This is a genomic window from Paenibacillus sp. J22FR83, from assembly GCF_059691955.1.
The window spans coordinates 173,014-226,288 of the sequence record NZ_JCAUAM010000015.1 but is presented as its reverse complement, the minus strand read 5'-3'; the positions used below and the strand labels follow the sequence as shown (position 1 = coordinate 226,288).

Genomic DNA, 53,275 nt, shown 5'->3' with positions numbered 1-53,275 from the left:
TACAAAGAACTTCATCCCCAGCGGGGATAATACTGGAAGAGCCGGATGCGATGACCCGCATGTCCGGATCTGTGAGAGGCCCATGCAAATGCGCATGGGCCTACTCGATTTTATCCATTGTTTGGATTTTAATTATAATAATTATAAATAAGTATATACAAATTGGAAATGTCAGGTATAATTACGTTAAATAATTTAGTTGTGGAAGGAAGAATTTATAATGAAGATTACGATTGTTGCAGGAAGCAACCAAAAGGCGGCTACGAGTACAAGACTTGCCACATATATTCAGTATCTGGCCACACAGGATCAACACGAAGTCACGTTGATTGATTTATATAAGACACCATTACCTTTCTATACACCAGATGATGCTGATAATCATCAAGTACTTGATACATTTAAACAGGCCATGTTGTCTGCCGATGCAATTGTCTTGGCAACGCCTGAGTATCACAGTGGTATGTCCGGTGTGCTCAAGAATGCACTTGATCATGTTGGACAGGATCATTTCCATAACAAAGCTGTGCTGTCCGTCAGCTCCTCAGGTGGAGCAGTTGCTGTCAGCTCGCTGACACAGATGCAGACGACCGTCCGTAACCTACATGGGATTAACAGTCCAGAATGGATTTCAATCGGTGGAGACCAACGTAAGAGCTTCCGCGAAGACGTCCACTTCGACGACATTCATCCAGATGTCGATAAGCGAGTTCGTCGTGTTGTGGGTTCTTTCCTCCAACTTGCCGAACAGCTCGCGGGACCAACAAAAGCGTAATATAATGAACCTCATACGCAAGCGGATTCAGCCAACCAAGTCATTGGACTTGGTTGTTTGTATTTTTACACACTTTGGATACATTTATAAGGTACAGTATGATAAAGAAAAGGAAGTTAGGCAAAATGGGGAGGTGCATGGATGGAACTAGCGGCAATTTCAGATCATTTGGCTGAGGGGTTGCAAATTCTCTTCGTAGGCTATAATCCGAGCATTCGATCAGGGGAAACCGGGCATCATTATGCGAATCCGAACAATCGATTTTATCGTATCCTGTTCCAAGCGGGGATAACACCAAGACTCTACAAGCCGCAAGAGGATGGCGATCTGCTTGAAATCGGTTATGGCTTTACGAATATTGTGGCACGCCCCTCATTGACTGCTGCGGAAATTACGGCAGATGAATATCGCGAGGGCAGGCGGATTCTGAAAGCGAAAATTGAGGCGTACCGACCCAAGATTGTTTGTTTCGTGGGTAAGGGTGTCTATGAGCAGTATAGTGGCCGAAGAGGCATCTCTTGGGGAAGTCAGGCACAGCCGATGGTTGAAGGCGTTGTTGATTATGTCTGCCCGTCATCTAGCGGGCTTGTGCGTATGAAGCTGGAAGAAATGGTAGCGATTTATCGAGGAATTCTGACAAGTTCTGTAGAGCCTGTTTGAGGTTTTACTTGATGCTTGCACAGAATATTGCTATCATAGCCATAATACAAAAGCAAAGGTGTGGTCACTCATGGGAAACAGGGCCTATAACTTTAACGCAGGGCCTGCGGCTTTACCTCTCGAAGTACTTCAGAGAGCACAAGAAGAGTTTGTTGATTTTAAAGGCATTGGCATGTCCATCATGGAAATTTCTCACCGTAGTTCGGAATATGAGCAAGTGCACAATGAAACACAAGCGTTGTTGAAGCGTATCTTCGGTATTCCAGATGGTTACCAAATTCTTTTCTTAACGGGCGGAGCGAGCTCTCAGTTCTCCATGATCCCTATGAACTTCTTGAAGCCAGGCAAGATTGGCAGCTACGTTCTGACAGGCGCTTGGGCTGAGAAGGCTGTACAAGAAGCGGCACTCTTCGGAGAAGTTTCTCTTGCGGCAAGTTCGAAAGAACAGAAATTTATGAAAATTCCAGCACTAGATGAAATTAAGCTAGATCCCAATTCAGCTTATTTACATATCACATCCAACGAGACGATTGAGGGTGCACAATTCCAAAGCTTCCCGGAAACAGGCAACATTCCTTTGATCGGTGATATGTCCAGTGATATCTTGAGCCGGCCAGTTGACGTTTCGAAATTCAGCATGATCTATGCAGGAGCACAGAAGAACCTTGGACCGTCTGGTGTGACTGTTGCGATTATCAAAGACGATTTGCTGGTTGATTTGCCCAAAACAATCCCAACCATGATGCGTTATGAAACGCATAGCAAAAATAATTCCTTGTACAATACGCCACCAGCCTATTCCATTTATATGGTGAATCTCGTATTGAAATGGATTGAAGAGCAAGGCGGATTGACGGTTATTCAGAAGAATAATGTGGAAAAATCTGGCCTTATTTATAGCGCAATTGATAGCAGCAATGGCTTCTACCGTGGACCCGTAGATCTAGGAAGCCGTTCTGCAATGAATATTACGTTCCGCTTGCAAGATGAAGAGCTGGAGAAGAAGTTCATTAAAGAAACCGAGCAGCAAGGGTTCGTTGGATTGAAAGGTCATCGCAGTGTCGGTGGTTTACGTGCTTCCACGTATAACGCTGTTCCGTATGCATCATGTAAAGCACTCGCTGATTTCATGACGGATTTCCAAAAGCGCAACAGCTAATCCAATCCAAAAGCTATTCATGGCACCCTCGTGTGCGCGTGAATAGCTTTTTTTGGTTTTGAGGCATATTGTTTCGAACGAAAGCTTAAGAAGCCTCTAGGGGGTCGCTGAGACGGTTTGAAGACGGTGAATGGCGGGTAAGATAGAACTAGATCTAGTAGAGGAGAACGGCTCTAGTCATTTCGACATATTCGAAAAAATCAAGTAAAAATCGAAAATATTTTTTCTAAACCCATCGAGCCACGCCCCGCCTAGGATCTGGTGTTTTGGAATTGTAAATAGGTCGTTTTGCTCGTTGACAAACACAATATATTGATATAAATTTGAATCTATCAACTAGATGTCGTGATAAAAAGCGCATTGCGAGATTGCTAGCCGAAGGCTCAAATCGAGCCGAAAATGGAGTGAAACCGCAGGTTTCAAGCCTTTTTAGACCACTTACGGAGTCGTAAATGAAATGCAGATTCTGTCGATTCATGAGTAGATGAACTCGCGAATGACAGACGATAGAATTGGTATCTTTACTACATATAGGTTGCTCGCTAGTGATGGCACAAGATAGAGAGAATTGACAATGATAGGAGACGGAAGCTATGTTGATTGCTTACGATTCGAAGACTGGAAATGTTCGCCGTTTTATTGCGAAGCTCCAGATGCCCGCGGTACAAATAGAGGAAGCGATGACGATGGACGAGCCATTCGTACTCGTGACGTATACAACTGGTTTTGGACAGATTCCTCCCAAGGTAGCTTCTTTCCTAGAAAGTAATTCCTCTCGTCTTCAAGGCGTAGCAGCAAGCGGCAATCGCAACTGGGGAGACGGCTTCGCCAAAAGCGCAGATACGATCTCAGCACTTTATGATGTTCCCGTTTTAACGAAATTTGAATTATCCGGCACTAAAAATGATGTAGAACGATTTGTTCAGGGGGTACAAGCAATTGCGGCACATTGAACTTAATAATGAATTAATGCAACGCGGTACGGATGGTTTTTTTCAATTAGAGAAGGATAAAGAAGCTGTTAAGGTGTTCATTCAGGAAGTCCACAGCCGAAGCCTAACATTCCCCGATACCTCTTCGAAGGTTCGTTATATGATCGACAACAACTTCTATGAGAACGTTTATGACAACTACACAGAAGATGAAGTAAACAGCGTATATCAAGTAGCACATGACAATCAATTCGAGTTCGCATCGTATATGGCAGCTTCGAAATTTTATACAGACTATGCTTTGCGCAGTGATGATAAGACGTTATACCTGGAGCATTTCCCTGATCGCGTAGCGATCGTAGCCCTGTACTTAGGCCGCGGAAACGCAGAAACCGCACGCGTGCTTGCCCTATCCATGATGGAGCAACGCTTGCAGCCAGCGACACCTACGTTCTTGAACGCAGGCAAGAGCCGTCGCGGTGAATTAGTATCGTGCTTCTTATTAGAAATGGACGATTCCTTGAATTCCATCAACTATGTATTAGCAACGTGCATGCAGCTTTCCAAAATTGGCGGCGGTGTAGCCGTGAACTTGTCGAAGCTTCGTGGGCGCGGTGAAACGATCAAAGGCGTTGAGGGCGCAGCGAAAGGCATTATTCCTGTTCTTAAGTTAATGGAAGATGCGTTCTCCTATGCGGATCAAATGGGTCAACGCAAGGGCTCAGGCGCGGCGTATTACAACATTTTTGGCTGGGACGTTATGGAGTTCCTAGATAGCAAGAAGATTAACGCGGATGAGAAATCCCGTTTGAAAACTCTTTCCATTGGACTTATTATTCCTAATAAATTTTATAAGCTGGCGGAGGAGAATAAACCTCTACATATTTTCGCGCCTTACACTGTTTTGCAGGCCTATGGCAAGCATATGGATGATCTAGATATGGATGAAATGTACGATGAACTTCTAGCGAACCCGAAGGTAAAGAAAAAAGTAATCATGAATGCTCGTGATATGCTGACCAAAATTGCGACAACTCAACTGGAATCCGGTTATCCATATATGATGAATCGTACGAATGCGAATAAGGATCATGCTCTGAAGGGGATTGGGACGATCAAGATGTCCAATCTATGTACAGAGATTTTCCAATTGCAGGAAACGTCCGAAATCAATGATTATGGTCAAGAAGACACCATTCTTCGCGATATCTCCTGTAATCTAGCTTCCATGAATATTGCCAATGTCATGGATCGTAAAAAGCTGCGCGAGACCGTGCACGAAGGCATGATCGCCTTAACTTCCGTGAGTGATATGACGACGATCCATAATGCGCCAGGTGTTGCCAAAGCGAACCGTGAGCTGCACTCTGTCGGTCTTGGCGTGATGAACTTGCATGGTTATTTGTCCAAGAACAAAATTGCTTACGAGAGTGCCGAGGCTAGAGATTTCGCTCGCACCTTCTTCGCAGCGATGAATTTCTATTCCATCGAGAAAAGTATGGAGATTGCCAAAGAATCCGGGCAAACGTTCGAAGGCTTTGAGCTATCGGAGTATGCGAATGGGAACTATTTTACCCGTTATATCGAAACAGATTACCGTCCACTGTCAGACAAAGTGAAAGCATTATTCGAAGGCATGCCGATTCCATCGCCTAGCGATTGGAAAGCTTTGCAAGCGGACGTTCAGAAACACGGTCTGTATCATGCGTATCGTTTGGCTGTAGCGCCGACGCAAAGTATCTCGTATATTCAAAATTCAACGTCCAGCGTGATGCCGATCGTTGAACCGATTGAGACGCGTACGTATGCGAATTCGACTACGTATTATCCGATGCCATTCATGGCACGTGACAATTTCTTCTACTATAAATCTGCCTATCAAATGGATCAATTTAAGATTCTTGACCTCATCTCGGAAATTCAGACGCATGTGGATCAAGGGATCTCGACCATTTTACACGTAAATAGTGATGTCTCGACAAGACAACTTGCTAGATTATACCTGTATGCGGCACACAAAGGACTTAAATCGCTCTATTACACACGAACCAATCAGCTATCCGTTGAGGAATGTGTAAGCTGCTCCGTATAATGAGGAAGGGGACTACCATTCATGACAAGTGCACCAACCATCAATAAACCCATCGTCAAAAAAGCGGTGAACTGGAACCGTCCGGATGATGATTTTACAATAACGTTCTGGAATCAAAATATTATGCAATTCTGGACAGATGAAGAAATTCCGTTGTCGGATGATAAGATGTCCTGGATTACCTTAAGTGGACAAGAGCGCGAGCTGTACATGAAGGTGCTAGGCGGTCTGACTTTACTGGATACGATGCAAGGCGGCGTCGGAATGCCGAAGATTCTGGAGCATGTGGATGGGCTGCAGCGCAAAGCTGTGCTTAGCTTCATGGGAATGATGGAGCAGATTCATGCGAAGTCTTACAGTTCGATTTTCACTACGCTGTCAACGACAGAAGAGATTAACGAGCTGTTCCAATGGGTGGAGCGCAATCCACACCTGCAGTTTAAGGCGAATAAGATTTCACATTATTATGAAAATATTAATACGACCAAAGAGCTGTATCTCGCGATGGCATCGTCTGTTCTGCTAGAAAGCTATTTGTTCTATAGCGGTTTCTATTATCCGTTGTATTTGGCTGGACAGGGTAAAATGACGAGCAGCGGCGAGATCATTGACTTGATCTTGCGTGATGAGAGCATCCACGGGTTGTACATCGGCGTGTTGGCACAAGAGGTCTACGCGGAGCTTAGTCCAGTGGAGCAAGACGAGGCTTACGCGACGCTTTGTGCGCTGCTGAAAGAGCTTCATGCGAATGAAGAAGGCTACACGGATAGCCTCTACGGACCGCTGGGTCTAGCCGAAGAAGTGAAAGCATTCCTTCGCTATAACGCGAATAAAGCTTTCATGAACCTTGGCGTGGAACCGATGTTCCCGGAAGAGGATATCAACCCGATCGTGTTGAACGGTCTGAGCACGAAGACGAAGCAGCATGACTTTTTCTCCAAAAAAGGCAATGGTTATGTGCGCACGATTCACGTTGAAGCGCTAACGGACGATGACTTTGTATTTTAACATGCTAGTAAATAGATGAAAGACAAACCACCTGGGAGACTGAGTGGTTTTTGTTTGTTCAAATGTATGGAAATGATGGGGGAGGTGCTGCTGGTTGGTGAGATGGAGTAGAAGTAGATAAATGTTTGCAGAGTAGATAGGTTGGTTGGTAGAAGTTAGGGTAAATATCGTGTACTCCAGGCGAGTAAATGGATTTTCTCCAGTTATTTTTTGAATATTTCTGCCTAAACACTGAATAGATGGAAAACCTCCAGTTAAATTAAACCAAATTACCTGATCTGAACGAGAGAGGCAGTTTTAACTACATATTTTACAGTTAAATAGAAATTTTGGGGAAATTTCACTCAAATAACTGTATTTTTCCAGTTAATACAAGTGGGCAACCAACCAGCCCCTCCGAATCTCCGCAATTCACCGAACCCACTGACCCCACTGACCCCACTGACCCCACTGACCCCACTGTAATCCACCGCAATCTGCGTAACCCGTAACATTTCTCCCCAATGACACTGTTTACGAGCAGAGAGAAGATGTTTGCAGAGTAAAGTATGTTGGTTAGTCGAAGTTTGGTTAATATCGTGTGCTCCAGATGAATAAATGGATTTTCTCCAGTTAATTTTTGAGAATTTCTGCCTAAACACAGAATAGATGGAAAACCTCCAGTTAATTTTAACCAAATTGCCTAATCTGAACGAAAGAGGCAGTTTTAACTACATATTTTACAGTTAAATAGAAATTTCGGGGGAATTCCACTCAAATAACTGTATATTTTCCAGTTAATACAAGTGTGAAACCAACCAGCCCTTCCGAAACTCTGAAACCCACCAAACCCAGTTTATTTGTTTATTGTATCTAGTTCCGTTTGTAGTATCGAGCTCCTCCTTTAGCTCACCCTCCAGTTCAGTCTCAAGGCTGATTTACGACGTAACAATGTTATGTTAGATTGAAGTAGCGAGGGAGGGATGTACGTTGGACGAAGATTTGATATCGAAAAAAGAGCTGCTCGAGCTAACTGGGATATCTTATGGTCAATTATACCGTTGGAAACGCAAGAATTTGCTTCCAGAGGAATGGTTTATACGGAAATCAGCGTTTACGGGGCAGGAAACGTTCTTCCCGAAGGGGCAGATGCTTGCGCGTATCGATAAAATCGTAAATATGAAAGATGATTTATCACTGGATGAATTAGCAGATGTGTTCTCTATCGTTCCTAGTGATATGAAAATAGACAAATTAGAGCTTATTAAACGAAACATTGTTTCTCTGCAAACGGTTGAGCATGCATCTCCTTTTTTGGAAGCGACGGCGGTATTCAGCTTTGAGGAAACATTGTTTCTATTCCTGCTAGAGGATTGCTTGCAATCCGGTGAAGTGACGCTCGAAGAAGGGAAACACTTGCTGCTGACGATGAAAGAGCAATATGCCAAGTTTGAAGGCAAGCCGTGCGATTTGATTTTTATACGTAAGATGGGCTTGAGTCTGGTTCTGCTCGTTACGACAGGGTGTGAGTTGTTCTTCGAGCAAGGCGTGAAGGTTGTGCTCCGCGTGAAGGTGGCGAAGAAAATTGAAGAATTAAAGCTGAAAATATCAACACTGTAAGGAGGTGATCCCTATGCAAACAGCAGAATTTAAGCGTAAATTGTTGATCTCCGGAATAGGATCTTCCAATGGCGGGAACTTTCGAACGGTTAAAATTGACGGTATGGGACGATTGGAAGGCGACGTTACATGCTCCGATTTTACGCTAAATGGGCGAGCAGAAGTGAATGGTAGCATCACAACTGAAACGGCGGAAATGCATGGTACATTAACGATTCTGGGGAATCTCAGAGCAATGCGCACCCGAATTCATGGCAAGGTGAAGATTGATGGCAATTATGCGGGCGAGAGCCTTGAAATAAACGGTGCTTCGACGATAACGGGCAATTGTGAGGCCGAGAAGTTTAATGCTAATGGTAAGCTGCAGGTAGGCACACTGAATGCAGACACAATCGTAGTCACCCTGCATGGGCACTGCAGAATTGCTGAGATTGGCGGAGAACGCATACAGATACGCAAACAGCGAGGTATTGGCTTGGCAAGTTGGTTGAAGATGCTGCCGCTGGCTATCGGTAATCATTTGTCAGCCCAAACGATCGAAGGCGACCATATATACTTGGAATATACAACGGCTGATGTAGTCAGGGGAGCAGATATTACAATTGGACCTGGATGTGAAATCGGGCTCATTGAATATACGGCCAAATTCGAGCAAGATAAGCGATCTAAGGTGAAACGCAGTGAAAAAGTGTAGCAATGAGAGGAGGGATTGATGTATAATGCGAATAGATGCAAACAAACGTTCGTCAATTGGTAATTTGAGGATTACGGGTAGCTCCACCGCGGCAGGCGGCCTCTATGATCGAGTGAAAATTGTAGGTGAAGGCATCGTTGAAGGCGATATGACATGCCAGCATATGAAATGTGTCGGAACGTTAGAGATGGAAGGCAATTTACAGGCGGGTCAAGCGGGAATTGTGGGCACCTTTGCATTGACGGGAAATGTGCGAAGCGATAAAATGAAAAATTCGGGGACAGTGAGTATCAGTGGTGATGCCGTAATTGGCACACTTACTGGATCAGGGACGGTTGAAGTGAAAGGCCATATGCAAGGCACTCAGATTGCGCTTAATGGGCATATTGCTACAGGAGGGGATTGTGAAGTCGATGTGTTTCATCTAAAGGGGATGTTTGATGTTGGAGGGCTGCTTAACGCAGGCGCAATCAACATTAGGATTTTCCAAGATTCAACGGCGAAAGAGATTGGCGGAGAGAAAATTAGAATTCGCAAAGCAAGGCTACTTCATCCATTTAGCCTCTTCTTCAGACCCTCACCCCATGCCAAGCTAGTGGTTTCGGTTATTGAAGGGGACGATATCTACGTGGAACATACGAGAGTGAATGTTATTCGCGGCAACCAAGTCGTCATCGGTCCTGGTTGTGAAGTTGGACTGGTTGAATACAAGGTACACCTAGAGAAGAAGAAGGATGCCATTGTGAAGGAATCACGCAAGATGTAAGTGTAAGAGGCAGCCTGTAAGTTATGCTGTATGAAGTCAAACAAATCGTAAAGGAATGTGTAAGAATGACGAGTTCAAAAAACAAAGTAGGCTTCGTTCTAGCAGGTCTACTCTTGGCCATGTTAATGGCGTCCATGGATAATACAATAGTTGCGACAGCGATGGGAACCATTGTAGGAGATCTTGGTGGATTGGATAAGTTCGTATGGGTAACATCGGCCTATATGGTCGCCGAAATGGCGGGTATGCCGATTTTTGGTAAGCTGTCCGATATGTTCGGGCGCAAACGATTTTTCATTTTTGGATTAATTGTCTTTTTGATAGCCTCCATATTGTGTGGAACGGCAGAAAGCATTGTACAGCTTAGTATCTATCGAGCACTACAAGGGATCGGTGGTGGTGCATTGATTCCGATTGCGTTCACCATCATGTTTGATACGGTACCGGTTGAACAACGTGGGAAGTTAGGTGGTTTGTTCGGTGCGGTGTTCGGTTTATCCAGTATTTTTGGACCGTTGCTTGGCGCCTATATTACGGATTACATTAACTGGCATTGGGTCTTCTATGTCAATATTCCTCTTGGTATTTTGGCTCTTATTTTCATTGCGATCAACTACAAAGAATCACCGATTCATACGAAGCAGAAGATTGACTGGTGGGGGGCTGTTACACTTGTTGGTGCCGTTGTCAGCATGATGTTTGCTCTTGAGCTTGGTGGGAATAAATATGCATGGGATTCCAGCTTAATTATTGGACTGTTTGCTGCTTTCACTGTACTAACGATTTGCTTTATCTTTATTGAAAGAAAAGTCATTGAACCGATTATTTCATTTCCAATGTTTAAGATACGGTTGTTTACGACGAGTAATGCACTTGGCTTATTGAGCGGGATGGGCTTCATTACGGCATCTGTGTATATCCCGATTTATATTCAAGGGGTACTTGGTGGAACAGCTACGAACTCTGGACTCGTTTTATTGCCAATGATGGTTGGTTCAGTATTCTCAGCGGTAGGCGGCGGTTTCTTAATGAACAAGATGCCGTACCGGAACATTATGATGATCTTTGTTGTGGTTCTAGCCGCAGGTATGTTCATGCTAACTCAGCTTGGCCCGGATACTAGCCGCTTGTATGTGACCATGTGCATGATCGTCGTTGGTGTTGGGATCGGTGCGAGCTTCTCCGTCCTTTCCAATGCAGCGATCCATCACTTTGATCCATCACAACGGGGATCGGTGAATGCAACTGTGTCCTTCGTTCGATCCCTAGGTATGACTTTAGGGATTACGTTATTCGGCATCATTCAACGGAATGATTTTACAGCGAAGCTCAAAGACATTTTCGCTGGAAGTGGGCAAGGGAACATGGCAGACAATCCAGCGTTTAGTGACCCTAGGGTACTTCTGGCACCTGACATGCGTACCCAAATCCCGACACCTGTCCTAGATAAAATCACAGCAGGATTATCATCTTCGATTTCCTATACATTCATGTGGGCGCTGATCCCTACGGCTCTCGCTGTCGTAGCAGCGGTTCTCATGAGTAAAGAGCGCTTGACCGAATCACTCGAGCACAAGCAAGCTGAGCAAGCCGCAGCAGAACTGAAAGGTCAATAGTAATCGGATCAAGCATGACATGTAAATGTTCCTACCAGAGCACTTTCCTTTTAAGGAGTGCTCTTTTTCTTCTGGATGAGAATTCTGTATGGTAAAATGGAGAAAGAAGAATGATTCTCATAAAGGAGTGGATGATATGCCACACACAAGACCTCCCTGTTAAGCCTTCGTAGTTAGATGTTCACGAGCACCTCCTTTCTTCTTAGGTTGGAATCAAGTCAATCTACGAGAAGAAAGGGGTTCTGAACATGAGTTTATTGCTAAATATACGGAAGTTATATGTGATTCAATTCGTTTCCCATCTCATTCCTGCTTATGTTATTGAGAGGCTATACTGGGAAGAACGGGGCATGACCATTCAGATGGTTGTGTACACGGAAATTATTTTCGCAATTACGATCGTTTTATTAGAGGTACCCACAGGCATAATCGCTGACAAATGGGGCAGAAAGCAGATGCTCATCGTTGCAGCGCTCATGGGGTGCTGTGAGTTTTTAATCCTAGTGTTCGCGACGGAATTCTGGCATTTTGCCCTTGTCGTATTTCTTGCAGCAGTAGGACATTCAGCGAGTAGTGGGGCGGATCAAGCCCTGCTGTACGACTCTCTCTTATCAGAGGGGAAAGAGGAATTGTTCGAGAAGATTCAGGGCCGGCTCAATGCGCTAGACATAGGCGCTGTCATGATAGCGGCGCTATGCGGAAGCTTTCTGGGAAGCCGCATTGACTTTGAACTGAATTACTGGATATCGCTGGGGAGCGCGGTGATTGCCCTGTGTTTTACGCTCACATTAGTTGAACCTCGTGTAGCCAAAGGTAATGAAGATGCTGAACAGCCGATTCCTATTCGAACCTTTGTGAGCGCTTCGTTGCGCTTTTTCCGCGATCATCCAGGTGTGAGACTTGTATTGTTATCTGGCATGGTGACAGGTGCTGCGATTAGCTTTATTGACGAATTCTGGCAGACCTACTTGGATCGCTTGGGCATACCAGTCTTCTATTTCGGGATGTTCTCTGCCGCTATTTTCTTGCTTCGTCTACCTGGTAATCTTCTGGCTTACTGGGTCAAAGGGTGGCTCAGCTACAGGTTCCTGCTTACCAGCGCAATGCTAGCGTTAGCGGTTAGTTTTCTGTATATTTCCCTAGTACGAGACTATAGCGGGTTGGCCGTGATCGGTTTTATATGTTTGTTCGCAGGCGTGCTGGAACCGCTAACCGCTGGATATTTGCATCATGGGATTGATTCATCCATGCGAGCGACGCTGGGTTCTTTTCAGTCACTGGGGGAGAATGCCGCACTTAGTGTGATCGGGATGGGTTTCGGTTATTTTTCTGCAAACATGGACATTTTCGGTGGGTTTGGATTTATTGCTGTGGTGTGCTTTGTATTCTTGGTTTATTTCGTACTGGCTACCAAAGGGAAGAACAAGAATTTGTTATAGTTAACAACAAAAACACCTTTCTTTGTTTGGCATTTGGCGTCATGGAAATATCCAATGGCCATGCAAACAAAGAAAGGTGTAACAAGTGATTGTTAAGCGTAGGACTCTTTAATGACGGGTTCAGTCAATTTATAACCGACGTTGCGGATCGTCATGATATATTCGGGGTGACGTGCATTTTGCTCAATCTTGTCACGAAGATGAGAGATATGGACGTCAACGATGCGCGTGTCCCCAAGGAAATGGTAGTCCCACACACCGTGAAGCAGTTGTTGTCGACTAAGCACTTTCCCACGATGTTTACAGAGAAAGAGAAGCAGTTCGAATTCTTTCGGTGTCAACTCGATTGGTGCGCCATTCATTGTCACTTCCCGTTGCTCGGCTTTGACAGAGATTTGGCCGATGGCAATCGGGGCTTCTTCTGTCGTAGAAGGCAGGGTCTGTATACGGCGATGAATCGCTTGAATGCGAGAGACAAGCTCGAGCGGTGAGAAAGGCTTCGTCATGTAATCATCCGCACCATTATCCAGTCCGGCTATTTTGTCAGTAAGATCTTGCATAGCCGTTAACATAATAATCGGTACGAGGTTATTCTGGCTTCTCAACTTGCGGCATACTTGTAAGCCGTCCATTTTGGGCAGCATGAGATCGAGAACGATGAGGTCAGGACGGAAAGATTGAATGGCACTGAAGACAGCTTCTCCGTCGAATACGCAATGTACTTCAAAGCCGGCAAGCTTTAGGTTGAATTCAATGAGCATGGAGATGGAAGGTTCGTCATCAACAATTAATATCTTCTTTTTCATTGTTAGCAAGGCTCCTTTTAATGGAGGATACTTCTAGTATGACGTACCTCTATCATCGTGATATTAAGATAAAGTTAACCCAGTGTTAAATTGCAATCGAAAACAGGGTATAATAGGATAGAGAATGAGGTGAATGTATAAAGATGGCTTTTCATATTGTATTAGTAGAACCCGAAATTCCTGCCAACACAGGCAATATTTCACGCACATGTGCGGCAACAGGTGCTCATCTTCATTTGGTGAGACCCCTTGGCTTTGACACCGATGATAAGACGCTGAAACGTGCGGGCTTAGATTATTGGCATTCGGTCAACATTCATTATTATGATTCTTTTGATGAAGTGATGGCAGCATACGAAGGTCATAGATTCTTCTTTGCGTCAACGAAAGCAAGTCTACGTTACTCTGATTTTGCCTTCCAAGATGGGGATTTCTTCGTGTTTGGTAAAGAGACCAAAGGGCTGCCAGAAGAGCTGCTTCGTCAGCATCCAGATACGTTAATTCGGTTACCGATGTCAGATAACGTAAGATCATTGAATCTTTCCAACTCTGCGGCCATTATTCTATATGAAGGATTACGCCAAACGGGATTTGTAGGTCTGGAGTAGGGAGACTGTCGACCTACAAATATTGGTAATTAACCGACAGGCATGACAAGAAAAGAAAGATTTTGCAGGTTTCACAGAAGGAGTTTCATTGTTCACGGCGAATAATATCCGTAAGCTCGATACGAAAAAGTGAGTCGAAGTGAAATTGCCGGAATTGTAGAAAACGTCTGGGAAGAGAGAGGTGAAGTCCTATGATGAAGCCAGCTGGAGTCGTACGTAAAGTCGATCAATTGGGACGAATCGTATTACCCAAATCGTTACGTAAGCGATACCAAATGAATGAGGGAGATCCTGTCGAAATTCTAGTACAGGGAGACCATATCATTCTCGAGAGATATCGTCCGAAATGTGTATTTTGCGGTAGCATGGAAAGTGTCAGTGAATTCAAAGAACGTTATATTTGCGGCGTTTGTGTAACTGAAATGAACCTGCTTAAGGCGAGAGCCTAGTAGTTAAAAAGAAAAAGCATCGCTTTCTCCAACTGGAGAAGACGATGCTTTTTTCTTGGTTTTTAAAGACCCTTTGTTTTGTCCTCGTTATAGGAAGCTGTCAACATAGCGACGATAAATAATAGAAAAACGGAATTAACGAGCCAAAATGTGGTGGATAAACCGAACATTGCTGCACCTCCTAAAAGTTTCCGACAGAAAACTAACTTCGTAAGCGTCCCCTATAGGTGAAGATCATTAAAGCACATAGTTAAGGCTTATTATACCCAACCATCCCCAAAAAAGAAACGAATATTGTGTGAATAATTTGGGTCATTTGAAAAACAAGAGATTCGTAGCAAGCGGTCGAAGTCTACCATCGGATGGGCGATTAATCACGCTTCCACCCCACACAAGCGTAGTTGAGCCACCGCCATCCAAGTTATAAGCATCTACGACACCTAGTTGCACCATTTTATCTTGCAATTCAGCAAGCGTAGCTCCTGAATTGCCGCTCTCGTCGTAGCCATCTGTCACAAGGAATAAGAGCTGGTCATGCTTATAGTTGGCCATTACGGTTCGCGCTGCTCGTGCTGGCGAGCTTTGCCACTGATACGGGATGGACGTCTTGCTGCCATTTTTCATCAGGACAGGAACGAAGGTTGTACCCATCAGCGGGTTAAGCTTGTCGAGCTCCGACTGCGAGCTGAACTTGCCACCGATTAGCTTGCGATCCTTGTTCAAACCGATGAAGGCTGTGTCATTGTTGGTGGGGAAGAAGCCGTTGACATATTTCCCGTTCATCACTGTCGTGTCGAGGGGATAACGTTTGCCGCGGTTATCGTCCGCGAAGCCGCCTGCGTTAATGCCAACAACAGCGCCATAGCGCGAAGCTGCGGCTAAAGTCGTTTCACTAGAGCCGAGCTTATCATTACCCAATACGAGCTTGATCGCTTTATCGCTCTTGAGGTTTACTTTAAGAGCATAACCTGAATAATGTTTTTCATTCAAAGCGAACAGCTGAATGTCGATATTGCCTGATGTGGCCTGGCGAATCGGACTGCCAAGCTTAGCTGTAATTCGTGCATCATAGATAAGTCCGGGTCTAGCGATTTGGGAAGCTGCGCTTTGGAGCATAGCGGTAACTTCTGCTGTACTCTTCTCGTACAGTTGGAAATACTGTTGAATAATCGTTTTCGTTTGGACCGCATCTGAATTCGCCTGAGTCAACAGGTTGTTTAAAGTGGTCGTCTCTTGCGAGAGACTGATCGGTGTTGAAGCAACCGGCGACTTGACTGGGATGGAAATATCCAGGGAGACGAAGAGAAGCCAAATCAGCATACCCAGGAAGGGTGCGCAGGCCAGCAACATAACACGATTGATTTGCTGAATCGAACTCGCTGTCATTATTTCAACACATCCAGATTCTTGGTCAGCTCATCCAATTTCTTCTTCACGTCAGCGAGCTGCGTATACAGTTGATTACTATTATCGGTCTTGCTGTTAGCACTATCTTTGGTGAAAGCCAGTAGTTCATTCAATGAATCTACCTTGGCTTGCAAAGCCTTCATATCGGTGGACACACTGTCCTTCAATTGAGAGACTTGATTCTGATAATCTTGTTGAATGACTTGTAATTGCTGCTGGGTTTGCTGTGCGATATCGGTTGATATTTGTTGCCGTAGATGTTCTGTGTACATCATCGTAGCTGTTACTCCGACTGCGATCAGCATGACCCAACCCACGAATAGGAAGACATACGTTTTCTTCTTCACCCTGGTTGCTTTCGACGTGCGGGGAAAAGAATTCGCCGTTGCGTTCTCAATGGGCATACTCATGAAAATCACCTCTTAGGACTAGTATAGCATATTCCCTTATTTTCTCAGAACTTTAGATAGAATTCGCTGTTTTTCGATATTCTCCGGGGGTCATACCCGACATTTTTTTGAATACTTTGCTGAAATACTTTTCATCCTGATATCCAACCATCTCAGCAACTTGGGAAATGCGAAGGTTGGGATTGCAGAGCAGCACCTTGGCTTTGCTCATCCGAATTTGGCCCAAATAATCAGAGAGATTGACGGAAAACTCTTGTTTGAACTTACGAGAGATATACTCACGGCTAAGATAGAAACGACTAGCGATATCCGCAAGCGAAATATCCTCATGATAATGTTTTTCTAGGAAGCTAGCGATTTCGAAAATCACATTGTTATCTTTGTGTTGACTCTCCAGATGGAGCTTGGAAACTTGAATGAGACTGCGGGTCAACTCTTGCTGCCAGAGGGAAAGGGACAAGATGCCTTTCTCATCCAGTGTAATAATTGAAGCTGCGTTATCTTCAAGAAGTAGTGGCTGTATGTCTTCCTCGCGGCTTTCCGGTATTAATTGCTGGGTCCAGCGGCGCATCATCACCCGGTATTCTCCCCACCAATGCTCAAGTTGCGCAGGCGTAATGACTTCACAGCTCTTGATGGCGTCGATCCAGATCCCAACGATATCTTGGATTTGCTCGACATTTCCACTGCGCAAGGCAAGATGAATTTGCTCTTCAAATTGGTGGAAAGTGAGCGTCGACTGAGATCCCTTGTTCGGGAGCCAGTTGGTATGAATCCACGTTTCTTTGGTAGTTAGGTTACGCTGCCGCAGGGCATCTCGTGCTTCTTGATAGGATAGCTTCAAATGACCAGGAAAGGTATGGCTGCTGCCAATCCCGAAATCTACACGGGCATGCAAAGCGGTGCGAATACCATCATTTATCGATGCCAACAGTTCTTCAGCCATAGCCGGAGCTGACCATATCAGTAGCACAATTTCATTCGAATTATGCAAATGCCTGAAGGCGAAGCCGCGCTTATGCGGAACAAGAAATTCGTTGCAAATATTGATAAAAGAAAAGAGGAGAAGATCGATATTTTGACTGAATTTATTTTTGATACTAGCTTCCATGGTATCTAAGGAGAGAATCGCAACACGGCAGGTTGCAACACTTCGCGATAAATGAAGCTCACGCTCCAATTGGTCAGCCACTGATTCGTAGTTGCCGGGTTCGACAATTAACGCGGAAAGCAGCTTATCCCAGTAAATCGGTTTGAATTGGTTAACCTCGATATTCAGCTCCCGATTGGCATGTCGCATCTCCTCATCCTTGAGCCAAGTTTGAATCGCTTTGTCCAAAGCTTCGTTTAACTGATCCGGATCAATCGGTTTCAAAATATAATCGGTGCCACCATACTTCACGGTGTGCCGCAATAACGAGAAGTCGTCGTGACCGCTGATGACGATGGTCTTGGCATCAGGCGCATGGCGATGCAGCCATTCTAGCAGCTTGACACCGTTCATGATGGGCATCATCATGTCGGTCATTATAATCTCGGGATGCTCCCTGCTAACCAGGGCAGTCGCTGCTTCTCCATCTGACGCTTCGAGTATGGTGTCTATCCCATAGTGCTTCCAATTCACGAGTAATCGGATGGCATCGCGCACGTGTTTCTCATCATCAACGAGTAATACTTTCATTTGGGGTAACTCCCTTTTTCATCGGAATATGAATAACGATCCGCACGCCTTGGGGATGGACATGGTCAATCTCTAAAGTTGCGTCATCATTGAAATAGAGCTGGATGCGCGTCAGAACGTTGCGTAAACCGATATAGGAATCATCTGTAACGGATGAGGCTTTCAATCGACTACGGACTTCATGAAGTCGTTGCTCGGTAATCCCGATACCATTATCCGCCACAGTGAGCTTCAAGAAGTCTCCTTCTGGCGTAGTCAGCTTCTCTGATTCGATGTGCAACAGACCGACGTCTTGCGTATGGCTAGGTTTGAAACCATGCTTGAAATAATTTTCGACAAGCGGTTGAAGAATCATTTTAGGAATAGAAAGGGTCCGAGTTTCTTCTTCAATTGCATACACAATATCAAATTGGTGTTCAAAACGTTGCTTCTGCAGCTCCAAATACGCTTTAATATGATCAATTTCTTTGCGAAGAGGAACGACGGATTCGTTCGTGTTCATGCTGTAATGCATCATTTTAGCTAAGGAATTAATAAGTGTGTATATCTTAGGTGCTTCATGCTGAAGGGCCAACGTTCCGATCGATTGCAGGGCATTATTCAGAAAATGCGGATTAATTTGCGCTTGCAGCGCCATGAGTTGATTCGATTTATTCGCTATCTCTAACCGATATTCACGCATCACCATTTGATTCAAATCCTGCATAAGCCCATGGAAGCGATTCGCCAATATCCCCATTTCGTCAACCCGTGCTAAGTCTATGTCACTCTGATGATCACCGAGACCCGCTTGTCCCGTTTGAATGCGCGTGATGTAACGAATCAGTTGTTTAATCGGAGCCGTAAAACGAATGCTAATATAGACTGTGCCTGCCATGACGATCAGCATGGAGAACGAAAGGATGAGGGCGTTAATGAAAGTCAGTTGGCGAGCGTTCTTGGTGAGCTGCTCATAGGGAAGACGTTTAACAATCGTCCAATTGAGATAGTCTGTACGCATTTTCTCATACATATTAATTCCGGCAAAAGCACCTTTCGACCATTCATAGCTGCCCTTGTCAAGGGGACTGTGAACGGCTTCCTCCCCCCAATTATCGTCTAATGGAAGTCCCCATTTGCTCGGATCTGGACCGAATACGATACGTCCCGTTTCATCTAATATGTAGAGTTCCTCTTGATCATGGGTGAATAGGCCTTGCGAAATATCGGAAACGAGGTCCAAATTCAGATCAATAATCAGCTCACCAATGGATTGATTGCTAGGCGAGTACATGATGTTACGGTGCATAGAAATTACTGGTGATGGGGGAGAATAGGCAGAGAGTGACATGCCATACAAATTGTTCTGATGCTTGATTTCGAAATACACAAGCTTGCCCGCAGGGAACGGCTTCAGTCCCTCATATTTACCAGCCGTGCTGACTTGAATGTCATTGTGGGTAAGGAAAGAACTGTTGCTAACGGAGGCATACAGGTAAATTTGCTTGATTTCTTTAACCGAATGTGACATGACCTGCAGACCACTCTTGATCACTTTATCGCTCTGATAGTTAATCTCGGGCTGCGTTTGAATGATCTCATAAAATTGGCCGAGCTCAGCAATATTCCTGCCTGTATAAATGGTGGAGGAGGCTTGAACCACCCCATCCAAATAGTTCACGAGATTTGTTTTACCTTGTGAAAGCAGAGCAGAGTTGTTGGTCAATGTATCTTCAGTCACCTTCTGTTTGGTGAAGAAATAAGAGACGCCAAGGGAGGTTAGGAAGGGAACGAGAGTAGCAATCAGTAGAAATAAGATCAATTTATTACGGATACTGTGTCGTATCACGCTTCATCAGCTCGGTTTCTGTATTGGGATTTTCCCCTACATTGTAGCAGGAGAGGTCAACAAATTCCACCTAATGCGTCACCATCGTCTGTGTTTTGGGGTACTGCGGCACTCTATACTTGGAGTATAGTAGCAGAAATGGTAAGGGGGACTTCCCAGTGAAAACAAAAAGAATGCTTTCCGGATGGCTTCAGCAATGGGTATTTATCGGGCCTGCGTTAGTCTTTTTTGGCATCGTGGTCTTGGTTCCATTTCTGATGAGCATCTATTACTCGTTTACCGAATGGAATGGCGTAACAACCAAAGTAACTTTCAATGGACTTGAGAATTTCAAGCAAATCTTATTCCATGATAAGGATTATCGCAATGCTTTTAACTTTACATCACGCTTGACGGTGACGAACGTGATTCTGACGAACCTCGTTGGCTTCCTGCTCGCTTTACTGCTCACACAATCGCTGAAAACGCGAAATGTATTGCGTACAATCTTTTTTATGCCTAACGTCATTGGTGGTTTATTGCTCGGTTTTATCTGGCAGTTTATCTTTGTAAAAGGGTTTGCAACCCTAGGCAATCTCACGGGTATCGGTTTCTTCGAACTGCCTTGGTTAGGTGATTCGCCGACAGCTTTCTGGGCAATCGTTATCGTTAGTGTGTGGCAGGGCGCTGGATATCTCATGATTATTTACATAGCCGCCTTGTCGAATGTTCCAAAGGATATGCTGGAAGCAGCTTATATTGATGGGGCCTCCCGTATGCAAGTGCTGCGGAGCATCATTGTACCGCTTATCATGCCGGCTGTCACTGTGTGTTTGTTCTTGACGATTTCGTGGTCATTCAAAATCTTTGATTTGAACTTCTCCTTAACCAAAGGCGGACCGTTCAATTCCACAGAGTCAGTGTCCATTAATATTTATCAAGAAGCTTTCCGTAATAATCGGTATGGTTTAGGTACGGCCAAAGCTCTCGTATTCTTCATCGTGGTTGCCATCATTTCAACCGTCCAAGTGATGTACACCAAGCGCAAGGAGGTTGAGGTCTAATGGCTACTGTCAAAAAGTATAGTGGACGATTATTCGCCCTTGAAGTTCTAGGCATTCTAGTTGCCTTGCTGTTCTTGATTCCGTTTTACTTTGTTATCGCAAATTCCTTAAAGACGTTTCCCGAATTAGCAGCGAATACAGCCAAATTGCCAAGCTCTCTCTACTTGGATAACTACACCAAGGTATGGAGCATTATGAAGTTTCCTAAAGCGTTCTTCAACTCCTTGTTCATTACCGTTTTAGCCAATGTGGGGCTCGTGGTCATCTCTTCGATGGCAGCTTATCGCATGGTGAGAAAGGCAAGTCGATTCAATAACCTTGTTTTCTTAGCATTCGTTGCAGCGATGGTCATTCCGTTTCAGTCGATCATGATTCCGCTCGTTCGTGTTGCAAGCCAAGTAGGCTTTATGGATAGCAAGCTAGGATTGGTTGCGTGTTATTATGGATTTGGGGTTTCCTTAAATGTGTTCTTATATCATGGCTTCATCAAATCCATTCCACTGGAAATTGAGGAGTCGGCCAAAGTAGATGGCAGTTCAGCATACGGCGTCTTTTGGAAAATCGTATTTCCACTGCTGAAGCCGATGTCGATTACCATCATTATTTTGAACAGCTTATGGATTTGGAATGACTATCTGCTTCCATCTCTCGTATTAGGTAACCCGGAACTGCGGACCATTCCGCTTGCTACGTTCTCCTTCTTTGGACAATATACGAAACAATGGGATTTGGCGCTTGCAGGGTTAACACTCAGCGTATTGCCGATCGTCATTTTCTTCTTGTTCTTACAGAAACATATCGTAGAAGGGATTACAGCGGGTTCAGTAAAAGGGTGACAGAATTGCAAATATGTGCAAGATATTCCACCTTTATGTTCAATATACTCGGTGTTAAGCCAGCATGTAAGTGTTTACAATGAATCATGTAAGGAAGCAAGGCAAGAGCAAGTTAAGCGAGATCATAGGAAGATACAAGTTAAAGGGAGGCATTACCTACATGAAAAAATTAACAATGGTTTCAGTAGCAGCAGTATTATCTTTATCTGTACTAGCAGCTGGTTGCGGGAAAAAAGAAGAGACAGCAAGTCCTGCTCCAACGACTGGTGCATCAACAGCAACAACAACGCCTGCTGCAAGCGGCAAGCCAGTTACGATTAAAATTTTCCAATTCAAAGTAGAGATTGCAGATCAGCTTGGTAAAATGGTGCAAGAATATCAGAAGCTGAATCCGAATGTGAAAATCCAAGTCGACACTGTCGGCGGTGGAGCTGACTACGGCGCAGCGCTTCTTGCGAAGTTTAACGCAGGCGACAAACCGGATATCTTCAACAACGGTGGTTTCACGGATCTTGATAAATGGATCGATAACTTGGAAGATCTATCCGATCAACCATGGGTGAAAGATCTTGTAGACGTTGCGAAAGAGCCAATGACCAAAGGTGGAAAACTATACGGTCAACCCCTTAACCTTGAAGGTTACGGCTTCCAATACAATAAAGATCTATTTGCCAAAGCAGGCATCACAGAGCTTCCAAAAACGTTCTCTCAATTAGAAGCAGCAGCTAAAAAATTGAAAGATGCGGGAATCACTCCTTTTGAAACTGGCTATGCTGAGTGGTGGGTACTTGGTAACCATTTCGTGAACCTTCCATTTGCTTACCAGAAGGATCCGAATGCGTTCATCGATGGCTTGAACAAAGGAACAGCGAAAATTACAGGTAATGAAGTGTTCAACCAATGGGCAAAATTGTTCGACCTGCAATTGCAATACGGTAACAAAAACCCTCTACAAACGGACTACAACACGCAAGTTACGGATTTCGCAACGGGTAAAGCGGCTATGACGCAACAAGGTAACTGGACACAAGTTCAAATTACGAAAACAAACCCAGATATCAAAATTGGTTTCTTGCCAATGCCGATCAGCGATGATGCAACTGCGAACGACAAATTGTTCGTAGGCGTACCGAATAACTGGGTAGTTAACAAAAACTCTGCCGTTAAAGATGAAGCTAAGAAATTCCTGAACTGGATGGTTACTTCGGATATCGGTAAAAAATATATCACTGACGAATTCAAGTTTATCCCTGCTTTCAAATCCATTCCTGCTGACGAGAAAGTACTTGGACCATTAGCAGCAGACATTATCGCTTACAGCAAAGCTGGCAAAACATTGAGCTGGAACTGGTTCAAATTCCCAGGTGGAGAAGCATCCAGTAAGAAATTCGGCGATATTATGCAAGGTTATGTGGCTAAGAAGTATACGAAGGATCAAATGTTGGAAGAATTCCAGAAAACATGGGATAGCCTTAAGAAGTAACCCAAATCTAGATGTACATGAAGCCTCAGCTTGAATGCTGGGGCTTTTTGCTGTTTAACAGATGTTGTCATGGCTGTTACAATGAAGAGGACTGGGGGTCTACCATGAATTTTACGATCAGAGCTTGGTTGCAGAGCAGAGGGAATACGCTTCCACTTGAGAAAAGATTGTCACGCGAAGCTGTCATTTCGTTACTTATTCATTCCATTTTTCAATTTGGTGCTTCCATGTCAGGGGTGTTTCTCAATTTATATTTGTGGCGGTTAACGCATAGTGTTGTCGTGAATGGCACCTACAACATGATCGTGTACATTCTAACTCCGATAGGATTCGCCATTGGCGGGTATATGATTAAGAAGAAGGATCGCATGGTAGCGTACCGGCTAGGTATCGTACTGATTGGTCTCTTCTATTTAAGTGTGAGTATTGCTGGGGAGCGGTTGGTTGATTACTATGTGCTTTTTGCCATATTTAATGGACTTGCTGGTGCGTTCTATTGGGTAGGCTATTTAACCCTGATGTATGATGTGTCGACGGAGCAGAACCGGATTCGCTATCTGGCATTTAATATGATGTTCTTCACAGCGGCTACGCTTGCCGGGCCAGCACTTGCAGGATTCATCATTCGAATGAAGGAAGGCTTAAGCGGATACACGATTGTCTTCTCCATTGCTTTCTTAATGTTCTTATTAGCCGCAATTATCTCATTGAAGATTAAAGCATCAAGCGGGCATCATCGTGTGTATTATTTGAAATACACTGGGCTTATTATGAAGAAAAAACAAGAGTGGTTGAAGGCACTGTTTGGCTTCTTCGGTATGGGCCTGCTGCAGGGTACGATGTTGTTTCTACCGAACATTCTCCTATTCAAAGTACTGCCGCGGGAAGATTTGGTCGGCTATCTCGGCGTCCTGTATTCGAGTCTAAGTATCGTTATGGGAATCTTTATTTCCAAGTATGCCAACGCGGGCAGGGCAAGGTTGTATTTGACCATTTCGACAGTGGGTTACCTTGTGGGCGTCTCGTGTATTATAGGTAGCTTAAATGTATGGTCTGTGGTCGGCTTTATGATTCTGTACTCGATCTTCGCACCGCTGCAAGGGAATACGATGACAGGGTTCTATTACAGCCTCATTGCTAGACTACCGCTTAAGGGAGAATTGAAGGTAGAAAGCGTGGTCGTACGGGAATTTTTCTTAAATGTAGGTCGGGTTATTTCCATTCTCATTCTCATTACCTTCGGAAGCGATTTGGATGGCGGCCTTATTCCATGGATTCTGCTGCTAGCCGCTCTAACGCAGTTTGGTTTGATCTGGTCGATTAAGAATCGATAGGGGGTGCTCGTGTAGCACACGCATCGGGGAAACCAGAGGAGATTCTGGCCTGGCGAAGCGAATAACTGGATTTTCTGCAGCTAATTCAAGCGAAATCATCGTTTTTTCCCAAATAACTGGATTTCCTCCCGTTATTTCAGATCAATTTCGTCAAACGGGGCATTTTGAGTAAAATTAGATGTAGGAAATCCAGTTAATTCGCCAGTAGCTGCTGTCCCATTCCCATTAATTTTGGAATAGCAGGGAGATCCAATAGGATGATTGCCCCAAAATTCGGTTATCCTAGATGGTAGTGAATTGGAGAAGAGGGGAATTGTGCATATGGAGAAAGTAGATGTTGTGATCGTTGGAGGAGGCATTGCGGGGCTTCAAGCGGCGATTCAATTAGGGAGATATGAGCATAAGGTACTTGTGGTTGACGCAGGATACGGCCGATCTACGCTATGCAAGAGCTACCATAATGTACTAGGTTGGCCAGATGGGGTATCGGGGGATGAGCTGAGACGCGTTGGCCGACTGCAAGCTGAGCGGCTAGGAGTAGCTTTTGTCCAGGATGAAATCGTCCAAGCTGTCGCTAAAGGAAGAATCGGTGACGGCTTCGAACTATGGGGAAAAAGTGGCCGGGGCTATGAAGCGAGGACGCTTCTGCTGGCAACAGGTTTAATGGATCGGATGCCTGAACTCCCGAACTTAAAGGAATGCTTAGGATTGACCGTATACGTGTGCCCCGATTGTGATGGATATGAGATCAAGGATCGGAATACAATTGTGATGGGCTCTGGTGATGCAGGAGCAGCTATGGCGATTAAGCTTCGTCACCGAACCGAGCAAATGACTTATGTGAATCACCAGCATCGGGCAGTGGGAAGTGAGCTCCTTATGGAAATGAAAAACAAAGGGATTACCTATTTGACGGAAGATCTTGCAGAGGTTGTTGTCGACACACCGGGGCAGTTCAAGGGAGTCGTGCTTCGGGATGGCACTTGTCTTCATGCGGAGCGGGGGTTTATTGCCTTCGGTGGGAATGAAGTGAAATCGGACCTCGCTCGACAGCTCGGTGCAGAACGCATGGAGAATCGTCATGTGATGACCGATCCTCGCAGTAAAATGACGAGCGTCCCTTTCGTCTGGGCAGCTGGTGATATCGGCGTTCATGCGGAGCAAGTGACGATTGCGATGGGTGAAGGCTCACAAGCGGCCATTTGGATCAACAAGGCGTTGCTAAGAATGAACGAAGAGGCGAATGTGCATCGCGTTGTGATTCGGTCCTAGGGTTAAGAGCAGCTATTTCTAAGTCGAAATAATCGACTCATCCAAATTAATCGATGGGAAAGCAGTAACTACGTGCGCATACTCGACTAAAGCTTTTTCGCCGCCTGGGGTAAGATGATAGATACCGCGGCTTTGGCGGACGAACCAACGATAGTAGTTTTGCTGCAGCAGTGAGCTCACGTTCATGTTGCTGGTCATTTCACGCAGCTTGCGTGGACTGAGAGGTCCGTGCTGTTGCATCAAATAGGCGCAATGTAAGGATTTCTCACGGTAGGCGGTCATAAGCTTCTGCTGAGAACTGCCTCCGACATTGTAGTCACCGCTGCGCTCATGAAATTCCGTCATTAACTTGCCGGAAGCTCTCTTGTTGGGGCGCAATATATAGGGAGTAGGCTCACAGACGAGATCGACTGTGGGCTGTTTGCGTTTGTAGAATTGGACTGTCAGAACACCAAGTCCCAGCATGCGACAAAGTCGACGAATATCCTCCCACTGTAAACGGTGGGGGGCTTTTCCTTTGTTAGGCAGCTCAAAGGCTACATAGACATCATGTGTGAGCTTCAAACGGTCGATGCCTTGAACGAGAAGGGGGATATTGAAGCTTTTTTTTAGCTCAACAATAATGGGAGGCTCTTCACCTCGAATGGCCACTAAGTCACAGTGCTTAACTTCTCCACGGACGGTATAGCCACGCTGCTCGAAGAAGTGTTTGATCGGTGCATACAGCTCGGTTTCAGTCTGAATCGGCATGAGGGTCTCAATCTCCTCTTTTCGTGCAAAAAGTCTAGTAGAATGGCTCTTATTATAACATAGGTCGTGCTGAAATAGGTGGGTGATTCCCTTGTTCGTACAGGTTCGAAGACGTGAATGTTGAGCGACATGACCAAAAGTGTAAAAAATCACAACCCCACTTAATTTTTGCCATCCCTTAATGTGGAATTGTTTTCTATACTGGTAGCTACTGCTAGGCGGTTCTAGATGATGGAGGAGGCGGAATATGAAGTTTGCTAATGAGAAAGTCGGCGATATCCAAATCGCTTATATTGGTGGGGGCTCGATGTATTGGGCTAAAAACCTGATTGCTGATTTGGCGCTGGATGGTCAATTGTCGGGCACGATTCGCTTATATGATCTTGATTATGGGAAAGCCCAAAACAATGAAAAACTGGGGAACTCGGTTTCTGATTATCCGGAGACGAATTCGAAGTGGTTGTATAAAGCATATCCGACGCTTCAAGAGGCACTGAATGGGTGCGATTTTGTCTTTATTTCGATTCTTCCTGGCACCTTCGAGGAAATGGAATCGGATGTCCATGCGCCCGAACGATACGGCATCTACCAAGCAGTCGGTGATACGACAGGTCCTGGAGGGCTGCTCCGAGCGCTTCGCACCATTCCAATGTATGTGGAAATTGCACAAGCGATCGAGCAATACTCTCCTGACGCCTGGGTGTTCAACTATACGAACCCAATGACACTTTGCACACGGACGCTTTACGAAGTATTTCCCAAAATAAAAGCGATTGGCTGCTGCCATGAAATATTTGGCGTGCAAGGTTTATTAATTCGCATGCTACGCGATATGGAAGGGATTGAAGGCATACACCGGGATCAAGTGAAGGTGAATGTGCTTGGGATTAACCACTTTACTTGGATTGATCAAGCGACGTATCAGAATAGGGATTTACTTCCGCTATATCGCACATTTGTAGATAAATACTATGAATCCGGATTTGAACATAACAAAGATGCTTGGGTGACCAATACGTATACGGCGGCCAACCGAGTGAAATTTGATTTGTTCAGGCGCTATGGTGTTATTGCCGCCGCAGGTGATCGCCATTTGGCGGAATTTATGCCTCCTTGGTATTTGAAAGATGCCGAGACCGTGCGCGCTTGGAAGTTCGGCTTAACGACGGTCCAAAGTCGTGTTGAGAAGCACGCTGCAACCGAGATTTTTTACGGAAAGCTGCTACGTGGTGAGGAGAAACTGCCGCTCAAGGCGTCAGGCGAAGAAGAAGTAAGACAACTGAAAGGTCTGATTGGACTAGAACAATTTGTAACCAATATCAACGTTCCTAATGTTGGTCAAATGAAGGGTATTCCGCTGGGGGCAGTCGTGGAAACGAATGCTGTGTTCTCTGCAAATAGTTTGCGCCCAGTCTACGCAGGTGAGCTCCCGATGGAAGTGAATAATCTAGTCTTGCAGCATACGATGAATCAGGAGCTTATTCTGAAGGCTGCTCTTCAAAAGGATAAAGGCTTAGCTTTCAAAGCCTTCATCAACGATCCGCTAGTGAATATTGATATCCACGATGCGGAAGTATTGTTTGATCACATGCTGCACAATACGAAAGCATATTTGCCAGGATGGAACATCTGATGATAGGTCAGCCATCATGAGAGCAGAAGCAGCGATACAGAGCGAACCCGCTTCCATAGACTCGCAGGATGATAAAGCCATTCGTAGGATGATATTTAAATTGGCGGGGCCATCTCTAACCGAAATGCTGCTCATGAATGTGACCCAGATGGTGATAATGATTCTAGTCGGTCACCTCGGGGCTGTTGCCGTGGCAGCTGTTGGTTTGACGAGCCAACCCTATGCTTTATTGACCGTCCTATTCGCCGCGCTGAATTCAGGAACAACGGTTATCGTGGCCCGCTCCACTGGCGCAGGGAAGCTAGGGGATGCGAATTTGGCCGCAGGGCAATCGCTTATGCTCGGTACAGGTCTATCTATTCTTATTGTTGCTCTTGGCGTTACCTTTGCGGAGAACTTGCTTCACCTGATGGGTGCTAGTGATGAGGTCGTTGGAGTTGGATTGACTTATGCGGAAATCATGTTTTTCTCGATTGGTTTTTCGGCCATCTCCTCTGCATTGTCCGCTATTCTGCGAGGCTCGGGGGACACGCGAACACCGATGGTCATCAACGTGTTGGCAGGATGCGTGAATGTGACCTTAGGTTTCCTCCTGATCTATGGTCATCTCGATTTTCCACAAATGGGCATTACGGGTGCAGCTCTCGCTACTTTGCTCGTTCAGGGGGGAGCGATGATTAGCTTTATCGTAGTCATGTTTAGTGGAAGATTTACGGTCCGCATCGGATGGTCAGAGATTAGCTCTCTGGATAAAGTGATGATTAGTCGAATGTTGAGGATTGGCATACCGAGCAGTCTTGAGCAGCTTATTATGCGTTTAGGGATTATGACATTTGTGAAAATTTGCGCTGGATTGGGAACCGTTGCCATCGCAGCATCGCAAATAGTAACGAGCATCATTGGGATCTCGTTCATGCCAGGTGCCGCATTTGCGATTGCAGCTTCAACGTTAGTTGGGCAAACGCTTGGCGTAAGCAAACCTGATCTTGCAGAACGATATGTATGGCAAGTCCGAAAGTACGCGATGCTCGTAGCTGGTTGTATGGGAACAATATTTATTCTACTCGCTCCTCATATTCTTAGGCTATACACGAATGATGAGACGATTATTCGTGAAGGTGCTTGGGCGCTTCGAATCGTGGGTGTAATCCAAGTGTCACAAATATCGCAATTTGTACTGGGGGGCGCTTTACGAGGAGCAGGAGATACTCGCTACCCATTATATTCGACATTCATCGGCGTATGGGGAATTAGGGTTGTATTGAGTTACGTGTTTGTCTATGTTTTCCATTGGGGCATGATCGGTCTATGGAGTGCGGTCGCAAGTGATCAATTTCTGAGATCGAATCTCATCTATTTGAGGTTTAAACGCGGAAATTGGAAGCATCTGAAAGTTTAATACGAACAAAGGGGAAGCGTCGTTATGGGAATTGTGTACGATTCGAATTCGCAAACTTTCCATCTACAAGGGAAGTCATCGAGCTATACCATGCAGCTGATTAATACCAAATATGTGGCTCATGTTCATTGGGGTAGCCGAGTGCGTGGAAGCAATCCAGGAGGGTTGCTCGCAAGGAGACGTCGCTGCTCATTCTCTCCATCCACGGACCCGGATGATCTAACTTTGTCATTGGACACATTGCCGCAGGAATATCCGGGATACGGGGCGAGCGATTTTCGAGTTCCGGCCTATCAGGTTCAAATGGAAGACGGGACGACGGCAAGTGAACTCGTCTATGAGTCTCATCGAATTTACGCGGGGAAAGCTCCATTGGAGGGACTTCCAGCAACCTATACGGAAGATGAGAATGAAGCAGAGAGTATCGATATCGTATTGCGTGACCCGTTAATCGGATTAAAGGTTACCCTTACGTACACTGTATTTCGTGATCTGGACGCGATTACCCGTTCTGTTCGATTCGTCAATGCGAGTAATCAGTCTATTAAACTGCTGCGAGCATTGAGCTTCGGTCTCGATATGTCGCAGAGCGATTTCGATATGCTGCATTTATCTGGCACGTGGGCGCGTGAGCGTCATATCGAAAGACGCCCGCTCGCCACAGGCGGGACTATCATTGAGAGCCGAAGGGGAGCTAGCAGCCATTCGCTCAATCCCTTCATGGCGCTGCTATCGAAGCAAGCGGATGAAGATCACGGTGAAGCCTACGGATTCAGCCTTGTGTACAGCGGGAACTTTGTTGCGCAAGCCGAAGTGGATCCTTATGGAACAACCCGAATCGTGATGGGTATTAATTCATTTGATTTCTCTTGGGTTTTGGAGCCAGGACATACCTTCCAAACGCCAGAAGCAGTTCTTGTATATTCTGCGGAAGGTCTCGGCGGAATGTCGCGCAACTATCATAAGTTGTACCGGACACGATTATGCCGTGGACAGTTCCGTGATCGACATAGGCCGATTCTGATCAACAACTGGGAAGCTACTTATTTTAATTTTAACGCGGATAAAATTGAAGAGCTTGCGCGAGCAGGGAAGGAGCTCGGTTTAGAGCTTCTTGTGCTGGACGATGGTTGGTTCGGCAAGCGTGACAATGATAAAAGCTCGCTAGGCGATTGGTTCGTCGATCGAAACAAGCTCTCACAAGGAATGCCGGATCTGGTTAATCGCGTGAAACAGCAAGAACTGGAGTTCGGTTTATGGTTTGAGCCAGAGATGGTATCCCCTGACAGTGACCTGTATCGGGCGCATCCCGACTGGTGTCTGCACGTGCCAGGTCGGCGTAGGACAGAAGCCCGGCAGCAGTTGATTCTCGACTATTCGCGCCAAGATGTCCGAGACTACATCGTGAAAGTCATCACCGATATTCTTGCGAGCAGCCCCATCACATATGTGAAATGGGATATGAACCGTAATATGACGGAGATCGGATCCGCTCAGCTTCCGCCAGAGCGGCAGAGGGAGACAGCACACCGTTATATGCTTGGACTTTACGAAGTGATGGAGCGGATAACCTCGGCATTTCCGAATGTTTTGTTCGAAAGCTGTTCAGGTGGTGGCGGGCGGTTCGATCCTGGGATGCTTTACTACATGCCACAGACGTGGACGAGCGATAATACCGATGCAGTTGAACGTCTGAAAATTCAATATGGCACGAGTATCGTGTATCCAATCAGCTCGATGGGTGCACATGTTTCTGCTGTTCCTAACCATCAAGTCCATCGGACCACACCGATTGAGATGCGTGGGCATGTGGCAATGTCGGGGAATTTTGGCTACGAGCTTGATTTGACTACGTTCACAGAAGAGGACAAAGTTGCCGTAAAAGGGCAAGTCGCGTTGTATAAACAACTACGGCCGTTGATTCAGTTCGGCGAATTCTACCGACTCATCAACCCGTTTGAACAGACGAGAGCAGCTTGGATGTTCGTTTCCGAGGATAAGAAGGAAGCATTGGTTGCTTTTTTCCAAGTGCTGTCAGAGCCGAACGCCCCCTTAAGGAAATTACGATTAAAGGGACTTACATCTGAGCGTAATTATTTACTTTGCGAAGCGGGAAATGCGGGGGAGTCTGTGGAAATATTTGGGGGAGACGAACTCATGCATATAGGACTTAATTTGCCGATCTGGAAGGGCGACTTTCGAAGCTGCCTTTACCATTTGAAAATGGAGGAATGACACGATGAAGAAGCTGCGTTTAAGTGATTTGCAGGATAAAAGGAACGGCCATATTTTACAAGATGTATTACCTGGTGCTCATTTATCGTCGGGCGGTCTGTCTTTTGCCAAACGGGGGGAACGCAGCCATACGAATGATGGCCCTGAAGGAAGAGACTATCATGTCCATAGTGATTGTGAAGCGTTCCTGATTATGCAGGGGACAGGTACGATGGAGTTGAACGGGGAATTTATCCCAGTAACTACGGGAGATATTGTAATCGTGGAGCCAGGCGAGGATCACCACTTGATTTCGAGTGAGGACGACCCGATTGTCACGGTATGGTGCCATGCAGGAGCGAATCGTCATAAGAATCAACACCAGGAGGATGTTGAATGAATATAAGCCTTAGTACGGACACCCATACATTTGATCTATCGAGTGAGCAGCATGGATTTACCGTCACATGGCAGGCGACTGAACTCCAGAAAGGCATTGATCTGATCACGTTGCGTTTAGAAGCAGAGGAGGCAGCCACGCCTCCGGTGTTCACACTTCGTTGGTCTCACCCGGCTTGTGATATTCAAGGCAGCTGGAATCCAGCCCAAGACCGAAATAAGAGCTTCAAGGCCGACTGGATGCGCACGTTGCGATCCAATGCTGCTGCGTCCGCTCCTGTTTACGCCTTATTTAATAGTAACGGGCGCAATAGGCTGACATTCGCTTATTCAGATGCGCTTAACACCGTATACTACTCGGGAAGCATTAGTGAAGAAACGGCCGATTTTCATTGCTGTGTACAAATGTTTACAGAAACAACGGCACCTTTCCAATCCTACGAAGCGAAGCTTCTCTTGGATACGCGAGATGTTCCCTACTATGAAAGCCTCGATGGCGTTCAAGCGTGGTGGAGCGAGATGCCCGAATATCAACCAGCGTTCGTTCCTGATGCTGCCAAAGAACCCATGTATTCCACTTGGTATAGCATGCATCAGAATGTCACGGATGTGCAGATCGAAGAGCAGTGCCATATCGCTAAGAACTTGGGGATGGAGGCTGTCATTGTAGATGATGGCTGGCAGACGGCAGATAACCGTAGAGGGTACGCGTACTGTGGAGATTGGGAAGCCTATGAGGGCAAATTTCCTGATATGAAGCGGCATGTGGATACGGTCCATGCGTTAGGCATGAAGTTTATCCTCTGGTACTCCGTGCCTTTTATCGGCAAATACAGTCAGGCATGGAATCGCTTCCATACCAAAATCCTTCGATTTAATGAAGGGCACGGTGCAGCTGTGCTGGATCCGAGGTATCCGGATGTCAGGGAGTACATCATAAATACGTATGAGAAAGCGGTCAAAGAGTGGGGCTTAGACGGCTTCAAGTTGGATTTCATCGACACGTTCTATTCGCCTGAGCTACAGATACCATCTACCGTAGAAGGGAAGGATTATGAGTCGATACCTGCTGCTGTTGACTGTCTCCTGACAGACACGATTGGTCGATTGAGAGCATTAAATCCCGCCATTATGATCGAGTTCCGACAAATGTATATCGGTCCTGCGATGCGCAAATACGGCAATATGTTCCGCGCTTCGGATTGCCCGAACGACAGCATCCAGAATCGCGTGCGAACGCTGGATCTCAGGCTGATCTGCGGCAATACGGCCGCTCATGCGGATATGATTATGTGGCATCCAGCGGAACCCGTGGAAAGTGCCGCTTTACAGTTGATTAACTGCTTATTCTCAGTGCCTCAGGTATCTGTTCTTCTGGATAAACTGCCTTCTGATCATTTGAAAATGCTTACGTATTGGCTCGGCTTCTGGAAAGAGAACCGCACCTTGCTGTTGGAAAGTCCCCTTGCGCCTATGAATCCGGAATTATTATATCCGCTTGTTCGCGCGGTTCACGAGGATCAGGGCATTATCGTCACCTATCAAGAGCAAATTGTACCTATTGAAGCCGCAGCATCGGTGTCTCAATGGATTGTTGTGAACGGAAGAAGACAGGATGGAATCTATGTAGAAGTGACAGGTGAGGTAGGGACAGCGAAGGTGCTCATACGTAATTGCTGTGGAGAAACGATAGAAGAGCTGTCTGTCGAATTGACAGCAGGCCTGCATAAGCTTGCGATTCCTGCATCAGGACTTGCCATCATTACGCTGGGATAAAGACTAGGCACATAGCCAGGAGGTCAACGATGAACTATAAAGCACATGAAGGCAGATATGCAGACATGCCGTACAATCGCAGCGGGAAGAGTGGTTTGAAGCTGCCGCCGATTTCGTTTGGCTTATGGCACAATTTCGGTGGTGTTGACCACTTCGAGAATAGCAGAGCGCTAGCGCGTCATGCTTTTGATCTGGGAATTACGCATTTCGATCTTGCGAATAATTATGGTCCACCGACCGGATCAGCGGAAGAAGTGTTCGGTCATATTTTGAAAAAAGATTTGCTGCCGTATCGTGACGAGTTGATTATTGCTACGAAAGCCGGCTATCGCATGTGGGACGGTCCATACGGGGAGCGGGGTTCCCGCAAAAGCATGCTTGCCAGCCTAGATCAAAGCCTGAAGCGACTAGGCATGGATTATGTGGATATTTATTATTCGCACCGGTTCGATGCAGAGACACCTCTGGAAGAAACGATGAGCGCTTTGGATCAGGCTGTCCGTCAGGGCAAAGCGCTGTATGTCGGTGTGTCCAACTATAATGCGGAGCAAACGGCGCAAGCCGCAGCTATTCTGAAAGGGATGGGCACGCCGTTCATCATCCATCAAGTACACTATTCCATGTTCGAGCGACGGTTGGAGGAAGGGTTGCAGGATATTTTGGCAAGAGAAGGCGTGGGATCCATCGCTTACAGTCCACTTGCTAGGGGACTTCTGACGGATCGTTATTTGGAGAACATTCCGGCGGATTCTCGTGCTGCTGGCGGGAGTGTATTCCTAAGACCTGAGGATATTACAGAAGACAAGATTGCAAAGTCACGTCTTCTGCATGTGTTAGCGCAGGAGCGAGGGCAAAGTCTGGCCCAGATGGCTTTAGCTTGGGTTCTTCGCAAGGGACTTGTGACTTCTGCATTGATTGGTGCAAGTAAAGTGAGCCAGCTAGATGACAATGTAACCGCTTTGAAACAGTTAACTTTCACGCAGGAAGAGTTGGATTTAATCGATCGTATACTAAGTAAATGATGAGCTAAGAGCAAGCACCGGGTGGACGTGGCGTCCATTCGGTGTTTTTTTTATGCGGGAAACAATATGTTCGGGGGAAGCGAGGCATGCCCTTGTGATTGAAGGGTCGCAGCAGCGCGTTGGTAGGTGGGGGAATAGGTGAAGTTGCTTGAGTGCGAGGAGAATAGATGGATAATCTACAGTTAAATTTGGGAATATGTTGACCAAACACAGATTAGATGGAAAACATGCTGTTAAATCTACCCCTTTTACTCGATTTGAGAAAAAGAGGCAGTTTTACCTACATATTTTACAGCTAATTCGAGTATTTGAGGAAATTTCACTGGAATAAATGTATATTTTCCATTTAATTGAAATTCCAGAGAGCGCTTGCCTCTCCAAAGTCCACCATCACTGTGCCAGTGACGGGAAACCTATTTATTTGTCCTTCGAACGCTCGGCACATCATAAAAAATCACAACCCAGCGGAAGTTATCCCATGTATGGGTTGGGGGAATGCATGTACCATCAGGACATACGGTGTGTTGAAGGAGGAAGAGGAATGAAGCAGGGGAAGGAAAAATTGGCGGCGCAGATTATGGGGCTGCCCGTTGTAGATACACATACCCACCTCGTAGGGGATCGGCTCTGTGCGGGGGACTTCTGGGAGATTGCCCACTATTTCTGGTTGTTTCGTGAACTGCAGGCTGCCGGTTACCCAGCGAATGCCATGGAGCTCCCGGAGGATGAACGAATCGCGGCCTTCTTGGAAGCGTACCATGGCTCGAGAAATACGATGATGAATGTGGCGATGACGCATATTTTCCGAGATTTATACGGCATTGTCATCACGGACGCGGCATCAGTTAGGGAAGCTGACGCTGCCGTTAAAAAGAGTGCTGGGTGTGCAACGTGGGCGCAAGAGGTGGCAGACCGATTGCATGTGACCCGATTCGTCGTGAATATACCTGAGCATGCGACGTTCCAAGGTATGCGAGAGAATGCCATCTTGATTCCGCGGATTGATGGGAAAATAGGCGGGTGGGTCAAGGAAGTCGCGCTATCGCATGATCCCGCTGGAGCGTTCGCACACGTCCGTGTGAATCTAGCAGAATTGCTGGATTCTTATAAGGAAGCTGGATACGTGGGCATCATGACCACATTGCCTAGCTATGAAACCAGCGCGAATCGCAAGGTTGTGGTTGGTCAAGGCAGCACCAAGGATGAAATATTGATGATGCTTCTTCACGAATTAGGAGCAGCTGCTGAGCAACGAGGGCTCCTGATCCAGCTGTTTCTAGGCATGGAACGTTCTTGGTGTGGAACAGCGACGCCAGTCAATGATCCTGCTCGTATTCTTAAGTTGTCGGCTTTGTTTGAAGCGTATGCCTGTACGTTCGAACTTGTAGTTGCATCCGAACTCAACAATTTGGATATTGTGCAAGCAGCATGGAATTTCCCGAATGTTCATGTAGGTGGGCATTGGTGGTTTAACTTCCGAGCGAGTACCTATCGTGATAGTATGCAGTACAGATTGGAGGCGCTCCCAGCCATCAAAAGCTCCCTCATTGTCTCCGATGCCAGATGCATGGAGTGGAGCTACGGCAAGATTGTGCTTGTCAAACGAATTGTGAGCGATTTCCTATGGGGCCAAATCGAGGGAGGCTGGATTGATTACGACACGGCTATCTATGTGGCAGAGAACTGGCTATACCGCAGTGCGGCGAAACGGTATGGGGTTGCGTTCCAATCGTAAAAAAACACAGTGCGCTATAAGTTTCACCATGTGTACCTGGGAACATCCCTTGTAAGATAAAGAGGTCAAATAGATGCAGTATGCTAGAAGGGGAGGAAAACATGGCCAGCAAAATACAACCATCCGATCAGTCCATATATCAATTCACATCGCAGAGCCAGAAATGGGCTTTCATGCGAAAACATTGGCCGATTTATGTGATCTCATTGCCGGGAATTATTTATTTCTTACTTTTTAAATACATTCCATTATTCGGTTCGGTCATCGCGTTTCAGAACTACAACATTTTCAAAGGGATAAAAGGAAGCGACTGGGTAGGATTAGAACATTTCCAACGCATGTTTGCGTACACCGATTTCCTGCAAATTCTAAAGAATACGATACTAATCGGTATTTATGATATGGTTTTCGCTTTTCCCATTCCAATCGTCTTGGCTCTCCTTATTAATGAAGTGAGAATCATGGCGTATAAACGGATTGTGCAAACGGTGGTGTATATGCCGCATTTCCTGTCATGGGTCATCGTTGGTGGGATTGTTGTTGGGGTATTGTCGCCTTCCACAGGAATCGTTAATCATTTACTCTCCTTGTTTGGCGTGGAACCCGTTTATTTCTTAGGGGAAAATAGCTACATTCGGACGATCCTCATTAGTTCGGGAGTTTGGAAGGATAGCGGTTGGGGGACAATCATCTATTTGGCAGCAATTGCAGGCATTAACCCTGATCTGTACGAAGCCGCACAAATTGATGGTGCAAGTCGCATTCGTCAAGTGTTTTCCATAACAATTCCCAGTATTTTACCAACGATCGTTATTTTATTTTTACTTCAAATTGGTAATTTCCTCGACTTCGGTTTCGAACGCGTCTTCGTATTTCTGAATCCGCTTAACAATGAGAATGGCGAGATTATTGATACGTTTGTGTACCGGGCAGGGCTTGTTGATCGTCAATACAGCTACACGACAGCCATTGGGTTGTTCAAGTCGGTTGTGGGTCTTATGTTAATTATGATTAGCAATATGTTTAGTAAAAAAATGACAGGCGAAGGCTTGTACTAATACGGAAGGGGACCGGAGGTGAATTGCTATGATTATGACAAGAGGCCATAAAATTTTTAATATCTTCAATCTTCTATTGTTAGGTGCGCTCGGATTGAGCATGGTGCTGCCCCTGATTCACATTATTGCCCAGTCCTTAAGCAATAACACGGCAATCAATGCAGGAGACGTATCGTTTTGGCCTGTAGGCTTCACATTGGGCAGCTACAAACTTATATTACAAGATCCTACAATCTGGATAGGGTTCAGGAATAGTGTCATTATTACGGTATTTGGTACTTTCATTAATTTATTTATGACAACCACGCTTGCTTATCCTTTATCCAGGCCTGAATATTTATATCGTAAATCGATTCTGTTGTTGGTGTTGTTCACGTTAATTTTCAGCGCACCGTTAATTCCCAACTATTTGTTGATTAAGCAATTAGGGATGTTGAATACCCTCTGGGCTCTAATGCTTCCGATGGCGATTAGTGCTTTCAATCTGTTCGTGATGCGGTCATTCTTCCTTAACTTACCATCGGAGCTGCTGGATTCAGCGCGAATAGACGGCTGTGGTGAATTCCGTATACTTTGGAATATCGTCTTGCCGCTGTCTAAGCCTGCAATGGCTACAATGGGCATTATGTATGCCGTTGGGCATTGGAACCGTTACGCCGAAGCCGTCTTCTATATCGATCACCGACAATGGATTCCACTGCAGGTGCGGCTGAGGGAAATAGTATTTACCGATCAGATGGGGCAATCCGACGTTTCTTCGGAGCTGCTACAGCTCCTATCACCAGAAGGAATTAAGATGGCGGTCATTGTCGTGGCAACGATTCCGATCCTGTGTGTGTATCCGTTCCTGCAAAAGCACTTTATTCAAGGGATGATGGTGGGTTCGGTGAAATCTTAAGGATAGGGCAGTTATTCATCTAGTTAAAAAACAACAAAGATCAGCCACCCTGTGCGTGTGAATGGGGTGGTTTTTTGGTTTCATTTTCTGACAGAGTTATCGTAAATAAAACAACCCCAATCGTAAATTTTTCCATCTATGGAAATAAGAATGTGATTTAGACTTAGTCAAGTAGGGGAAGGAAGGAGAAGAGGTAACCATTCGTTATGGAAGCGATTGCAAAGTGGACGAGAACCCCTTGTTTCAAGTAGGTGTAACTGACGCTAAGGAGGCTTATGAATGTTCAGTAGGATGTTGAAGCAACGCGTACTTAAAAAAGCCGTAAGTATCATGCTCTCATTGTCACTTGTTCTTACATGGATTAATATGAATCCCATCGTAGAGGTTCATGCAGCGGAGGAAAACAACTTGGGCGTTTTGGACATACACGTGAATAAGCCAGTACATGCCGTAGTCGATCTTGATCAGGCAACAATAGACATATCCTTGCCCTACGGCACGATCTATCAAATGTTGAATGTGACCACAAACGGTGCAAACGCCGTTCTGTACAGAAGTGACGAAACAACGGTAATCCCTTTTGCAGCCAGCGGTATTAACAAGGGCGATGCGAAAATGGACCAATTTTCATCAAGCGGTACTACGACCTATGATTTGGTAGTAACGGATAGCCAGAATAGCTCCAATTCTAAAACATACAAGATTACGGTAAAGGTAGATACGGCAGTACCTTCAATAAGTGGCCCAATGGGGCCTAACGATACCTATTCGCCGCTGAATATTCAGGGGGGTGAATCTGCTTGGGATGTGATTGGCGCCTCCAAAATTGGCAATGGCAGTGGTACGGGTTCGATCGAGGGCCCTACGAGCCCCTCTTCTTATAGCGGGAAATCATGGACGGAATCGGTATACGACCGTACAGGGGATTATCCAGCGGCTTCGACTGTGAATGAGGCATGGTTGGGAGACAATATGTATCTGCAGACGATCGGGCGAAATGATTTGAATGCGCTTACGAAATATGGCATTGCTGGCGTACCGGGTACGTCCAAGCTCAATTCGGACATTTTGCGTTTTCATGAATTTAAACCTTTTGTTACACCAGAAGGTGTAAGTCGGGACGACGGTGATCGTGGAGCTGTGGGAAGTGATCGTCAGCGGTTGGAAATTAAGAGCAATACAAGCGCAGCCAATATCAATGCCAACAGTGTAGGCGGCGATATTATGACCCATCACTGGCGACTGATGCTTCCCTCGGAAACGTTACGGTTCCAACAAGATGTTGGGGATAAAAAGGCAGGCGACTTTATTGATCCCCACCGGTTCTGGCATATCTTCCAATTGAAAGAAATAGCAGGAAACGCGGCTGGGCAGCCTGTGACTACGTTGACGTTGGTTTCGAGCGGTGGTAAAGGGCAGCTCGAGTTCAGGAACAATCCAGATGGCAGTTACGCGGATCGCATTAAGCCATTGTTCACGATTCCTTTCGATAAGGTTGCGGATCGCTGGTTGGATTTTGAAGTCACGATATTAACGGCTGATAAGGGCTACTTATACGGTAAGTTAGTTGATTTGGAGTCTGGTGAAGTGTTGTTCGAAGGCGGGATGACAGCGGAGACCTCGAGACGTCCAGAAGTGAGTAATCCGGTTACAGGGAGGCTTGAACGAACTGATTTACCTCTTGAAGCGGGGCAGCAAAACCGTTCCAAATGGGGACTTTATCGAGGGCTGTACAATAGTCCAGCTGATGCAGCTTATGCCGATGAATGGCAAGCAGCAACCATGTATCTGTCTGACATTTACTTGATTAAAAGGGATGAAGACAGCTATGTTTTCCCAGACGGCTGGAATCCTAATGTTCAAACCAAGGATGTTGTGGCATGGGCAAGACCGGCAGCGATATCAGCTTCCCAAGGTACGGCATTTGGCAGTTTAACCTTACCATCCAAATTGGACGTCACCCTCAGTACGGGGAAAATAGAACAGGTGAACGTTTCCTGGAGTTCAGCTGGTTATAACCCTGATCATACAGGCGTGAATCTGATTGTTGGTGAATTTAACGATCCAAGTATTACGAATTCAACCCAAATTCAGCCTAAAATTGAGGTAAATCTCTCCAGTTATAAGAACTGGGCGGTAGCTCCAGGGGCGACAATTAAGGTTGTGTCTAGCTCTAGCAACAGCAAGGGCAACTTTATTGATGATAATGCAACGACCGCCTGGCAAGCGAATAGCTCGCTGACCAAAATAGACGGTTATCAATACTGGGCAGCCATCCAGCTGGAGAAGAAAATAGATGTGAGCAAGATACAAGTCGAGTGGACGAGTAATAGTAAGTTTTTGAAAAACTATCAACTATACTACGCGAATGACGCAGCAGCCTATAATGAACTTAAAGAAGGAAATGCCTTATCCGCAACTTCGGACGCGACGCGTAAGCCGCTGGAGACGGCGAATGGTTCCCTATGGCAACCAATTGCTGGCGCGGGGAAAACGACACAACTAGATAATAACGAAAAAGCCAATCATGCGTTGGCTGCACCGATTGCAGCGCAATACCTATTGCTAGTCGCTGATGTCACACTGGATAACAGTGCTGGCGGCATCAAAGGGAATGTATTCAATGTTTTCGGTGAACCTTCAGCAACGGATGTTCCAGTGATTCCGGCAGCTTCTGTGAACCTGTTAGATCCATCGAGATTTACACCGCAAGCAGGTGTTAATCTCAAGGTGAACTCGGAGGGGGCTGACCATCCTGGCGTAGATGCACTGCGTACCGGTGGCAGTGGGTACTGGCGCAATGCAAATGCCAACGTGTATAAGGCGGATTATTCGCCATCCTCACTGGCATTAAGCCTTGATTTAGGCGCTCCTAAAACGATTGATAAACTGTACCTTGAAATTCCGAACACGATCGCTAATCTCCAAAGTAATGCAACGAGATTTGAAGTTTATTACACGAATAACCCTGCTTCATGGGCAAGTGCGCCCTCGGCTGCTGATGGGGCCAATCTATATGATTGGAAGGCAAACGGCTGGTCGTTAGCTGGCGGTACAGAAACGGAAGGTTTATGGTCGTATGTGACGTATAGTGGACAGCAGTGGGGTTATGATACGAAGACGTTTTTGTATCCGTTTACAGCTCGTTATGTCATGATAAACACCGTGCTGGTTGGTCCTAGCGATAAGCGTGCGAATGATGCCAATTCCATGATGGGACTATCCGCTTTGGCAATTTACGGGAAAGATGTCGTAGTGAATGCAACTGCGTTAGTGCCGGCAAAGGATACCTATAGTACATGGGATCAGACTGCACCTGTATCGACAACGATGAACCTCGGTGGGAAAGTGCTTACGAGCCTTACGAAGGGTGATCATACACTAGTACGAAATACGGATTACATCTTATCCGGTAATAAGGTTACCTTCACGCAGGCATACCTTGCCAAATTACCATTGGGTACGAATGAATTCATGTTCCATTTTGACAGTGGCGCCCCTTCGCTATTTGCACTCGATGTCATTGCCCGTGGTTATGGTGCCAATGATAAGACAATTAAAATGAACGCTATCGAAGGCGTATCTCCTTACAATGTGTTAGGCGGGGCGATGGGAACCGACGAACCTGTAGAAGGGGTTACGAAGAGAATAAGAGATGCTTACCACGCATTCTACGGTAATCAACCTCGCGCAACAGCGGCAGATGATCATATCACGAGTGTGTGGGATAGCACTTTGCAAAAGAATGTGTTCAAAATCTTTGAATACGGCCGAGGACTGAACAATGAGTTCTTGGAGAAGACGCGTGATGGTGAGTATGGTCATAAAGGTGTATTTGACCCGAGTGTAGGCTATGTAGTTGATGGCGCTGCAACAACGGATAGGCAACGCGTTGAAATTCGCCCAAGCGAAGATTCAACGAACGATTTTGTAGCGTACGAAGGTGATTTGGTTTCCTATGAATGGTTATGGAATATTCCGGATGGGATTCAGTGGAATCAGCCAAACTTCAGGCATCTCTTTCAGTTGAAGGCTACGAATCGCCAATTGGCTGATACATTACCGGGCGGCAACAATGGTGGAGAGAACGGCGCTTATATCATTGCGATGTCCATCTCTGGAACGACGAACCGCGATCTAGTGGTCAATCATAATCGTTATGATGGCGATAAAACTTTGATGCGAATCCCAATGAAAGAAATTGATGGACACTGGATTAAAGTTCAGCTACAAGCGCACATTTCGGACAGTGGCTGGATCACTGTGAAGATTACAGATCAAGTAACAGGCAAGATATATACCTTTGACAGTCCGGATGTGTACCAAGTATTCGGTAATCAAGGTACGGGTGACGGAGTCAAGGACCTTTGGCGAAGACCGGAGCGAGCGGGCGGCTTTGAGACGGAGTATCCAGCTGCATTCGATCAATATTTGCGTCCGAAGTGGGGGATCTACCGGAGCTCTGCTAACGGTACCAACTCGGCATATGACGCTTCACTGGGGTTATCGGACATTACCATAAGTAAGGTGGCAACAGGGTTGTCGTCTGTCAATCTGGCTCTGAATAAGAAAGCGTACAATGTTGGACCGACAGTTGACGCTAATCCGATTCAGCTGCAATCTGTTACGGCTAATGCTTACGGAAATGCCAATAAATTGACCAATGGTGTATTGCAAGACCCGACCAAATGGACGGTAACGAACGTTACCGATTTGAATCAAATCGGCAATTATTCATGGTTGGGTACCGACGGGGAGCGCAAGGGCAGCTTTGTAATTGACCTTGGGCAGGCGATGGATTTTAGCCAACTTAGATTATTTGCCAAATCCACGAGGTTAAAAGGAGCGACTGTGTCTGTATCTACGGATATGGGCGATCATTCATCAGCGGCAGACTTTAATAATATGGCTTTTCAACAAGTAGATAAACAGACAGCCTTAGGTTATACGTATGAGACTGGTAATAGGGATGGCGGCACGGATTCAGCAGATAGCTCGCATCCCATTGACCTAGGTAAGACTTATCATGCCAGATATATTAAAGTCGTGGTGGAAAATGCTTCTGGTGGTCATGCAGGTACAGATCTTACTGGACCGCCACGTCTGACCCAAGTACAAGTGTTTAATGCGCCGCTTCCGCCGCAGCATTTGAAGATGGAAGCTGGTAGTTCCTATTCAGGTAACCTGTTAAAGTGGGATGCCAATGCCTTAAGTGAAGGGTACACAGTGTACAACGAGACAACCGTATTGGCTGAGCTGCCAGCTGGCGTAACCAGCTACCTGTTACCGAGCAGCCTGTCCGATTTCTCCAAAGTGAGTGTAAGGTCCAAAGGAACCGACCCGTATTCACGGAAGTTTATGATTTCGGCACCGACGTTGCTTAACCTATCAACGGGAGCGGATATCGTAGGAATTACACCGATTAACATCACAACGATTGTAGGAATCCCGCCTGTCTTTCCGACGGTAGTCACAGCGGTCTATAGTGACAACACAACGGGACAGCGAGGGGTCATCTGGGATCCTATTGTCGCCTCACAATATGCGGTTGCAGGAAGCTTTAGCGTACAAGGAACGGTCACTGGGGTAACTTATAAGGCTTTGGCAAATATTACAGTTACAACGCGCACGCCGGATCCGGGGCCGAGTACAGGTACAGGAAGTGGCCCTGGTGCTGGAACTGATACAAGTTCAAGTTCAGGAACAACGGGGATCATCGATCTCGCTAAAGATGCCAAAGTAACCAAAGAAACAACGGCGGATGGAAAGTCGGTTACCAAAGTCACCATAGTTGCGGAAAAGTTGGAGAAAGCATCTGCGAATCCCATTGTTGTGATCGAAGTGAAGGACAGTACATCCATTGTAAATGTGGAGCTGCCTGGCCAAGCAATCCTGAATGCAATCAACAAGCAAGCTGGTGCGGTGATTCAGATTAAAGCGAATGGTGCGATATATGAGCTGCCCGTACAAGTGTTTAAGGATATAGCGAAGGATTCTACAATAAGCGTTGTGATTTCAAAAGTTTCCGGCAAAGTCGGAGATGACGTCAACGCTGCGGTCAATAAACTGAACGCAAAGCAAGTGGTTGCGAACCCGATTGATTTTACAATCACGGTGAATGGGAAAGAATGGAGTGACTTTGGCGGCGTATATGTGAACCGCACCCTCAACTTGGGTACATGGACAGGTGATCCTGGCAAGGTTACAGCGGTTTGGATCGATGCGAACATGGGGATCCATTTCGTACCAGCCTTGATTACGACGAAGAACGGAACATCTGATGCGACGATTCGCTCGCCGCACAACAGCATGTACACGATTATTCAATCCAATCAATCGTTTGCGGATTTAGTTGGGCATTGGGCCAAAGCGGATGTCGAGCTATTGGCGAATAAATGGATTCTTAACGGAGTAACAGATCAGAAGTTCGCACCAGATGCGCAAGTGACGCGTGCTGAGTTTGCGGCGATGGTAGTTCGGTCGCTCGGACTCTCCGAGAAGAAAGCAGACGCTTTCCGTGATGTGCAGCCGAGCGACTGGTTCGCTAGAGCTGTTAATACGGCCTATCAAGCTGGCTTGATCAACGGCTATGAGGATGGTACCTTTAGACCTAACGCAATCATCACTCGCGAACAAATGGTGGCGATAATGATGCGTGCAATGAAAGTTGGCGGTAAGGAAGTCCAAGCCGGCAGCGCTGCTGCTTTAGATCGCTTCACCGACCGCGCAACGATTGGTGAATGGTCGAAGATAGCCGTCGCACAGGCGATGGCTGCTGGTCTTGTTCAAGGCGTGTCAGACAATGTCTTCGCACCGACGGAGCCTGCAACACGCGCACAAGCTGCGACAATGCTGAAGCGCATGCTGCAATCCCTTCAATTTATTAATTGATGGAGGCCAAGACCGCCATGCCGATCGCCGACAGCACGCTAGCGCACAAAAAATGTGCGCAAGGGGAGGATCCCGGCCGGCGATAGCACGCTAGCGCACAAATAATGTGCGCAAGGGGAGGAACCCGGCCGGCGGTAGCACGCTAGCGCACAAAAATTGTGCGCAAGGGGAGGAACCCGGCCGGCGGTAGCACGCTAGCGCACAAAAATTGTGCGCAAGGGGAGGAACCCGGCCGGCGATAGCACGCTAGCGCACAAATAATGTGCGCAAGGGAGGATCCCGGCCGCCGATAGCACGCTAGCGCACAAAAAATGTGCGCAAGGGGAGGAACCCGGCCGGCGGTAGCACGCTAGCGCACAAAAATTGTGCGCAAGGGGAGGATCCCGGCCGGCGATAGCACGCTAGCGCACAAATAATGTGCGCAAGCAGGCCTATCCTCAATCGTATAAAATCACATAGCGTCTTAAATTTATACATTCTGAAATTAGATCGTAATCGTTATGATAATCACAGCAAGGCGGAACCGCTTACAAGATAATAAGAAAGAAGGGGTTTTCAATGAAAAAAACACTCGGTCTTAGTCTAGCCGTGATGATGGCGGCAACCGCATTAACGGCATGTTCTTCCGATGGCAAAGTAGCTGGCACCGCCGCACCACAACCATCAGGTAACGTAAAGGCAGCACCAGTTAAGTTCTCATTGCTTTTTCCAACGACGGTTAGCACAGGCTACCACACCCGAATTCCTGATTTAAACAAGGACAAGTGGGTCTTGAAGTTGGAGGAAATGACGAATACGGACTTGGATGTACGGGTAGTAGAGGATGCCAAATTCGGAGTCATGTTCGCAAGTAACGATATTCCCGATGTCGTCGGCAGTATCGGGGGTCCAGGAAGTAAATCGATGTCCGGGTCAGTTGAGAACGGAGTGTTCATGCCGCTGGATGATCTGCTCAAGCAGTATGGTCCTAATTTAATGAAAAATGTACCGAAAGCAGCGTGGGAGAGTGTTTCGTACAATGGCAAGATTTATGGGATTCCCGAATTCTTGAGCAATCCTTCTCGCCGTGCTACTTACATTCGTACCGATTTGCTAGCGAAGACGGGACTTCAAGCTCCCAAAACGGTAGAAGAGTTTCTGAATGTACTACGTGAGTTCAAGAAGCTAGGCGTCGAGAGTCCGTATCAAATGAGGGAAAACTTCAAGTATGCCGACGTCCTTCTAGGCGCATACGATGTATTGCCGTATAAGGATCAATTTGAACTCGTAGACGGTCAAGTCGTACCGAAGTTCTTCGATTCAGAGAATGTGCAGAAAGCTCTAACTGCTTATAAAACGATGTATGAGGAAGGCTTGATTCCGAAGGAATTCGCCACTATTTCGGCTACGGATTATAACAAAAGTCTAGATGCGGGGAAAGCAGGAATCTGGTCCCAGAATGCGTCCGGATTGCCCGGGGCCAAAACCAAGCTAAGAGCACTCAACCCGGATTTTAAAGCAGATATCATCCCCTCCCCGAAAGGGCAGGAAGGCAAAGGCGGTTATTTCCTCTATTCCCCAGTTGTAAGGACGTTCTATATTAATAAAAATGTGAAGCAAGACACAGCTGCCGGCATAATCAAAATGTTCGATTGGATGATGACATCCAAAGATGCAGAAACATTCTTTACCTTCGGGATCGAAGGTGATACCTACACCAAGGACAGCAGTGGTGCAATCAACTATAAATTCCCTGTAACCAAAGAGGATATTGATGAAGAAGGGTTCCGCAGTGGGACGCTTTGGGCGGTACATGATTCTACCTACAATAAACCAAGATTACAACTCAATGATGATGGAAAAACGACCTTGAAAGCGTTCGACGAAGTCCTATCGAAAGAAGGTTTACCTGGTATCGGGTTCTATCCAGATTTGAGCAGCTTCGCTAAATTCCCAGACCTTGCTGCTCCGCAACCTGACGTAGGTCCGAAAATCATCGTCGATCACATGATCAAAATGATTTATGGCAAAGAGCCAATCTCCGACTGGCCGAAGGTTATCGAAGAGTATAAAGCCAAAGGCGGCACCGAAATTATTAAAGAAGCGACGGACCGTTGGAACAAGAAGCAAGGCGCAATTATGATTGATATGAAATAAAGAATGTTCTCAAGAGGCATCCCTTCCCAGTGTAATTGGTGGAGGGTTGTCTTTTTAATGCGAAAATCGTAAAAAAACACATACTGCCGTAAGTTTATACGTTTTTCTCAGATGGATAATTTCCTATAATGAAGGCAATAGAATTCCAAGGTAGTCCAAAGGGGGCATTTTTAATAGATGAAAGCGATATTGGTTGGTCTAGGTTCAGCCGGATTCAGTTGGTATAAACGTCTAAGAGATCAAGGATTATTAGCAGCCGTTGTTGAGGTTGATCCTACGATGAAAGCGAAAATGCAGGATGATCCGTTCCCTTTTTACACGTCATTAGAAGAAGCTTTGCAGAACGAGCAAGTTGATTTTCTAGTTAATGTTACTTCTCCCATGATGCACACCGTTGTAAACAACGCGGCATTTGACCGTAAATTGGCCGTATTGTGCGAGAAACCGATTTCCTTTGATTATGAGGAATCCATAGAGGTCGTAGCTCGAGCAGCTAGAGAAAAGATCCCTTTTATGATCGCAGAAAATTACCGTAGGATGCCTTATATTCGCAAAACGAAGCAGCTATTGGACGAAGGTGTCATAGGCCGTATTTCGTCAATGGATATTCAGTTCTACAGATACCATCATGTCGAGAGAAGATATACGGTTAGTATTCTAGATGACATTGGGGTACATCACATGGATATGATCCGGTATTTCACCGGCAGAGAAGGAAAGGCAGTCCAATCGAAACTGTATAATCCAATCGGTGCTTGGCAAGAGGAAGGAGCTGTCATTAATGCGTATGCTTTCTATGAAATGGAAGATGGCATCACAGTGGCTTACAACGCATCCATTTCGGCGAGAGGGACGGAGACGCCATGGAGCGGCAATTGGCGAATCGAAGGAACGGAAGGCGCTATCGAAGTCGTGAATAAGGAAATCCGTCTCATTCGAGACGGCCATGTCACAGTCGTTGATGATCTAAGCGGTGTTGATGAGACGGACACGCTGGCTGAGTTCTTGACTTCACTCCGTGAAGGACGCGAAGCGGAAACGAGCGGCAGGGATTATTTGAAAACCCAAGCGCTAGTTCATTATACGAAGCTGGCTGATACGTCCGGCAGGACGATGTCCATTGAGATTCCAACACTATAGAGGATTGGGGAAATCAGCATGCAGACAACGAATTGGGAACAAACAGCACCAGGGGTATGGCGTCTTACGATAGGAGACCCGCAGGGGATGACGCCGCTCTCTTTGATGGGCAATTTACCGAAAACAGAAGCATTAGAACGGATGCCGCAGGTGAATCCCCCTTTTTCGAGAGAGAATATTGATATTGAAGATCTGGGCGACTATCACATCCTATCGATCCCGCTGAATCGAACAGAGAAGCTTTATGGGACAGGTCTGCAATTATTAAGAATGAATCAACGCGGAAGAAACCGGTATTTGCGAGTGAATAGCGATCCTAAGCAAGATACAGGGGAGACGCATGCGCCAGTACCTTTCTATATCAGCGATCTCGGGTATGGCGTGTTAGTGGATACTTCACGAATTGTTACCATGTACTGCGGATCGACAGTGAGACAAGAGGAAACCGTAGATGAGGATATACGTGATCGCAACACCGATAAGGGATGGAAAGCGACTCTAGTCGCATCGCGCGTGGAGATCAAGCTTCCTAAAGAAGGTGCACACATTTATATGTTCGGTGGACCGACTCTCGCGGATGTTGTGGCTAGGTATAATTTATTTGGCGGTGGAGGTGCATTGCCTCCGAAATGGGGACTTGGCTTCTGGCACCGTGTTCCGACGCTGTATACGGACGAGCAAGTGCTCGAAGAAGCGGAGCAGTTCCGCCAGCACGATATGCCCTGCGATGCGATTGGTTTAGAGCCTGGTTGGCATAGCCAAAGCTACCCCGTCAGTTACGAATGGGAGCAGAGTCGCTTTCCTGAACCTGAACAATTCGTGAAGGAATTGAACGATAAAGGTTTTCGTGTGAACCTGTGGGAGCATCCCTTCGTGTCGCCGAAGAGTGCCCTGTACGAGGAATTGAAGCCATTATCGGGAAGTCACTCGGTATGGGGAGGGCTTGCACCAGATTACTCCTTGCCAGAAGCAGTGGCGCTCTATAAGAAGCAGCATGAAGATCAGCATGTGGCTATTGGGGTATCCGGTTACAAGCTGGATGAGTGTGATGGCAGCGACTTGACCAATAACTCCTGGATGTTTCCAGGGCATGCCCAGTTCCCATCCGGCCTGGATGGTGAGCAGATGAGACAGATGTATGGGCTCATGTTCCAAAAGATGACGACAGAGCTATTCCGCCATCATAATCGGCGAACTTATGGACTTGTTAGAGCTTCCAATGCCGGGGCTTCCTCCATGCCTTATGTCTTGTATTCCGATCTGTATGATCATAAGCAATTCATTCGCGGTGTCTGCAACGCCTCTTTCAGTGGCTTGCTGTGGACACCGGAAGTGAGAAGAGCTAGGAATGCCGAGGACTGGGTAAGGCGGATGCAAACGGTCTGTTTTTCACCACTGGCGATGCTTAATGCTTGGGGAGATGGCACGAAACCGTGGTCATTCCCAGAGGTAGAGGATACGGTTCGCCACTATATCAAGCTGCGGATGAGACTGCTGCCATATATATACACGGCATTCGCGGCTTACCAAGAGAAGGGGATTCCTCCTTTCCGCGCTATGCCGTTCGTGATGTACCCGGCAGAAATTGCTGCAGCAGAGGCCCTAGAAGCTGAGGCGGTTCAGTCTACCTTGAACACGACAGACGGCGCATATGGCAAGAAAAAGGTGAGAGAATGGGACGACCAATACATGGTCGGCGACGCCCTGTTAGTTGCTCCACTTGTCGAGGGAGAAACGGAGCGAGAAGTCCTGCTCCCTTCAGGCATCTGGTATGGTTTGGAGACAGGCGAACGATACGAAGGGGGACGTATCATTCGGATTCAATGCGGATTGGAACGCATTCCCGTATTCGTTCGGAACGGCGCAGTCATCCCGATGATGCCTGCTCTGCCTCATATCCCGCCCATGGGCACACAAGTACCGCTTGAGATCATTCATTTCGGTGATGAAGCAGGTGAAGGTCAAGTGTACGACGATGATGGGGAAACGTTTGATTATGAGGCCGGTGTGTGTGGCTTATGGACGGCAAAAGTTACCCGCAATGGGGATGGCACCTACCAAGGGCAACTCATCGGATCTACTGAGAAGCCGCAAGCCTACAGTGCTGTCACATGGCGCTTCGCACAAACGCGATTGTAATCCCTTCCGTTGAAGAACCTATTACGGTGAGTTATCATAATTGGATATTGATTCGGAGTCATGAGGGGGAGATCTGGACATGCATGTATTGATTGTAGACGATGAACCGATCATTCGCAGAGGAATCGTTAAGATGGCGGAAATGTACCAACCCGCTTTCTCGCGAATTCAGACAGCTGAGAATGGCGTGGATGCGTTGGAACGCATTCGTGCTTGTGAGCCTGATCTTGTGTTGATGGACGTTCGCATGCCGAAAATGGACGGATTGGAGCTCTGCAGAATCATTCATGAGGAATTCCCTCAGATCAAGACGGTTGTGATATCTGGTTACAGCGACTTTGAATATGCACAAAAAAGTATGAACTACGGTGTTCGTCATTATCTATTGAAACCAGTTACCACCGCGGATGTGCACGAGATGTTAAATCAGCTAATTAAAGAGCCTTCACGCGGCTATATGCCGCCTTCTCGTTATATTGCGTGGATCGACCAGATGGAGGAGCATATATGGGCTTTGCAAATGGAGGAATTAGACAGTCTGATGATCCGTTGGCGCGACTATTGTCTATCCGTGAATCTCTCGTTGGCTGGACTGAAGGAGCTATTGGACGATTGCCATGTACTGCTAATCAAACGCTTTCAAGCCCGTAACTACTCCCCCTCCCTTCTACAGTCGCATATGCAGGCAGATAGTGTGAAGGAAGCTTTAGACTCATTCAGTAAAGGTTTGATTCAAATGGCGAAGGGACTGCAAAATGTGCGAAGCGGGAGCTTCAAAGATCCGATGGAAGAGGCCAAAAGCTATATTGACAGCAGGTTATCCGAGGATATTACGTTAGATCAAGTTGCGGCTATGGTTGGTTTGACACCGACGTATTTTAGTTCGCTTTTTAAAAAAGTAACGCAAGAGACCTTTGTTCAGTATCGGATTAACAAAAGAATGATGAAGGCGAAGGAAATGTTGGCCATTCCCTATGTCCGAATCGTGGATGTAGCCATCGATGTTGGGTATGATGATTACCCGCATTTTACGAAAACCTTCAAGAAAATTGTCGGTGTATCCCCCTCGGAATATCGTGCGGGGCTTGGTATCAAATGAAAATTAGAGGACTAACGAAGAAGATATTCGTGTATTTCTTAATCGTTATTATTCTCTCTCTTAGCAGTGTCGGCATCTTCTCCTACATGACTTCTTCGGGTGAGTTAACCGAAATGGTGGAGAATCAAATGAACCAAATCGTCGGCAATGCGGTTCATCATACGGATCTCTATTTGAAAGATTATGAACGCTCGATTGTGTCCCTTTTGACGAACAGACAGGTGATGGAATTCATTGATCTGAAGGCCGATCGGGAGGAATATGACTACTATATTGCACGTAAAACGATTCGCGAAACGAGCGTTGATCCGCTCTTTATTCGTAATCCGAAGTTGGCTTCGGTGTATGTGCTTAGCGATGAACTGAATGCGGTCTATTATTATAACGGTGTGGGCGAACAATCTTTTAATGCGGAGGACAAGCGCAAACAACGAGAATATTTTCTCGCGAATACCGCGGCTGACGGGAAATTAAGTATTTTGAACCATACCATTATTGAAGGTCAAGAGAACCAAATGCTTACACTCGTTCGCCGGTTTCGAGGGTTCACCTCGCCTGAACTGAGTGGCATACTTGCCATTGAGATGCGATCCGCTGATTTGTCAGCCCTATGGAAAGGCATTGATTTAGGTAAGTATGGGTACCTTTTCATCATTGATAATAAAGGTCGATATATCTACCATCCCGATGGGGATAAAGTTGGGTCCGATGTCCCTAGAGCTTTTGTCGATAAGATGGAAAAGGCTGGAACGTCTTCCTTCATTGATAATAGTGAGGGTGATGAGCGCATGTATGTGAGTCGAAGGTCCGATTATTCGGATTGGCAGCTCGTTGTTTCGATGCCGCTGCGTGAACTGCGGAAACCTCTGATGAACATTCGTTCGACAACGTTAATTGTCGGTTTATTTACGTTGATGTTAGCGATTGGACTTGCGTACCGATTCGGTAAATCGATTACGAAGCCGATTCAAGTGTTGAAAAGTGGGATGAGAGAGACGGAGAAAGGGAATTGGGCGACGATTCCGCTCCCCCCGCATAAGGATGAGATTGTTGAGCTGATGGTTCGCTATAATTTGATGGTTAAGCGGC

Annotated in this window: 39 protein-coding genes (1 of these 39 cut by a window edge); 33 read left to right on the top strand and 6 right to left on the bottom strand. The window is 46.2% G+C overall.

Features of this window, described 5'->3' with window-relative positions:
* Positions 1-220 precede the first annotated feature (220 nt).
* The 11 genes from AC58PV_RS25805 (at position 221) to AC58PV_RS25755 (ending at position 12,740) form a co-directional block, all read left to right on the top strand.
* Positions 221-775, top strand: coding sequence for an NADPH-dependent FMN reductase (locus AC58PV_RS25805; protein ID WP_497435484.1), 555 nt, complete (start codon positions 221-223; stop codon positions 773-775).
* A 141-nt stretch (positions 776-916) separates the two neighbouring features.
* Positions 917-1,435, top strand: coding sequence for a G/U mismatch-specific DNA glycosylase (gene mug, locus AC58PV_RS25800; RefSeq protein ID WP_497435483.1), 519 nt, complete (start codon positions 917-919; stop codon positions 1,433-1,435).
* Positions 1,436-1,505: 70 nt separating this feature from the next.
* Positions 1,506-2,594: a 3-phosphoserine/phosphohydroxythreonine transaminase gene (serC, locus tag AC58PV_RS25795; protein ID WP_497435482.1), complete on the top strand. Its 1,089-nt coding sequence runs from the start codon at positions 1,506-1,508 to the stop codon at positions 2,592-2,594.
* A 593-nt stretch (positions 2,595-3,187) separates the two neighbouring features.
* Complete coding sequence (gene nrdI / locus AC58PV_RS25790) at positions 3,188-3,547, top strand: class Ib ribonucleoside-diphosphate reductase assembly flavoprotein NrdI (protein ID WP_056609533.1); 360 nt, start codon at positions 3,188-3,190, stop codon at positions 3,545-3,547.
* The gene (gene nrdE / locus AC58PV_RS25785) at positions 3,534-5,618 is read left to right on the top strand and encodes a class 1b ribonucleoside-diphosphate reductase subunit alpha (protein WP_497435481.1); all 2,085 of its coding nucleotides are present in this window, start codon (positions 3,534-3,536) and stop codon (positions 5,616-5,618) included. The genes nrdI and nrdE overlap by 14 nt, the downstream gene beginning before the upstream one ends.
* A 21-nt stretch (positions 5,619-5,639) precedes the next feature.
* Positions 5,640-6,626, top strand: coding sequence for a class 1b ribonucleoside-diphosphate reductase subunit beta (gene nrdF, locus AC58PV_RS25780; RefSeq protein WP_068666037.1), 987 nt, complete (start codon positions 5,640-5,642; stop codon positions 6,624-6,626).
* Between the two features lie 969 nt (positions 6,627-7,595).
* Positions 7,596-8,225, top strand: a complete 630-nt coding sequence (locus tag AC58PV_RS25775) for a YhbD family protein (RefSeq protein ID WP_497435479.1) — start codon at positions 7,596-7,598, stop codon at positions 8,223-8,225.
* Between the two features lie 13 nt (positions 8,226-8,238).
* The gene (locus AC58PV_RS25770) at positions 8,239-8,919 is read left to right on the top strand and encodes a polymer-forming cytoskeletal protein (protein ID WP_497435478.1); all 681 of its coding nucleotides are present in this window, start codon (positions 8,239-8,241) and stop codon (positions 8,917-8,919) included.
* 25 nt (positions 8,920-8,944) lie between these two features.
* On the top strand, positions 8,945-9,685 hold the full coding sequence (locus tag AC58PV_RS25765; RefSeq protein WP_497435477.1) for a hypothetical protein: 741 nt from the start codon (positions 8,945-8,947) through the stop codon (positions 9,683-9,685).
* A 65-nt stretch (positions 9,686-9,750) separates the two neighbouring features.
* Entirely contained in the window at positions 9,751-11,301 is a 1,551-nt protein-coding gene (locus tag AC58PV_RS25760; RefSeq protein ID WP_497435475.1) for an MDR family MFS transporter, read from the top strand.
* 248 nt (positions 11,302-11,549) lie between these two features.
* Positions 11,550-12,740 (top strand): MFS transporter, encoded by a 1,191-nt coding sequence (locus AC58PV_RS25755; protein ID WP_497435474.1) that lies wholly within the window; start codon positions 11,550-11,552, stop codon positions 12,738-12,740.
* 92 nt (positions 12,741-12,832) lie between these two features.
* Here the strand turns inward: AC58PV_RS25755 and AC58PV_RS25750 are convergent, their stop codons facing one another.
* Positions 12,833-13,546, bottom strand: coding sequence for a response regulator transcription factor (locus AC58PV_RS25750; protein WP_497414036.1), 714 nt, complete (start codon positions 13,544-13,546; stop codon positions 12,833-12,835).
* Between the two features lie 143 nt (positions 13,547-13,689).
* Here AC58PV_RS25750 and trmL point away from each other — a divergent pair, with 143 nt between their 5' ends.
* Both trmL and AC58PV_RS25740 read left to right on the top strand, forming a co-directional pair.
* Positions 13,690-14,154, top strand: a complete 465-nt coding sequence (gene trmL, locus AC58PV_RS25745) for a tRNA (uridine(34)/cytosine(34)/5-carboxymethylaminomethyluridine(34)-2'-O)-methyltransferase TrmL (RefSeq protein WP_497435473.1) — start codon at positions 13,690-13,692, stop codon at positions 14,152-14,154.
* A 194-nt stretch (positions 14,155-14,348) separates the two neighbouring features.
* Positions 14,349-14,603 (top strand): AbrB/MazE/SpoVT family DNA-binding domain-containing protein, encoded by a 255-nt coding sequence (locus AC58PV_RS25740; RefSeq protein ID WP_056624765.1) that lies wholly within the window; start codon positions 14,349-14,351, stop codon positions 14,601-14,603.
* Positions 14,604-14,915: 312 nt separating this feature from the next.
* Here the strand turns inward: AC58PV_RS25740 and AC58PV_RS25735 are convergent, their stop codons facing one another.
* The 4 genes from AC58PV_RS25735 to AC58PV_RS25720 are packed head-to-tail and all read right to left on the bottom strand — an operon-like array spanning position 14,916 to position 19,929.
* A complete protein-coding gene (locus AC58PV_RS25735; protein WP_497435471.1) occupies positions 14,916-15,989 on the bottom strand; it encodes a phosphodiester glycosidase family protein in 1,074 nt (357 codons plus the stop codon).
* A complete protein-coding gene (locus tag AC58PV_RS25730) occupies positions 15,989-16,420 on the bottom strand; it encodes a hypothetical protein (protein WP_497435470.1) in 432 nt (143 codons plus the stop codon). Before AC58PV_RS25730 ends, AC58PV_RS25735 begins: the two co-directional genes overlap by 1 nt.
* A gap of 52 nt (positions 16,421-16,472) precedes the next feature.
* A complete protein-coding gene (locus AC58PV_RS25725; RefSeq protein ID WP_497435468.1) occupies positions 16,473-18,101 on the bottom strand; it encodes a response regulator in 1,629 nt (542 codons plus the stop codon).
* Entirely contained in the window at positions 18,082-19,929 is a 1,848-nt protein-coding gene (locus AC58PV_RS25720; RefSeq protein WP_497435467.1) for a cache domain-containing sensor histidine kinase, read from the bottom strand. The genes AC58PV_RS25725 and AC58PV_RS25720 overlap by 20 nt, the downstream gene beginning before the upstream one ends.
* Before the next feature lie 173 nt (positions 19,930-20,102).
* Here AC58PV_RS25720 and AC58PV_RS25715 point away from each other — a divergent pair, with 173 nt between their 5' ends.
* The 5 genes from AC58PV_RS25715 to AC58PV_RS25695 all read left to right on the top strand — a co-directional run bounded on the left by AC58PV_RS25715 (position 20,103) and on the right by AC58PV_RS25695 (position 25,897).
* Complete coding sequence (locus AC58PV_RS25715; protein WP_497435492.1) at positions 20,103-20,972, top strand: carbohydrate ABC transporter permease; 870 nt, start codon at positions 20,103-20,105, stop codon at positions 20,970-20,972.
* A complete protein-coding gene (locus tag AC58PV_RS25710; protein ID WP_497435465.1) occupies positions 20,972-21,808 on the top strand; it encodes a carbohydrate ABC transporter permease in 837 nt (278 codons plus the stop codon). The genes AC58PV_RS25715 and AC58PV_RS25710 overlap by 1 nt, the downstream gene beginning before the upstream one ends.
* A 160-nt stretch (positions 21,809-21,968) precedes the next feature.
* Positions 21,969-23,291 (top strand): ABC transporter substrate-binding protein, encoded by a 1,323-nt coding sequence (locus AC58PV_RS25705; RefSeq protein ID WP_497435462.1) that lies wholly within the window; start codon positions 21,969-21,971, stop codon positions 23,289-23,291.
* A 104-nt stretch (positions 23,292-23,395) separates the two neighbouring features.
* The gene (locus AC58PV_RS25700; protein ID WP_497435460.1) at positions 23,396-24,625 is read left to right on the top strand and encodes an MFS transporter; all 1,230 of its coding nucleotides are present in this window, start codon (positions 23,396-23,398) and stop codon (positions 24,623-24,625) included.
* Between the two features lie 321 nt (positions 24,626-24,946).
* Positions 24,947-25,897 (top strand): NAD(P)/FAD-dependent oxidoreductase, encoded by a 951-nt coding sequence (locus AC58PV_RS25695; protein WP_497435459.1) that lies wholly within the window; start codon positions 24,947-24,949, stop codon positions 25,895-25,897.
* Between the two features lie 18 nt (positions 25,898-25,915).
* On the opposite strand, the gene AC58PV_RS25690 is transcribed toward AC58PV_RS25695, so the two are convergent.
* Positions 25,916-26,647 carry a DUF2161 domain-containing phosphodiesterase gene (locus AC58PV_RS25690; protein WP_497435457.1) on the bottom strand — a complete coding sequence of 244 codons (732 nt, stop codon included), beginning with the start codon at positions 26,645-26,647 and terminating at the stop codon, positions 25,916-25,918.
* Positions 26,648-26,894: 247 nt separating this feature from the next.
* On the opposite strand from AC58PV_RS25690, the gene AC58PV_RS25685 reads away from it, so the two are divergent.
* The 15 genes from AC58PV_RS25685 to AC58PV_RS25615 form a co-directional block, all read left to right on the top strand.
* Positions 26,895-28,280, top strand: coding sequence for a family 4 glycosyl hydrolase (locus AC58PV_RS25685; RefSeq protein WP_497435456.1), 1,386 nt, complete (start codon positions 26,895-26,897; stop codon positions 28,278-28,280).
* A gap of 16 nt (positions 28,281-28,296) precedes the next feature.
* Entirely contained in the window at positions 28,297-29,679 is a 1,383-nt protein-coding gene (locus AC58PV_RS25680; protein WP_497435454.1) for an MATE family efflux transporter, read from the top strand.
* 24 nt (positions 29,680-29,703) lie between these two features.
* Entirely contained in the window at positions 29,704-31,914 is a 2,211-nt protein-coding gene (locus AC58PV_RS25675) for an alpha-galactosidase (RefSeq protein ID WP_497435452.1), read from the top strand.
* A 4-nt stretch (positions 31,915-31,918) separates the two neighbouring features.
* Complete coding sequence (locus AC58PV_RS25670) at positions 31,919-32,293, top strand: cupin domain-containing protein (RefSeq protein WP_497435451.1); 375 nt, start codon at positions 31,919-31,921, stop codon at positions 32,291-32,293.
* A complete protein-coding gene (locus AC58PV_RS25665; RefSeq protein WP_497435450.1) occupies positions 32,290-34,068 on the top strand; it encodes a glycoside hydrolase family 36 protein in 1,779 nt (592 codons plus the stop codon). The genes AC58PV_RS25670 and AC58PV_RS25665 overlap by 4 nt, the downstream gene beginning before the upstream one ends.
* A gap of 29 nt (positions 34,069-34,097) precedes the next feature.
* The gene (locus AC58PV_RS25660; protein ID WP_497435448.1) at positions 34,098-35,090 is read left to right on the top strand and encodes an aldo/keto reductase; all 993 of its coding nucleotides are present in this window, start codon (positions 34,098-34,100) and stop codon (positions 35,088-35,090) included.
* Positions 35,091-35,631: 541 nt separating this feature from the next.
* Positions 35,632-36,825 (top strand): glucuronate isomerase, encoded by a 1,194-nt coding sequence (locus tag AC58PV_RS25655; RefSeq protein WP_497435447.1) that lies wholly within the window; start codon positions 35,632-35,634, stop codon positions 36,823-36,825.
* Between the two features lie 101 nt (positions 36,826-36,926).
* On the top strand, positions 36,927-37,883 hold the full coding sequence (locus AC58PV_RS25650; RefSeq protein ID WP_497435446.1) for an ABC transporter permease: 957 nt from the start codon (positions 36,927-36,929) through the stop codon (positions 37,881-37,883).
* Positions 37,884-37,911: 28 nt separating this feature from the next.
* Positions 37,912-38,781, top strand: a complete 870-nt coding sequence (locus AC58PV_RS25645) for a carbohydrate ABC transporter permease (protein WP_497435444.1) — start codon at positions 37,912-37,914, stop codon at positions 38,779-38,781.
* A 279-nt stretch (positions 38,782-39,060) separates the two neighbouring features.
* The gene (locus AC58PV_RS25640) at positions 39,061-45,672 is read left to right on the top strand and encodes an S-layer homology domain-containing protein (RefSeq protein ID WP_497435443.1); all 6,612 of its coding nucleotides are present in this window, start codon (positions 39,061-39,063) and stop codon (positions 45,670-45,672) included.
* A gap of 558 nt (positions 45,673-46,230) precedes the next feature.
* The gene (locus AC58PV_RS25635) at positions 46,231-47,808 is read left to right on the top strand and encodes an extracellular solute-binding protein (protein WP_497435442.1); all 1,578 of its coding nucleotides are present in this window, start codon (positions 46,231-46,233) and stop codon (positions 47,806-47,808) included.
* A 177-nt stretch (positions 47,809-47,985) separates the two neighbouring features.
* Positions 47,986-48,948, top strand: a complete 963-nt coding sequence (locus AC58PV_RS25630; protein WP_497435440.1) for a Gfo/Idh/MocA family protein — start codon at positions 47,986-47,988, stop codon at positions 48,946-48,948.
* A gap of 18 nt (positions 48,949-48,966) precedes the next feature.
* A complete protein-coding gene (locus tag AC58PV_RS25625) occupies positions 48,967-51,087 on the top strand; it encodes a glycoside hydrolase family 31 protein (RefSeq protein ID WP_497435439.1) in 2,121 nt (706 codons plus the stop codon).
* Positions 51,088-51,166: 79 nt separating this feature from the next.
* Entirely contained in the window at positions 51,167-52,186 is a 1,020-nt protein-coding gene (locus AC58PV_RS25620) for a response regulator transcription factor (protein ID WP_497435437.1), read from the top strand.
* Positions 52,183-53,275: the 5' portion of a cache domain-containing sensor histidine kinase gene (locus AC58PV_RS25615; RefSeq protein ID WP_497435436.1), read on the top strand. Its footprint extends 743 nt past the window's final position; only the first 1,093 of its 1,836 coding nucleotides appear in the window; its start codon is at positions 52,183-52,185; its stop codon lies off the right edge, out of view. The genes AC58PV_RS25620 and AC58PV_RS25615 overlap by 4 nt, the downstream gene beginning before the upstream one ends.

What these genes read in the sequence shown, in the direction of transcription:
- AC58PV_RS25630 (WP_497435440.1), top strand. Translation starts at nt 47,986, where the DNA reads ATGAAAGCGATATTGGTTGGTCTAGGTTCAGCCGGATTCAGTTGGTAT.
- AC58PV_RS25625 (WP_497435439.1), top strand. Translation starts at nt 48,967, where the DNA reads ATGCAGACAACGAATTGGGAACAAACAGCACCAGGGGTATGGCGTCTT.
- AC58PV_RS25665 (WP_497435450.1), top strand. Translation starts at nt 32,290, where the DNA reads ATGAATATAAGCCTTAGTACGGACACCCATACATTTGATCTATCGAGT.
- AC58PV_RS25705 (WP_497435462.1), top strand. Translation starts at nt 21,969, where the DNA reads ATGAAAAAATTAACAATGGTTTCAGTAGCAGCAGTATTATCTTTATCT.
- nrdF (WP_068666037.1), top strand. Translation starts at nt 5,640, where the DNA reads ATGACAAGTGCACCAACCATCAATAAACCCATCGTCAAAAAAGCGGTG.
- AC58PV_RS25725 (WP_497435468.1), bottom strand. Translation starts at nt 18,101, where the DNA reads ATGAAAGTATTACTCGTTGATGATGAGAAACACGTGCGCGATGCCATC.
- AC58PV_RS25735 (WP_497435471.1), bottom strand. Translation starts at nt 15,989, where the DNA reads ATGACAGCGAGTTCGATTCAGCAAATCAATCGTGTTATGTTGCTGGCC.
- AC58PV_RS25750 (WP_497414036.1), bottom strand. Translation starts at nt 13,546, where the DNA reads ATGAAAAAGAAGATATTAATTGTTGATGACGAACCTTCCATCTCCATG.
- AC58PV_RS25650 (WP_497435446.1), top strand. Translation starts at nt 36,927, where the DNA reads ATGGCCAGCAAAATACAACCATCCGATCAGTCCATATATCAATTCACA.
- AC58PV_RS25805 (WP_497435484.1), top strand. Translation starts at nt 221, where the DNA reads ATGAAGATTACGATTGTTGCAGGAAGCAACCAAAAGGCGGCTACGAGT.
- AC58PV_RS25755 (WP_497435474.1), top strand. Translation starts at nt 11,550, where the DNA reads ATGAGTTTATTGCTAAATATACGGAAGTTATATGTGATTCAATTCGTT.
- serC (WP_497435482.1), top strand. Translation starts at nt 1,506, where the DNA reads ATGGGAAACAGGGCCTATAACTTTAACGCAGGGCCTGCGGCTTTACCT.
- AC58PV_RS25655 (WP_497435447.1), top strand. Translation starts at nt 35,632, where the DNA reads ATGAAGCAGGGGAAGGAAAAATTGGCGGCGCAGATTATGGGGCTGCCC.
- AC58PV_RS25660 (WP_497435448.1), top strand. Translation starts at nt 34,098, where the DNA reads ATGAACTATAAAGCACATGAAGGCAGATATGCAGACATGCCGTACAAT.
- AC58PV_RS25730 (WP_497435470.1), bottom strand. Translation starts at nt 16,420, where the DNA reads ATGAGTATGCCCATTGAGAACGCAACGGCGAATTCTTTTCCCCGCACG.
- AC58PV_RS25700 (WP_497435460.1), top strand. Translation starts at nt 23,396, where the DNA reads ATGAATTTTACGATCAGAGCTTGGTTGCAGAGCAGAGGGAATACGCTT.
- AC58PV_RS25635 (WP_497435442.1), top strand. Translation starts at nt 46,231, where the DNA reads ATGAAAAAAACACTCGGTCTTAGTCTAGCCGTGATGATGGCGGCAACC.
- AC58PV_RS25690 (WP_497435457.1), bottom strand. Translation starts at nt 26,647, where the DNA reads ATGCCGATTCAGACTGAAACCGAGCTGTATGCACCGATCAAACACTTC.
- mug (WP_497435483.1), top strand. Translation starts at nt 917, where the DNA reads ATGGAACTAGCGGCAATTTCAGATCATTTGGCTGAGGGGTTGCAAATT.
- AC58PV_RS25695 (WP_497435459.1), top strand. Translation starts at nt 24,947, where the DNA reads ATGGAGAAAGTAGATGTTGTGATCGTTGGAGGAGGCATTGCGGGGCTT.
- AC58PV_RS25710 (WP_497435465.1), top strand. Translation starts at nt 20,972, where the DNA reads ATGGCTACTGTCAAAAAGTATAGTGGACGATTATTCGCCCTTGAAGTT.
- AC58PV_RS25645 (WP_497435444.1), top strand. Translation starts at nt 37,912, where the DNA reads ATGATTATGACAAGAGGCCATAAAATTTTTAATATCTTCAATCTTCTA.
- AC58PV_RS25680 (WP_497435454.1), top strand. Translation starts at nt 28,297, where the DNA reads ATGAGAGCAGAAGCAGCGATACAGAGCGAACCCGCTTCCATAGACTCG.
- AC58PV_RS25670 (WP_497435451.1), top strand. Translation starts at nt 31,919, where the DNA reads ATGAAGAAGCTGCGTTTAAGTGATTTGCAGGATAAAAGGAACGGCCAT.
- AC58PV_RS25765 (WP_497435477.1), top strand. Translation starts at nt 8,945, where the DNA reads ATGCGAATAGATGCAAACAAACGTTCGTCAATTGGTAATTTGAGGATT.
- AC58PV_RS25715 (WP_497435492.1), top strand. Translation starts at nt 20,103, where the DNA reads ATGCTTTCCGGATGGCTTCAGCAATGGGTATTTATCGGGCCTGCGTTA.
- nrdI (WP_056609533.1), top strand. Translation starts at nt 3,188, where the DNA reads ATGTTGATTGCTTACGATTCGAAGACTGGAAATGTTCGCCGTTTTATT.
- AC58PV_RS25685 (WP_497435456.1), top strand. Translation starts at nt 26,895, where the DNA reads ATGAAGTTTGCTAATGAGAAAGTCGGCGATATCCAAATCGCTTATATT.
- trmL (WP_497435473.1), top strand. Translation starts at nt 13,690, where the DNA reads ATGGCTTTTCATATTGTATTAGTAGAACCCGAAATTCCTGCCAACACA.
- AC58PV_RS25740 (WP_056624765.1), top strand. Translation starts at nt 14,349, where the DNA reads ATGAAGCCAGCTGGAGTCGTACGTAAAGTCGATCAATTGGGACGAATC.
- AC58PV_RS25675 (WP_497435452.1), top strand. Translation starts at nt 29,704, where the DNA reads ATGGGAATTGTGTACGATTCGAATTCGCAAACTTTCCATCTACAAGGG.
- AC58PV_RS25640 (WP_497435443.1), top strand. Translation starts at nt 39,061, where the DNA reads ATGTTCAGTAGGATGTTGAAGCAACGCGTACTTAAAAAAGCCGTAAGT.
- AC58PV_RS25760 (WP_497435475.1), top strand. Translation starts at nt 9,751, where the DNA reads ATGACGAGTTCAAAAAACAAAGTAGGCTTCGTTCTAGCAGGTCTACTC.
- AC58PV_RS25620 (WP_497435437.1), top strand. Translation starts at nt 51,167, where the DNA reads ATGCATGTATTGATTGTAGACGATGAACCGATCATTCGCAGAGGAATC.
- AC58PV_RS25770 (WP_497435478.1), top strand. Translation starts at nt 8,239, where the DNA reads ATGCAAACAGCAGAATTTAAGCGTAAATTGTTGATCTCCGGAATAGGA.